Genomic DNA, 54,161 nt, shown 5'->3' with positions numbered 1-54,161 from the left:
AGCGGATGGTGATGCTCCTCGACCCGGACCAGTATCAAGGCTGGCTCGAGAGTGTAACCCTTTGATTTTCCTACTCGCTCTGTGGGGGAGGGGATGGGGTTCGAACCCAGGACAACGGGAATCACAATCTTGGGCCCAGGTAGCAGAAGACTGCTTCTAAAGTGTTTCAGGCGTATTTTCGATGATTCTATTTTTTGTCAATTCGATGATATACAGTGCGTGTGCTGCATCAAATCCATATTTTTTCATCAACCTCGTTTTTAAACCATTAGTAGACATGCCGCCTTGAAGAAAGGTGACACTCATATTAATAGCATCGGAATATAGCCCTTGTTCAAGTACCGATACTGGCGTCGCTACGAAGCTATTTTTTCTCGCGTTATCAGCCTGGTCGATTGTTAGATTCTCTCTTTCTTCCAGCTTGCGGACCCGGCCAAGCATGCTGCGAGTAGTATCCAAAATTTCATTCAAAATTTCCTTGTCGTCTCTCGGTGTAACAACGGTGACAGGAGGATTTTCGTTAATAATTTTTTCAAATTCAGCATTAAACTGAGGCCAATAGGTGTCGAAAACACGTTTTAAAACAGATAGCTCCAGATTGTTTGCGCTTAAAGCATTGTTTAATGTTGCGACCAAACTCCACATGCTTTCGTAATTTGCGAAAGTATGATTGAACTGAGAAAGCGGAGGTTGAAGATCAGCAGTTTCTAGATCGACAAGGAAAGTGCAAACCCGACTGTTGGCGAGTCCTTTTGCCAAAGCTCCAGCCTCAAAAAGAATCCATGGAGCATCTTTGTTTTCAGCTGTCAGGCAGATGATACCCACAGAAGTGTCTTTTAGTTCGTTATTAATTTCTGAGAACCACAAGGCGCCACGCTCTATTCCTTTCGACGAAATCCATGGTTGTGCGGCTTGAATGACACATTTTATCCAGTCATGCAGAAGCTCGGCAGTAAGCTTGCTACGTTGTCCTGACCAGCTCATGAACACTTTCATATGTCATCCTTAAAATAATAGTGTGCTCAGTCTATCTTATGTTGTTGTGTAGAAAGTAAATTTTTCGAATATTTTAGCGTAGCATTAGGCGTAACTTTAGTTATCTGATTAAATTTCTCATAGCTAAAAGGACTGCTGCATCAGTAGTGCGTGTCTCGGGCGGCTACGTCGCTACTTCACAAGAGTCAGGTGAGGACGGCCTGCCGGTCTAACATTCGTTCCAAATTGTATCTTTGCTCTATTGACCAAGGCGGACAATTTTTCAAGATACTCACTTGAAAGGTCTTCGACACTTCGCCCCTCGAGAGCTGGGAATTTTTCTTGTGGCATATCAGCGAAAGTTTGCTTTACGGTCCCAATGCTTGAAGGTAGCGTGACGTAATACTTCTCTTTTGAGCCATCAGGAAGTTCAACCTCCCATCCTGTGCCGCCGATCTGATCTCCAACGAAAAACGCCACGGCGTTACGTGGTTTTGGAAATTTTTTTATATCCTCAGTACTGAACGCGCTTATGTGAGCCGAAGTGCTAACGTTCAATTTTCCTTGCTTTAGAATTTCGTTGCGGAGATTAAGAAAATACTTCATCAGAGAGTCAGCCTTCATTACTTCCTGCTCAGCCGAATACCACTCGTCAAACCCCTCTGCTTTGGAACTAAGATTCTGGAGCGTAAATGTAACCGAACGGCCAAAAACGATTAGATTGCGCAATCCGCTCATGCGTCGCGTGCGATCTGTTGAAAGCATATCGTCCAGACCTAACTGTGCAGTTGCAAGGATATCGTCCGTCCTCGAGAGAATTTCATCGACCATCGTAAACCTTTGATAGAAAGAAAAAAGCCGCACTAGGCGGCGGCTTCATGCTGCCATTATGTTGTTATTACTGTGCATGATCAGCCAAAAAACACCGCAATAAAATGGCAGCTATCTATTGCCAACTAATTGATTTTAAAGAATTTTATGGTGTGGGCGGAGGGTATCGAAACCCCATCCTAATGTATTCCGGAATTTTGATTGTTTCGGCTAGTTGGGTCGATGCCTTACTTGTCTGAATACACAAAAAAATGAACGAAATTATTACCATCAAGATAAGATTGTCGAGCTTGGTAGTAGAGTCGGCTATTCGATGCAGTTTTCAAGAATTCCACTGGATCTATCGTTACACTACCAAGTTCATTTTGAAAACCTGTGAAAGTGAACTTGACGTTACTTGCCTCTCCAGACGTTTCGACGCGTTGAGGTTCGCCATGTACAGGTGGGGTAAACACCACTGTGCATGCCAAATGCGCCTCAGGGGTAGACAACGTAAATTTAGCTTCTTTTCCATCGCGCACGATGAATGATTGCGAAAAGACAATTTTTTTTCCATCAACAGTGACCAATTTTTGCTCCCGAAAAATTTTATCGAAAAAATTTTAAAAACACCCAAAGGGGATTTTGCTCAGCAGTACAAGTGTTATCTTTGGGGTGATTAAGAAAAAAACAAGTGACAAAAGTAGAAAAAAGCTCAATTGTTGGTGTAAATGTCATATGCTTGCATATTGCTCAAGGGAAATATATTGCTGCTTCATTAAAACGTGATCTGTATTGGTGCCATCGCGCACCGGGCGCAGGTATACCACGATTTTTTTGTGCCGATGCCCATCTGTAGGTATTTTAGTAGGTACGGTAGTTGAACTGTCCACAAATTCCTCATGAAACCTGATTATTCGTATTACACCGCTCCGCCAGAAATAAAGAAACCGCCTTCGGGCGGTTTTTTATTGCCTGGCGGAAGCGAGCAGGGCGGCGCCATGCGTGTGAGATTCGAAGGGCTGGGCCTATACCGGCCCAGCCCGCCCTGAATCCTCCACCTGCTGCCGCTACGCGGCAGCCTCGCGCGCCAAGGGCGAGCGTTCGTGGATCTCATTAGGTTCTCGGCTGAGCATGCTTTACGACGCAAATGCCTCAGCCGGTGTTCAAATGGCAGACCTGATCGCATGATGCACAGCACTCAACGCATCAGTCTGTGTCTGAATGGCGGACCTGCCCCTCGTTTCCCTGCCCCTCGCTTCCTAGCATCCAACTCTTCTGGCCACGGCGTCATATTTTCTGCCCAGCCGGCGCAGGAAGACCGCATCGCTTTCGTGGGGTCTGGTCAACTAATTTTTCTTAGCAATTCTATTGGTAAGGAAATCGTGCACCGCCTCCATGAACAAAATAGGAGAATCTTTGTACACCTCGTGCCCTGCATAAGGAATGTTCAAGAAGGCAGACCCTTTTATTTGATCTTGCAGTTCAGCGGCGCACTTTAACGAACAAATATGATCTTCGTCGCCACGCACCAGCAAAGTTTGTGCCGTGATCTGTTCGATGAGATTGCCAGGGTAAGCGCTGTGGGTAGTATTTGTCCAGAGCGATACAACCGATTTGATCAATGCATTAAAGTCCGGCTCTGGATTGTTATTTCTGTAGTATAAGACCGCCTCGGGGAACTTTGTTTCCCAGAAATCAGCTGTCACGCCACTTAGCATGGGAAGGGCCGGGTCGTCCGGCTCCATTTGACTTTGAGCCGCCACCGCAACAAGCCCATTAATTCGCGAAGGGGTTTCAGCTGCCATGCGCAAGGCAGTGATACCACCATCACTAAAGCCAAGTATGGAAAAACAATCGATGTTCAAGTGCGCGACAATAGCTTCGGCATCTGCTTGATATTGTTTATAGGTCAAGCGAGATTTTCCGAGCGTTGACTTGCCATGCCCCCGAAAATCAATGCCAATCAATTTAAATTCACTTGCAAGTTGAGCGACAATGCCATTGAAGTCAGTGAGGTTGCCTAAGCCGCCATGCAGTAACAGCAATGGACTCCCAATCGGGTTGCCTATGATTTCAAAGTATATTTCAGCATCACCAACTGACAAGTACTGACCTGATGAATGAGTAAAAACAGCCATGGTGAATTTAGCCCTTTACATTTTAGTTTTGATTCGCCGATCATACATCGGTTGACTGTCAGTTTTTGTCAGTATCCGGTCCAAGGCGCGCGTTCATAGTTCTCATTTAGTTCTCGGCTGAGCATGCTTTTACGACGCAAATGCGTCAGCCCGTGTTCAAATGGCAGACCTGATCGCATGATGCACAGCACCCAACGCATCAGTCTGTGTCTGAATGGCGGACCTGACCCTCGCTTCCTCGCTTCCCGGCGGTGTGATGCCATCATCTGGCAAATCAATGCCAAGCTCAAGCCGGTGCTGGCTTTACGCTTACAATTAATCACATGCCAGTGAGTGATCTGGGAAGTGACTCAACTTGAATTTTTTCAATTCTTGTGTGACCGACTCTACAAGGCGTTGGGGATCTAATAAGGTCTTGATTTCACGTTCCCAGCCTGTAGCTCCCCCTACATGTTGGGTTACACCTTCCGGCCATCCCTGCAAGATGAGTTTGTAATACTCAATACGCTCGGCGACACTTGCCTCCTTCTTGCACCAAGCCAGTAGCAAGACATTGTCGGTCATGGCTTGTATCGGAAAGTTATGCGCACTTGCTACAGTATTTTGATACAGGGAGTCCAGCGTTGTGCAGGAAAGTGTGTCGAGAAATGCAGTAGGGCACTGCAATCGAAACGGTTCAACTAGTTCATCGAACTTGCTTGAGTGGCGCAAGGGACTTATTGATTCATCTACACCTTTACCATTTAATAAAGGACTCGTTGTGGCCAGCGAAACCACAGGAAACGGCGTCATCAGTGAGTGCGTGTGGAACACGGGAACATAATGTTCCTCGCCATACACGGGTTTTAGATAAATGCCAGTCAGCAGAGGGCCGTTACGCTTCAATAAGTGAAGTGGCTTATATATGTCATACGCGCCAATCGCTTCTTTCCAGTCTTGAGTAATCGACTTCTTTTCTGTAGCCGTCATCTTTTTCATAAGGTGTCTCAAGGTATATCGCTGTCTGCGAGGATGGTGTTGTCGAGAGCTTATCATTGTTGGTCTCCGATTGTACGCTGGCCCGCTACGCCGCTACCCCTTCCTTCCGCACTTTCTGCCACTCCACGTTTGACACTTTTGCCTCCCGTGTGATCGAGAGATGCGAATTGAAGCATTTTGAGGAATTTTTTGTGCGACTGGTGCAATGGCATGCAAATGTTGGTATTTGCACACTGGGGGAGGTATTGCAGTCTCTTGGTACATGCATTAATCAATACCGGCTAGCCGCCGAGCGAGTCCGCCTCGGACCGGTTTTTCTAAGTGTCTGATAGGTTCTTAAAGGTGGACTTTACAACTTCGCCTGGCGCGAAAAGCGCAAAGCTTTCGATAGCAAGATCTCCACCGTATAGCCAGCATCAGTTTCATGTACAAGCCAGAGCACTCCATTTTTTTCAATCACCCACGCATCGACAATCAAAGTATCGAATGGTTTAGCTATATCCTTTATGTCGATTTTTACCCGGCCTGCGCGTTCATCTATTGTTCTTAAAACTCTGTTAGTTCGACGCGTAAACTCGATGAAATAGGTGGAAATTATTATATTGTCCACAATAGTTCCTATCCAATTATCAATATCGTTGCCACATGATCAATTCCCTTGAAAAGAATGAAGAGAAATAATAAATTCCATATGGAAATAAATAATTGCAATGGAAACAAATATTTTACATGTCAAGTTGTATTTGACATCACATGGAATTTTAATATGGAAACATATTTAAGAAATTGGATCAAGCCTGCTCCGATAGAAATTTAATATGGAACTTAAAATAAATTTCCTTATTGAAATATCTGTTTTTAAAATGCTATAGTTAATTGTGCTTCACACAACAGTATGTCGGCCGTGGCTCTCTTTATGATAGCAAAATAATTCGTGGAATTAATTTCTTCTCGGAATGTATTGATTCAAATCAACTTAAAGGACGCACGTCTGCATAAATGAGTTGTGCCTGCTAATCTTGAAATTCAATTTCTACCAAAAGTGGGACTAGATTAGTGATAGATAGTAATGACAATTTCTTGGTGGGAAAATTTCTCTGTAGCGACAATCTGATATTTGAGAAACTCTATATAAAATACCGATCAAAGGTAAAACATATCGTCGCGCTAATTCTTTGTGACTCGCATGATATTGAAGATGTTATTCAAATTGTTTTCATGGAAGCATTTCAAGAAATTATGCCATCTTGGGGTGACTTGAATTTTCCTTCTTGGTTATTTGTCATTGCCGCCGATAGCGCAAAAAAATTTCATGACGAAAAATATGGGGGAAATATACGGTTTCTCGACACCATGGAATTGTATAAGGAATCATATGAAATAAATAACATAAATTATTTAGATGATCCCGAAGAGCAATATATTGCTGTGCAGACCAATCTGAAAATTGAACGTGTATTTATGGCCTTGCCCGCCACGTTGCGGCTAACTTTTTGTCTTCGCGAAATAGAATGCTTGAGTTACGAAGAAATATCTAAGAAAATAGCTCGCCCGATAGGCACGGTACGCAGCCGTATCTATAGGGCACGCGAAGAAATGTGGAGGGAAATAAATAAATCGAGCTGACAACGCGGAGGATATCGACATGGCGCCAGAACAAAGAAATTCGTGTCCCGACCTTAGATGTCCCCCAGAGGAAACCACATGTTAATCACTTCAAATACAGTAGTGGATCACGAAGTCTCCACTTCACATACAAGAAGCGATATTCTGACTGCTCAGAAAATAGATGTGGGAATCATCTTTCAAGCGATGCTCGGTACAATTAGTGCAGCAGAGTATCTTAGGAGGAGCGGGGTTCCGTTGGAGATAGCCCTCCGCGTACTCACCATTTCCCATAGAAAGATCCCGACGCCCCCCCAAATGATAGGTGATCCAAAGCTGCCCCAGGTGACGATCAATGCCCAATCGGCATAAAATATTGGTGCCATCGCGCATGGAGTGCAGCAATGCAAAGATTTTTTGCACGGATATTTGCATGTAGGTAGCTCAGCAGGTACGGTTGTTACGTGGCGCTTGTAAGCCGCATACACTATAGCTATTTGCATTACACGCAGGGCGCCTTCGTGCCCTGCGTGTAATGGGCGACCGGCCCTAAAAGATGGATAAGCATTGTGGTCGATGCAATCGCCCAAGGCTGAAAAAATTCTTGAAGCGTTAAATTTTCTCTAATTTCGCGGTATGTTGACAAAAAAAACAGTGCCGCTCACGTCGTCTGAAGTTACCGTGATATCGCCGCCATGTGCAACCGCGATTTGTTTAGCGATGAATAAGCCTAAGCCAAGGCTTGAGCGTGGCCTTTCGTTTCCTAACTGTTCAGGTAATTGCACTAATGCATCGAACAATGTTGGCAACACATTTTCTGGAATTCTCGGGCCTTCATTACGTACTTTGAAGAGGATGCTATCTTTCTCGCCGACAATTTCGACAATGATCGATTTGCTAGGGGTGCCATACTGGGCCGCATTATTTGCTAAATTAGCTAATAATTGTTGAAGTCGCGGTTTATCGAAAGAGCCCGTTAAACTTCCGTGTACATGAAGTTCGAACACAGAACACGGGTGGGCGGCGTTGGCTTCCTCGATAGCGCTTTGAATAATTTCACGGACGTCACACATGCTACGTTCTATCGGTATGCCATCACCCAATTGCATGCGTGCAAAGGTTAGTAGATCGTTAACCATGACACTCATCGTTGCAGCGCTCCGCCCCACTCGCTGACCCATGCGTTGAACTTGTTCATCAAATATGCCCTCTCGTGAGAGAAAGGTTCCTGCCAAAGAAGTAATAGCTAACGGTCCACGCAAGTCGTGTCCTAAGATGGCGAGGAAGATATCGCGTGTTTGATTTACTTTGTCTGAGTAGGCCACTGCAGCTTCGGCAAGAGACTGATCTATTGCTGCATTGAAACGCATAACGTCCTGCGCACTTTCTGCTGATACTTCGACAAGGACTTTACCCCAAAGTTCCAACACGCTTGCTCGTAACGCTCTGTACTCGGCAATAAGTTGCCGGAGAGTAAATCCACTCGCATAACGTAACCTACCGTGTATTTCTGATGCACTTTCCTGTTTTGTGGAAACGACGTTCAAGCCCTGAGATTTTGCTTTTGCTTCCTCCTGACTCTCGATCTTTTGTATGTCCTTGGCAATGAATTGTAATATCTGCCTGGCGTGATCTCGCAGCTCACGAGGAGACATCTTGTCGGCAACTGCACCAAAGGTGGTAGCAAATTCTTCCCATTCAACAAGAATTTGCTCCATGTTGTCGGTGATAAAGTTTGAGATCTTCATAGTAGGCGGGGCGAAAAGAGGAGAAAAGAGCGCAGCAATTTAATTTTTTTACGATACTCTTGCAACTATGTAGGATATACCAAATCCTCATCTGGAAGCGCTCTGAAGAACTCAAATGGCGTTTCTTAATCTTCATCGAGTTGCCTTAAATTGGGCGCCTCGGTTGCTTGGGGTACTGAAGGATATTGTCTTATTTTCATTGTTGGGATGAAAGCATATATAGTCATGCAATGATGGCCAGCCAGGCCTGCTCCGCCCGAACTCGTGCTGCTGCGTCATTTCGCTCCGGGCGAAGGTGATGGCGCGGACAATCGCTGAGGACGACAATTGATCCATTAGACGTAGGCATAATTGCGCCTAACGATCGAAACCTCATTTTTGATGAGCAATTTCGATTGTAGGTAGCATCATAGGTAGCGTTGTTTTGCTATCTTTCAGAATCGGCATAAATCTTATATGCGCGCGGCGCCCAGCCCGCCCCGAATCCTTTACCTGCTGCCCCTACGCGGCAGCCTCGCGCGCCAAGGGCACGCGTTCGTGGTTCTCATTAGGTTCTCGGCTAAGCATGCTTTTACGGCGCAAATGCTTCAGCCTGTGTTCAAATGGCAGACCTGATCGCATGACGCACAGCACCCAACGTATCAGTCCGTGTCTGAATGGCGGACCTGACTCGCGTCGCGCGCCAGAGCGCCCTAGCCATCGCACAGGCCGCCCACGAGGCGGCTTTTTCACGCCCCGATGATTAATGTTGCCGCAGATGCAATAAAAAAGCCCATTTCGGCCCGGCGCGCGCAGCTGTCCCTCTCCTCACCTGCCCCTTATATAGGGGTCTATTAATTTGAATTTGCGCCATGGCCGAAGGCGCATGAGGACTGGTGCGGCGGGGCGAAGAGGGGGCATGCGGATTAAGGCACTTTGAGCGGGTTATTGCGAGTGTTCGCGCAGAAAATTACGCTGCAATGCGTTATCGATATGTTCTTCTTCCCGACGTCAGCAGCAGTGCAATCTTCTGTTCGGTCTCCTCATGGCGTTTAATTCCTACGCAATTAGTAGGGCATTTCTCAGGTTTGCTCAGTTTTAAAAATCATCCAAGTGTTAAATTTCCATTAAGAAACCTTAATACGTTTTTAATCATCGATATTACTAAAAATTTATGTAAGTGCGCAGCAAAACGCTGTTTTCTTCAAGTACTTATTTCGCATTTTTACATGTTTTATACACCTGATTTTGCAGAAGGTGGTTTGCTGGAGCGTTCATGAGAGCATTAATTAACAACTTTTTTTCTTGCCTGGCAAGCAGATTGGCGTATGCCGGATTGCTGCTCGCTGCCTTGCTGGTTGCGAGTGCTGCGCAGGCTGCAATGCCTGCGGCTGTCAGCACGCCTACAGATACTGCTTTGCCGACCTTTGTAGTGGGCAAGCAACTGAGCTTGGCTGTCAGCGGGACGGAGGTGGTACTGGCGCCAGAGTCGTTAAGCAGCGGCAAGATATACACGCCCTACAACGCCACCATCAGTGCCACCGGCGGCACCGCGCCGTATACCTTTGTGCTTTTGGGTAGTTTGCCGTGGGGAATGAATTTTAATAGTGTCACTGGCGTGATTAGCGGAACTCCCGATAACAGTGGAACGTTTAGCCTGAGTATCCTCGCCACTGACGCCAATGGCATAGGCGGCGCGCGCGCTTATAGCCTGGTGATCGGTGCCGGGGCGCCAGTCGCAAATTTTGGCAGTACGACGGTAGCCCCCAATAGCAGTGACAATCCGGTGTTGCTAAACATAACTGGTGGTATCGCCACCAGCGTCGCCGTTGCAAGCGCTCCCAGCTATGGCACGGCGACGGCTAACGGCACCAGTATCACGTATACCCCAACGGCAGGCTATTCCGGGGCGGATAGCTTTACATACACCGCAACGAATGCCGAGGGCACTTCCGGTCCGGGGTTGATCAGGATCACTGTCAGTGCGCCGGCGCCAGTACTGGTCCTGGCGCCAGCGTCGCTGGGCAGTTTCGCGATAGGCGTGCCCTACAATACAACAATTACTGCCACAGGCGGCACCGCGCCCTATACCTTTAGCCGCACTGGCTCATTGCCGACGGGGATCACGTTCAATACTGCCACTGGCGTGCTTCGTGGCACGCCCACCGTTACTGGCCCGTTCAACGCAACCATCCATGCTACCGATGCCAAAGGCGTGCGTGGTTCGCGCACCTATAGCTTCGAGGTCGGCGCTCAGGCGCCAGTCGCCAATGCAGTGGGTGCGACGGTCGCTGCCAATAGCGGCGCCAATCCTATTCCGCTCGATCTGACTGGAGGCATCGCCACCAGCGTGGCTGTCGCCAGCGCCGCCGGCCATGGCACTGCCACGGCCAGCGGCACCAGCATCACCTACACCCCGACGGCTGGCTACTCAGGCCCGGACAGCTTCAGCTACACGGCGACGAATGACGGCGGCACGTCCAGCGCGGCGACGGTGACGATCGCAGTCAGCGTACCGCAGCTGGTCCTGGCGCCGGCGTCGATGGGCAATGGCATGGCAAGCTCTCCTTACAATGTGACCATGAGCGCCACCGGTGGTACGGCGCCATACAGTTTTGCCGTGATCGGGGCGCTGCCTGTGGGCTTGCGCCTGAATGCCAGTACTGGCGTGTTGTCGGGAACGATAAACCAGAGCGGCAGCTTCACCTTCAGCATCCAGGTCACGGACAGCAGCACGGGCGTGGGAGCGCCATTTAGCGCGAGCAGCAGCTATACCCTGGTCGTCGCCGTGCCTACGCTGACGCTCACGCCGTCCAGCCTGGCCGGCATTCGCGCCGGCAACGCCTACAGCCAGCAGTTCACGGCTGGCGGCGGCATCGCGCCATATGTATATTCCCTGAGCAGCGGCACCTTGCCAAGCGGCCTGGTGCTCGATGCGGCGACCGGCGTCGTCAGCGGCACGCCGACGGTGGCGGGCAGTTACAACTTTACCTTGCAGGCCACGGACGCGCACCTGTTCACGGTGCAGCAAGCATTGACCCTGCAGGTGAACCAGGCGCCGCCACCGATTGCCAATGAAACGGCGACCACCTCAGCCAACCAGGATGTGAGCCTGACCATCGCTTCCACGGATGGCAGCCCGATTACGGATGTGACCATCGTCACGCCGCCGCAGCACGGGCGCGTCACTGTAGTGTCGACTGGTGCGTCGGCGCGCATGGCGCGCGCCGTGGGGGCGAGTTTCAAGGTGACGTACGTGCCGAATGCCGACTACTTCGGTCCTGACGCCTTCAGCTATACGGCGACGGGCCCGGGCGGCACGTCTGCGCCGGCCACGGTCAGCCTGACGGTGGCGCCGCAGCCGGTGCCGGTGCCTGTCGCCAAGACGGCGACGGTACTGGCCGGCACGCCGGTGACCCTGCATGTGACGGAAGGCGCCACCGGCGGGCCGTTCACGGCAGTGGCGATTACCACGCAGCCCGCCAGCGGCACGGCGACGGTCAGCGGCATGGACATCGTCTACACGCCAGGCATCAATACCAGCGGCGACATCAGCATCGGCTACACCGTGTCGAACGCGTTCGGCACCTCGGCGCCGGTGAAAGCGAGCATCAGTGTCAATCCGATGCCGCAGGTGGTCAGCCAGAGCGCCACGGTGGTGGCCGGCTTGACGGTGACGGTCGACCTGACGGCGGGCGCCACGGGCGGCCCGTTCACGGCAGCGAATGTGCTCAGCGTGGCGCCGGCGGAGGCGGGCAAGGCGGTGGTGCGCGACGTGGGCACGGCCGGCAAGCCATCGTACCAGCTGAGCTTTGCGGCGTCGGGCAAGTTTGCCGGCGCGGCCGTCGTCAGCTACACGCTGAGCAATGCCTATGCCACCTCGAAGCCGGGCGTGGTCAACGTGACCGTGACGGCGCGCCGCGACCCGTCGGTCGATCCGGAAGTGATCGGCCTGCAGGCCGCGCAAGCCGATGCGGCGCGGCGTTTCGCCAGCGCGCAGCTGTCGAACTTCACGCAGCGCCTGGAAAGCCTGCATGGCGACGGCTGGGGACGTTCCAGCTTTGGCCTGAGCCTGACGCCGCCGAACGACAGCGGCAACCCGACGGCGGCGCTGGCGCGCTGGCAGGAGCAGGAAGCGGACCGCGTGTTTGGCACGGCCGTGAAACCGTTCATGCGCAAGGCGGCCTTGCGCCAGCATGATGGCGGTTTCAGCAGTGACAAGACGGGCGGTGCGGATGTCAGGCAGGCCACGAATGGCTTGCCGGACATGCCGCAGAAACCGGACACGCAGAAGCAGGCCTTGTCGCTGTGGCTGGGTGGTGCGGTCGACTTCGGTCAGCACTATGTGAATGGCCGCGACACAGGCTTCCGTTTCCGCACCAATGGCGTGAGCGTGGGCGGCGATTACCGCCTCAGCGACCTGGCCACCTTGGGCGTGGGCGCCGGTTTCAGCCATGACCGCAGCGACGTGGGCCAGAACGGCAGCCGCAGCACGGCCGACAGCGCCGTGGCGGCCGTGTATGGCAGCCTGCGTCCAAGCAAGGGCGTCTTCCTCGATGGCGTGCTCGGCTACGGCACCTTGCAATACGACGCGTCGCGTTACCTGAGTGACGGCAGCGGTTTCGCCACCGGTGAGCGCGACGGCAAGCAGGTGTTTGGCGCGGTGGTGGGCGGCATCGAGATGCGCCAGGAAACCTGGATGTGGTCGCCATATGGCCGCGTGGAACTGATGTCGGCCAAGCTCGATCCGTACACGGAGAAGGCGGCAGGCATCAATGCCCTGAGCTACTTCAAGCAAACCGTGCGTTCGCGCATCGGCGCGCTGGGCGTACGGGCCGAGGGCATCTATGTGGGTGGCCTGGGCACGTGGTTCCCGCGTGCGCGGCTCGAGTACCGCCACCAGTTCCAGGGCGCCGATGATGCGCGTCTGGCATATGCCGACCTGGTGGCGGACGGCCCCGTGTACGTGATCCGCACGGTGCCGCAGCAGACGGGCAACTGGGCGGCGGGGCTGGGCGCTAAGCTGCTGCTGTCGAATGGCATGACCATCACGCTGGATTACAACAGCAATCTGAACATCGATAGCGGACGTACCCAGTCGGTGATGTTTGGTGTGGAAGTGCCGTTGAAATAGCAATTCTAAAGAACTCAGTGGTGGAGGTGGCCGGAATCGAATCCACCTCGCCAAGTGGTCCAGGCGCTATAAACTTTTGCTACGGTTATGGTGTTCGTATGTAGCAGCCCTGAATGATGTGCTGGACCAAGGTTTGCGGCGCCTGGTCAAGATAGTCATCTTATATATCCACCCACCAGTTGAGTAGGGTTTCATCATTGTCATCATCGAGGTTGGCGTAGATATTGGCGAAGTACCATTCCACGCCCGTCGCTTCGCGGAAGGCGTCGAAGGGACCTTTGACGTTGTAGATGCCGTGGTGTCCCGGCACGCTGAAGGTCAGACTACCCTCATATTGGCCGTCCATGGTGCCGCCAAGCTGCTGTTTTACGTCGCGCTCAAGCTGGTCGACGGCGGACTGGTTCACGGCGTCGGCGTCGTAGATCTGGATGCAGAAATTGCCGCCGCGCTTCAATACTTCGGCGGGGGCGAGCGGGTCGGCGATGCTGACGATGTCGCCGCGCGCCAGGTTCAGGGTCAGGCCGGGCGAGGCCAGCAGTTCGTAGACGTGCTCGTCAATCTGCCGTGCCGGCAGCGTTTCATACGTGGGGCCGTCGGTGTCTTCGTCTGCCAGCACGCGGATGTGTGGCATGCCTTTACAATTGATGTCTTCCATTAACTCTCTCTTATTGTCGGCTTGCTGTAGTGCGGGTCGCGCCCGGTAGGTGGATATGGCAATATTGTACAGGCCGCATGAAGAGCGACAATTTCTTTCCACCTGTCGCATTCACTCATCCTGAAGTTTTATCAAACCGCCCACTCCAAGGAATGCAAATGTTAACAAAGCTGGCAAAAGCGCTGGGACTTAAGCAGCCGAACGGCTCGGATGCTGAGCAAGATATCCGAATCATGGCATTGAAAGGAAAATGTGCCGGCGACACTTATTACCACGATATGGATCAGTCGGTTTTTGACAGCGCTATGGAAGGCGACGAGGAGGAATATTTTTATCACTTCTATGCTCGGCAGAGAACGATAGGTATTCAAGCGTTCAAAAAAGAAGTGGAAAACGACCTCTCGACACTGTCTGGATGTCAGCTTCATGCCATCGCTCAGCATCAAAATTATCATAATGGTATATGGCTTCTGACACGGATCGTAGCGCAAGCAAAGTGCGAATTTGCCACAGCGCTGGGCATCTACTGGGCCAATCAGCCGAGCGATCACTATGCGCGATACGGGACACTCGATCTTGCCTGCGAGAATACCAATGCCCTATCCCATGCGAATGCCGTGTTGCTTAATGAGATCGAACACAAGACAAGGCTAGGAACATTTGCACAGAGCCTTCCCGTTCCCGACGTTGCTTGTTTCCTGGATCGCCAGCCAGACTATTCCGTGAAGCCGTTGATCAATATTCCAGTTGAACTCCGCGTACAGTTGTGAAGAGCAGAGCTTGTGCGATAGGAATTTACGCGGAGGGATGGCCCGGCCCGAATCCTGAAAATAGCTGTCAACTAAGCCAGCTTCTACGACGTCCAGCGCATCAGTTCGTGTACAAATGGCAAGCCTGACCATTGCACCCGCATGGCCCTCGCGCCCGCACTGTGCTTTCTGTTTTGGGTTCTGAAAAATTCCTCCATGTGTACCTTGTTTGCCTGGAAGTACTGTGTAAAAATACAGTGTCAACATTCAAAAAGGACACCTCATGATCAAAGGAAGTTGCTGCTGTGGTTCAGTAAAGTTTGAATTGGCATCGCCCCCAAGCATGATGGGCATGTGTCACTGTTCTCGTTGTCGGAAGGCTGGAGCGAGTGCCTTGGCCTTCGTTGATAAAAATTCATTTACCCTGCTGGAGGGGCGAGAATTTATTCAACGATATGAGCCAGAGCCTCCCTTTAAATATGCAAGAACTTTTTGCAAAAATTGCGGGACTTCTTTAGGGGAAATTGGCTCAGAGAATGATTCGTTTCCAATATCAGTTAACTGCTTGGATGATGACCCTGAGGTAAGAATACAATTTCATGTTTATGTTGGCTCCAAGCCTGCATGGTATGAAATTTGTGATAATGCAAAACAGTTTCAAGAAAGCCCAACATAGTAAAAAAAGCCGGTCACTGACTGGCTTTTTTATCGCACATACAGTGCTACTGCTCAGATGTTGGGTCTGCCCCCAGAGTTATTGCCCTTTATTGACAGGTACAAACACTTCCCACTTATTTTTCGTCGTGGGCTTTACGGTCCTGGCGCAACTCACAGCAACATTCGGTCCAGACAGGCCATGGCTCTTCGGAACCCATTTCACACGCAAAGATACTGCGCATTTCGCAACCAGAATCTTCCGGTTCGGCTCCAATACCTGCCACCTTGTTCCATTTTTGGAATTCTCTGCTGCCATGAACTTGACTGCAGCATCCCTTATTTCAAACAAACCATGTATGTCACCGCGTGTCCGATCCTCATCAAGTGTGGTGGCGAATGCCGATGAGACGCCAGCAGCAAGAAAAAGGGCGGCGACAAAGGAGCGATACATGCGTTTATTCAATCGTAACGGTGCCAACATATTTACAATCCTTGCCAAGTCTGTTTAGTATCAGATAGAGATATGGAAGGTTCCACATTTCCAGTGTGTATATTGTCACACAAGCCAGCGCCAGCTTGTTCGCTTGCTGGCAGTGTTGCTGCTCTCAGCCTGACTCTCCCGCCATACCCTTGCGAATGCCGGAAGGGCAAAATTCCTTCGTCTACGCTGGAGGTTCCAGGCATTTGAATGAGCGTCAGGTGCGTGGTGGGGATGGGAACAGCCCTCATCCCCCGCAACTGTCATACTATGAAATGCATATGCCGACATGAGCAATGTTTGCAGAGACAAGCTGCGCCCAAGCGCGATCACTTTCCACGTTTCAACCCATGAAAAACATCACCGTAGAATATCTTCACAACTTCCCCCTTGATCCGGTCGATGTCGTCCGTGTCTTCGATCAATCCGGAATCAAGCGCCCGACCGATAATCTTCCGAGAATCGCGCGCATGTTCGCCGCGCCTTGCCTTTTGCTGTCGGCTTGGGTGGAAGGCGAGCTGGTGGGGTTGGCCCGGTCGCTCACCGATTATGCCTACTGCTGCTACCTGTCGGATCTGGCCGTCAACAAGCAGTACCAGGGCCTGGGTATCGGCAAGGAACTTGTCAAGCGCACCCAGGCCATCATCGGCGACGAAGTATCCTTGATATTGCTTTCCGCCCCGGACGCCATGTCCTATTATCCGACGCTTGGTTTTGAACCTGCCGGCAATGCCTACGTCATCCGGCGCAAATATTAAGCGACCGCTTCCAGGAACTTCTGCGCCCTATGAAACCTGTCTACACCCTCGCCGAAGCTTTGGCAAAAGACCCTAGTCGCGTCGCCAAAACCCAAGCCCTCACCCTCGACAGTTCCAGGCCTCACATGGGTTTGAAAGGCAGTCACGGCCTGTTCGCCTCCGTAGCCTGGTGGGAAAGCATCGAGGCCAAGCGCCTCCAGACGCAAACCTTGACGGGCATCATCGAACGAACGTATTTCGCGGGCCAGGACAGCCGCCGTGGCGATCAGGTCAACAGCGTTACCTTGCGCCTGGCGGACGGTTCCACAGTCGACGAGAGCATCTACACGAACCGCAGGCAGGACATCGAGCTGTTCGTTCCTGGCGCCACGGTGACGATGGTTTATGCGCTGGACGAACTCAAGGTGCAAGCTGCGGCGGACGGTGGTGTCAACTACGCGCGGACTGTGCTGGAAGTCGCCATAGTCGTCAGGAAAGATCAAGAGTAGGGCATGGTGCCGTGCCGATGTTCTACTATCTGCACAATCTTGACCCCGGACAAATTTCCCACCGAAATTCGTTTGACCGCCATCCGCGCCAGGTCTAGAGTCAACCAGGAACCCTCAACGGACCACGATCGCCTCCCATGGCCAAGCCTTTTCCCCTCAACCCCAAGAACCCCGAACGCATCTGCTGGGGCTGCGACAAGTATTGTCCGCCGGATGCCATGCGCTGCGGGAATGGTTCCGAGCGCACGCAGCATCCGATCGAGCTGTTTGGCGAAGGCTGGAATGACTGGGGGCTGGCGGCGGCCGACAAGGCCGATAAGGAAGAGGACGAGAACCAGCCTTGACGGCAAGCGTTCCACGCGGCGCGCCGCTACAATCTCTTCATCGCCCATTTGTCCGAGCTGAGGAGTCACCATGCAAGAAACCCTGTCCCGCTGGCTGGAAAGCAGCGCTGGCGATGTCCGTTTCGTCGAGCACCCGCCCGTGCACACCATCGATGAAGCGCTGATTCACGTGCCGGCCATGCCCGGCCTGATGGTGAAAAACCTGTTCGTGCGCGACGAGAAGGGCCGGCGGCATTTTCTCGTCATCGTACCTTTCGACAAGCGCATCGACCTGGCGGCGCTGGGGCGTTTATTGCCAGTCAGTAAGCTGAGCATGGCCTCGCCCGAGCGCCTGCTGGAGCACCTGGGCATTACGCCCGGCTCCGTCAGCCTGTTTGCGTTGATACACGACAGCGCGCAGGCGGTGGAACTGGTGCTGGACCAGGCCGTATGGGAAGCCGATTCTGTGCAAGCCCATCCGCTGCGCAACACGGCCACGGTGGCGCTGCCGCATGCCACCCTGGTCCGTTTCCTCACGCATACGGGACACGTGCCCCGCATTCTGAACGTGCCGGCGGCGAGCTGATAGCGTCATTTCAATGCCCGGCCACGGGCGCGCCGCTGCGCCGTCCCGGCCGGAAACCGTGTGCGCGGGCTGACCCGGCGATGATAAAAGCCAGCAGCAGCAAGCCCAGCATGGCCCACGGGAAGGCGCCCACGCCCCAGGTTTCCAGCAAGGCGCCGCCCACCACGCCCGCGGCCGCAATGGCCCCATTCCACGCCACCACATTCATCGACAAGGCCACGTCGGCGCCGCTGCCGGCCGTGTCGGCCAGCGCCGTTTGCAGCAGGGTGGCCGCGCCGCCGAAGCTCAGGCCCCAGACGGCCATGCCCAGGTAGATGACGGCGGGGAGGTGCGACGCGACGCCCAGCACGACGGCCGTTCCGGCGAACATGGCCAGACTGACCAGCACGGTGGCGCGCAAGTGGCGTTCGACCAGCTTGCCCGTGATCCAGATGCCGGCCATGGCCGCGGCGCCGAAGACGAGCAGGACCAGGTCGACTCGTTCCGTCAATCCGGCCGGCGCCACGAACGGGGCGATGTAGGTGTAGAGAATGTTGTGCGCCAGCATCCAGGCGATGACGACGGTCAGCACGGGGCGCACGCCCGGCGTCGTGAAGACGCGGCGCAGGGGCATGCGCTCATGGGCGGACTGGCCCGGGTAGTCCGGCACCTTCGCCAGCACCCAGGCGATCAGGATCAATGTCAGACCGGAAATGATCCAGAACGCGGTGCGCCAGCCTACCAGCGAGCCGAGTAAAGTACCCAGCGGCACACCCAGGGATAGTGCGACGGGCGCGCCCACCATGGCCAGTGCCAGGGCGCGGCCTTGCTGGTTGGGCGCCACCATGCGCCGCGCGTAGCCGGCCAGCAAGCTCCACGCCAGTCCGGCCGCCATGCCGGCAAAGAAGCGGGCCGCCAGGGTCAGCCAGTAGTGCGACGACAGCGCCGTGATGGTATTGAACACGAGAAAGCCGATGATGGTGAGCAGCAGTACGTTGCGGCGGCGCCAGCCGCGCGTGGCGATGGTGAGCGGAATGGCCGCCAGCAGGGAGCCAAGTGCATAGGCAGTGACCATTTGCCCGGCCAGCGCGGCGCTGATGCCGAGTCCTGCGCTGATCTGCGGCAACAAGCCGGCGGGCAAGGTTTCCGTGACGATGCAAATAAAACCCGTCATGGCCAGGGCCAGCAGGCCGGCGACGGGGAGGCGGTCGGCCAGCGCAGGGCTGGTGCCGGTGGTGAGCGTAGCGTGATTCAAAGCTGAATATCCTTGGAAATGTGACGAGTCGGCCGGGCGCAGGAGTGCCCCAGACCGCCGTCGCGGTACATATATATCGATCGGTATAAATATAGGCGATGGCGCGCCGCGTTGTCAACGACTTCTGTATCGAGTAGTATGTAAGTAGCCTATAAGTAGATGAGAAGGAGCGAGCAATGGCGCAAATGGGACGGCCGCGCACGTTTGACCGGCAGGCAGCGGTCGAGCAGGCCATGTTTTTATTCTGGCAGCAGGGATATGAATCGACGTCCTTGAGCCAGCTCAAGGCGAGCCTGGGCGGCGGCATTTCCGCGCCCAGCTTTTATGCCGCGTTCGGCTCGAAGGAAGCGCTGTTCCGCGAAGCGGCGCAATGCTATCTGGATACGTATGCGCGCGTGACGGAGTGCCTGTGGGACGATGGCCTGGCGCCGCGCGCGGCCGTCGAGCTGGCCTTGCGCCAGTCGGCGGCGATGCAGTCCGATGCGGGGCATCCGCCCGGTTGCATGGTGGCGCTCGGCTGCATGAGCGCGCCGACGGCCGAACATGCGGCCGTGGCCGCGCCGCTCACACAATCGCGTGCCCGCACGCGCGCCGGCTTCGTGCGCTGCGTCGAGCGGGGCATGGTCAGCGGAGAGTTATCCGCGCAGATGGACGGGCAGGCACTGGCGGCCGTCTTCGACAGTTTTTTGTCGGGCGTGGCTATCCAGGCGCGCGATGGCGTTGGCTACGTCGTGTTTGACGCGGCCATTACGCAGATACTGCGCGTGTGGGACGCCAGCCGCGTGCCTGGCTAGACGCTAGGCGGTAAAGCGAAACTCCAGCACGTCATCGCCATACTTGTCTGTCTCGCCCGTCGCCGTCCAGCCCAGGTAGCGATAAAAACCGTAGGAGCGCGAGGCGGGGTCGCTGGAGCAGCCCAGGAACAGCCGTGCATGGCCCAGCGCGCGCAGTTCCGTCATGACCAATTCCAGCAAGGTCTTGCCGATACCGAGGCCTTCGAATTCCGGCAGCAGCGCCAGGACGACGATTTCGCCCGTGTCGCGCTCGCCAAAGCAGTAGCCGACCAGCTGGCCGTCGTGATGGCAGACCTGGCCAGGCAGGCTGCCCGAGCGCATCATCTCGGCCCAAGAGTCGGCCGTGATGCCCACTTCCGCCAGGCGTTCCGCGGGAATGGCGTTTTGCCGTGTCTTGCCGCGCAATGCGATGAAGGCGTGGGTGTCTTCCGCCTTGGCGGCATGGAAAGTAATCGATGCTGGATGTGTCGTCATGTGTTGTATGTATTCGATGGTGTCGGATCAATGGTAAGTAGAACTTGGATAAAGCTCATTCCCAGGGTTTGCGCATGATGTGCGCATGGCGCTGCCAGTCATAGGTTTTGGTGTTCTCGATTGCCTGCTGGCCGGGATTGCCGCTATCGATGATTTCATCCTTGACGAGGATCAAGTCATTTTTTTCATTCAAGCGATATTCCCGATAGCGCTCGCAATCCTGTTCACGCCGGGCGGTGGCGATTAATTTGTCAGCCCGCCAGGCATAGCTGTCTTCATAAAAACATTGCGCCGCGCAGCCGCAATTGGCGATGCCGCCTTCGATTCCTTGATCGGCTATGCTGATGTCCAGATTCGGAATCGCTGATAAGGGCTTATTGAAACTGTATTGTTTCGCCGACGCATCCCACAGCCACACATCGGAACAGCGGATACGCCCCTGGCTTTCCGTGTAGCCGGTGACCCACAGGTCGGCATGGCCGTCGAAATTCATGTCCAGCAGCAGCGCGTGCAAATTGCCCGTGCCGCTGCTGCTGCAACTGCCAGGTATCCACTGCTTCCCGATTTTCAGCTGGTAGGTCTGTTTTTCATCGTGATTCGCATAACGGATATCGGCGGCTTGCCGCACTTTGCCTGTCGCGGCTTTGTCCAGGTGCAGTGTGCCGCCATAAGCCGAGGTGGAAATCAGGGATAAAAGCAGCCATAAAGACAAGACAGTCAGTTTCATGGAGATATTCTTGGGCAGGCATATTTTCGCAACGTCCAGATTGAATCGTGCGGTGAATGATCATAACGCATGATTTGGGCAATGCGCCACACCGTTCCCTATCGTACATTCTGTGCGGAACAGTGCTGTGTACAATGCCCAAAAATCCCCGAATAAGGAATCTTCATGACATCCTCTCCCGAATCCTTGAATGAAGCGGGCATCCTCGCTTATAACGACGGTCATCACGCCGAGGCGTTCAAACAATTCGACGCGGCAGCACGCACCGGCGATCCGGCTGGCCAGCATTTATTGGCCAGCCTGTATTACCAGGGCCATGGCGTGACGCAAGACTTGCTGAAAGCGGTAGAGCTGTTCACGGCCGCGGCGCAAGCGGGCTTTCCGCCGTCGCTGGCCAACCTGGCCCTGATGTATGCGAGTGGCGATGGCGTCGCGCAAGATATGGCGCAATCGCTCGCGTATGGGCGCCAGGCGGCCGAGGCGGGCGATGGCCAGTCGCAATTCAACCTGGCGCAGGCGTACCGCAAGGGTATTGATGTTCCACAAGACTATGCCGAGGCGGCGTTCTGGTACAAGCAGGCGGCCGAGGCCGGTTCCCTGTCGGCACAGAATGAATATGGCTTGCTGTACGCGCAAGGGCAGGGCGTGGAGCTCGATTACGTGCAGGCGTATGCGTGGATCGCCATGCCGGCCGAGGCGGGCAGCGCCCAATCGATCAAGAACCGCGACCAGTTGCTGGAAATTCTCACGCCGTCACAGCAGCAGGCAGCGCGCGCGCTGGCGGCCGAATATGCGGCGCAGTATGGCGTCAATCCCCACTAATGGGTTGTTGGTGGAATTTCGCCGGCAGCTTGGTCAGCACGCCGGCCGCGTCGAGTTCATAGCTGTCGAAATCGCGCGCCAAAAACAGGTCACCCGAGTAATGCAGCCGGGCTTCCGCTTCCAGCTCGGCCATGCCGTCCGCATTGTGGTAGCGGGCGCTGAAGTGGGTGAGGATCAGATTCGGCAAGCAGACCGCTTCGGCAAACTGCGCCACGCGCTGCACGGAACTGTGCGTGGGGCCGGGCCCCACTTTCTGCAGCATCGCTTCCGTGTAAGTGGCTTCATGCACTAGCAATTGCGCACCGTGACAGGCATCGGCCAGCAACGCTGGCGTGTCGTTGTCGCCGCCGATCACTACCGTGGCGCGCTGCGTCTCCACCTGGCGGAAAGTGGCGGCGCGCAAGATCGTGCCATCGTCGAGGATCGCATCCTGGCCCGCCTGCAAGAGTCCCCACGCGGGGCCGGGCGGCGCGCCGGCCGCCTGCAAGGCGGCCTTGTCCAGCTTCCATCTGCTCGTTTCCAGCGCAAAACGGTAGCCCACGCTGGGCGCGCGGTGCGACAGCGCATGGCGAGAGATAGCCAGGCCCGCTGCTTCATGCACGACTGGTGCGCTGTCCACGTCGATGTGGATCAGCGGATACGTCAAAAATAGTTCCGTGTGCAGCAAGGTGGCGTCGATCCAGGCCTTGATGGGGGCTGGGGCGATCAGCAGCAAGGGCTTCTTGCGCCCCGTCATCGAGGCGCTGGCCAGCAAGCCCGGCAGACCATAGCTGTGGTCGCCATGCACGTGGGTGATGCAGATGCCCACCAGGTCGTGCACGGACAGGGGCAGGCGCTGTAGCCGGTGCTGCGTGGCTTCGCCGCAATCGATCATCCACCAGTCACGGTTGTGCGTGGTTTGCAGGGCCAGCGACGTGACGTTGCGGTGGCGCGTGGGCACGCCGGAAGACGTGCCGAGAAAAGTCAGTTTGAACATGGGCGCATTATGCGGCAAGCCACCGCCGTTGCCAACGCGCCAGCCTTCAGCCTGCCAATGGCGCGCTCAATTTGTCCTTGTAGATGCGGCCGTTCTTCATGATCAGCAGCAGGCTTTCCTCCGGATGCGCGAGGAAATCGAGATTCTTCGTGGGGTCGCCCTCGGCCACCAGCAAGTCGGCCAGCGCGCCCACGGCCAGACGGCCCAAGGCCCCCGGGTACGGCGAGCGCTGGCCGGACAGGGCCAGCAGTTCGCCATTCTGTCCCGTCGCCTGCGCCAGTAAGGTCAGAGGATCGTAAAAGCGCGTGAGTTTGGCCAGTTGGCGGCCCTGGGTGGGCGTGTTTTTCGCGTTGAACAGGATGTCCGTGCCCCAGCCCGTCCTGATGCCGTACTTTTGCGCCAGCGCATACGCCTTCATGGTGCCTTCCGACACAATGGCCTGGCTGGCCTTGCGCGCCGCATCGGGATACACATTCGCATCCGCGTCTTGCAGGAAAGGCTGCAAGCTCCACCATGTGCCCGTGTCACGCATCATGCGCACAGATTCGTCGTCGGCCAGCTGACCATGCTCGATGCTGCTCACGCCTGCGCGGATGGCCCGCTGTATGCCTTTCGGCGTGTAGACGTGGGTCATCACATAGGTGCCCCAGTCCGCGGCCGCTTCCACGCCGGCGCGCAGTTCGCGTTCCGAATACTGCGTGCTGTCGAGCGGGTCGTACATGGACGCGACGCCGCCGCCCGCCATCATCTTGATTTGCGTCGCGCCCAGCATCAGTTGCTCGCGCACGCGGCGCAGCACTTCCGCCTCGCCATCGGCGATCATGGCCATGCCCGCCGTTTCAGCCATGCCCAACGGAGCATTGGCCGCACGCGGGATGTCCGAACGCAGGCGGAAGTCGCCATGGCCCGAGGTTTGCGAAATCATGGCACCCGACGGAAAGATGCGCGGACCGTCGACGATACCTTCATCGATGGCGCGTTTTAATGCAAAGGGGGGGCCGCCAGGATCGCGCACCGAGGTAAAGCCCCGCAGCAAGGTGCGCTGTGCTTCCTGCGCCGCCACCAGGTACAGATAGCCGACATCGGACGTCATGGCCGTCACCTGGTTGATGGCGGCCAGCATGCTGTGCCAGTGGGCGTCGATCAGGCCCGGCATCACCAGCTTGCCCTGGCAATCGATCACTTGCGCGCCTTCCACCTTCTCGCCGGCCGGCAGCAGGGCCGTAATGGTCGGGCCCGTCACCAGCACGTGGATGCCGGAACGGGGCGCCTTGCCCGTGCCATCGAACAGGCGCAGATTGGTCAGCAGCAAGGGGCGTTCGGAGGTCTTGGGTTGCTGGGCGATGGCCTTGCTGGTGGACAGGCCGATGAAGGGCGCCAGCATGGCGGCCGCGCCGCCGAGAAAGTGCCGGCGCCGCATGTCCGCCATCACCCGCTGGTGCAGGATGGTGAAGACCGTGCCGCCGCAATCGCAGGCGCGCGGTTTCAAGCCACCCGTCTGCCACGTATTCATCAGATGCTGCTCTTGTGCCAGGGCCATCGCGCCGTCCTTTCATCGCTGCCGCGCCAGGAGAGTGGCTGCAGGCAAAGTTAACAATAGGAAACTGTTGCCATTGAAAGCCCGCAGCGGCGGCAAGTCAAGCGTGCACTTGCTTTACAGAAAAAAATGGTCGGCATGCGCTATGATGGCGTCACCAAGACGGACAGGCTGCAGGATTTTTCCACGGCGCAGTCGTCGGCGATCTATTTTGTGCCCGGCATCGATGCCTAGCTGGCCAGGGATACTCGCCGGCGTATCCCGGCCAAGGGGGATCCCGGCAGTTCCCGCTTATTTCTTTATAAGGAGTTTTCCATGCGTATTCGTCCCGCCACATTGCTGTCCGCCCTGATCTTCGGCAGCGTCGTCTTCAGCGCTTCCGCTTCCGCCGTCGGCCTGGGTTTCCTGGCCGATACGCCGATGGCCTACCTGAACAAGTACGACAAGCCCGTCTTCGTGAAAGCCGTCAGCGACGTGCTCAATGACAAGAAAGATGGCGAAACCGTGCAATGGAGTAATGAAGGCTTGCGCAATTCCGTGCGCATCGCCGCCGACATCACGGCCAGCGACACGGAAAAGACGGACGCGCAAACCTGCCGCAAAGTGCAGGTAGGCTTGAGCGCCAAGGGCCAGGAACAGACCCTCAAGCTGAAGGTCTGCAAGGCAGGCACGGCAGCCTGGAAAGTGGCGAAGAGCTGATAGTGTGTGCGTCTTCCTTGCCGGTTCTGCGCCGGCAAGGTGCGACTTTCCTCTAGGTAAGTCTGGCAACGGTTAGAATCACGCTTTACCTTTTCTTTTCTCACCTGCATGCAGCAAAGTCGCCTCCTGTTCTTCCGCCTGGCCGGCCAGTTTCGCCGCTATGGCGCCATCGTTGCCGCCACCTTGCTGGCCGTGGGCGTGGCGTCCGCCACCGATGTGTTGTTAATCCGCCAGTTGCAAAACGTCGTCGACGCCATGCGCGCGACGGCCAGCACGCAGGTCGCGCCCGTGTCCGGCGTGATGGGCATGCTGCAGGGCTGGGTCGACCGTTTCCTGCCGGCACAGGCAGGGCAGGTGGACTTGTGGGTGATCCCCGCTACCATTCTGGGCCTGGCCGTGCTGCGCATGGTGTCCAGTTTTGCCGGGGATTACGGTTCCGTCTGGCTATCGAGCCGGGTGCAGGCGGACCTGCGCGAAAAGATGTTCGCCACCATCATGCGCCTGCCCAGCCGCTTTTTCGATACCACCACCACCAGTTTGACGCAGTCGCGCGTGGCCTTCGACGCCAGCCAGGTGTCGCAGGCGGGCTTGAACGTGCTCAACGTGATGGTGCGCGATTCCGTCGCCACCGTCGGCTACCTGATCCTGCTGTTCAGCATCGACGTGAAACTGGCCCTGTTCTGCATGGCGTCGATGCCCATCGTGGCCATCGTCGTGACCCTGGCGGGACGGCGCATGCGCCACTTGAGCAAGAGTTCGCAGCAAGCCGTGGGCGAGCTGACGTCCGTGCTCGACGAAAGCATAGCCGGCCAGCGCGTGGTGAAAATCTTTGGCGGGCAAGATTATGAACAGGCGCGCTTTGTCGACGTGGTCAAGCGCAACCGCCAGCTGGCCGTCAAGCATGCGGCTACCTCGGCCATGAATTCCGGCTTCATCATGATGCTCGTCGGCATCACCCTGTCGTCCGTGATCTATTTCGCCATGCTGCGCGCACAAAGTGGCGCCATCACGCCGGGAGCCTTCGTTGCCTTCATGGGCGCACTGATGGCCATGCAGTCGCCGATCAAGAACCTGACCAAGATCAATGAACCGCTGCAGCGGGGCTTGGCGGCAGCCGAGTCCGTGTTTGGCTTGATCGACACGCCGCTGGAACCGGACCCGGGCACCATCGCCCCCGCAGCGGTGCAGGGTAATTTGTCCTTGCAAAACGTTCAGTTCCGCTACAACAGCGACGACCCCGATGCGCCCACGGCCTTGAGCAATATCACGCTCGACATCCGCGCCGGCGAGACGGTGGCCCTGGTGGGCGGCTCCGGTGGCGGCAAGACAACCTTGCTGGGCTTGCTGCCGCGCTTCTATGACGTCAGCGGCGGCCAGATTTTGCTCGACGGCGTCGATGTGCGCGATTACGCTCTGCTGGCCCTGCGGCGCCAGTTCGCCCTCGTCAGCCAGGATGTGATTCTGTTCAACGACACGATGGCGGCGAATATCGCGTATGGCGACCCGGCCCCGGATCAGACCCGCATCGAAGCATCGGCGCGCGCCGCCTACGCCCACGACTTCATCATGCAGTTGCCGCAAGGTTATGCCACCCAGGCGGGGCAGAATGGTTCGCGTCTGTCGGGCGGACAACGCCAGCGTCTGGCCATCGCGCGCGCGCTGTACAAGGACGCGCCCATCCTGCTGCTCGATGAAGCGACCAGCGCGCTGGACACGGAGTCGGAGCGACAGGTGCAGGCCGCGCTGGAAGTGCTGATGCGTAACCGCACCACCATCGTCATCGCTCACAGGCTGTCGACCATCGAAAGCGCCGACCGCATCGTCGTCATGCAGGGCGGGCGCCTGGTGGAGTCGGGCAGTCATGCCGCCTTGCTGCAGCAGGGCGGCGCATATGCGCGCCTGCATGCGAGCCAGCTGTCGCCCGTCAAGGACGGCGCGGCTTAGAGCCTTAGAACACGTGAATTTCCTGTAATACCAGCGTGGCGCCCAGCGCCGTGCCTTCCACACGAAACGTGGCGGTGAGATCGGACCATGCGCCATTCAGGGGCAGGGAATGGCGCGCTTCGGCGATCACCATACCGTCGTCCTGGCTTGCAGGGCGTTCGACGCAGCGCGCGTGCGCCGCGCCGCGGGCCTCTGCCGCCGGCGTGACGCGATACACGCTGCCATCCGCATACGGCTCCGGCGAACCATAACCTTCGATCACGGCGCGCAGCAGCGCCGGCGTCCAGCCATAGTAGGCGTCGTGCGCCGTGCGCGCATGGGCGCACGCGTAATCGCCGCGCGCCAGGTCGGCGATCCAGGCATCGATGATGTCCAGTATCTGGGTGTCGCTGGGGGCGGCGGGCAAGTGCATGGATTTCTTTCGTGACAGGGGAAAACGTTGCTTTCCATTATGATGGCGCCCGCACAATAACATTGCAACGGAACACAATGCACACACCACAGACGACGCGCGCGGCACAGGCGGCACTGGCAGCCCTGCTGGGCATGGCCCTGGCCTTGCCGCTGGCGGCACAGGAACAGCCAGCGGGGTCAACGCCAACGTCAACACTACAGGAGGAAGACCACACCATGTATTTGGATATAAATTTCATGCCCAGCAACCAACGTCGCGCCGCGTACGCGCTGCGCACGCCGCCCGTGCGCGACGAGGCGCTGGGCGCCTGGCATGTAAGGCTCGAGTTTCCCGACACGCCGGGCGTGCTGGCCTTTGAAACCTATGCCACCGACCTGGACTTGAGCCAGGTCAAGTTCGTGCGTTTTCGCAAGTATTACTACGAGAATGGCCAACTGCTGCGCGACACCTACTTCAATGCCCAGGGCGAGGAGCTGCTCGGCGGCTGCGTGTACTTCGAGAATGGCCAGGTCAAGCAGCGGGTGACAGCGTTGCCGAACGGGCGCGACAGCATCTCGGAAACGTATCACGAGAATGGCCAGCTGGCGTACAAGACGCTGTATCACGACGACGAGATGGCCGATGGCGAGCATGTGTCCTACGACGCGAATGGTGCCGTCAGCAACCGCTCGTATCGACGCAATGGCAAGATGGATGGCGTGCAGGAATCGTTTTATGCGGATGGCAAGGTGCACCTACGGGGACAGTTCGTCGATGGCAAGCAAGAGGGTGAGTTTGTCCGGTATGCCCAGGATGGCAGCGTGCTGGCCAGGACCGTGTGGGTGCACGACCAGCCCGACGGCTGGTCGTTTGAAAGCCATGACAATGGCGTCGTGTCGAACAAGACGCTGTACCGGAAAGGTGCCGTGCTCAGCTTGCAAACGTGGGGTCCGAACGGCCGGCCCATCTTTGCGTGGCAGAAAGACGCACAGGGGCGCGACCACGGCGATACGACGGATTGGCATGCCAACGGCGTGCGCGCCAGCGTGACCCCGTTTGTCCACGGCCAGCGCCACGGCTTGTTGCAGACCTGGTACAGCGATGGCAGCCTGCAGCAGATCGTGCCGTACGAACACGGCAAGAAGCACGGCATCGAGCGCCGCTGGGACAAGGCCGGCAAGCTGGTGCTGGAACAGACATGGCAGGATGGACAGCCGGTGGCGGCCAAATAGGGGGATCAGCATGCGGTATGGACAGAGAATGCGCGTGGCGTTACTGGTGGCGGTGCTTGCCCTGCCGCTGGCGGCGCAGGCGCAGGCTCCAGCTGGTACGTCGTTCTATGAAAATGGCCAGCTCAAGCAAAAGGTGACCCTGCTGCCAAACGGACGCGACCGCATCGCCGAGACTTACCATGAGAATGGCCAGTTGATGAACCGCATCCGCTACCACGGCAAGCAGATGGCCGATGGCGCATATGTGTCCTACGGCCCGAACGGTAAAGTGAGCAGCCGCTCGCACCTAATGGGCGGCAAGATGCACGGCGTGCAGGAAATATTTTATGCGGATGGCCAGTTGTTCCAGCGCAGTCGTTTTATCCATGACAAGCTGGATGGCGAGTTTGTTACCTATGCGCAGGATGGCAGCTTGCGCGCCCGCACGGTCTGGGTGGCTGGCGAGCCCGATGGCTGGTCGTTTGAAAGCCACGACAATGGCCAGCTGGCGCAAAAGGCGCTGTACCGCAAGGGCAAGTTGCTCCGCATGCAGAAATGGAACAGCAACGGCAAGCCGTCGATCGCCTGGCGGCAGGATGCGCAAGGGCGCGAACAGGGCGATGTGACGGAATGGTATGACAGCGGCGCGCGCGCCAAGGTCACTCCCATGCTTGACGGCCAGCGCCATGGCTTGCAGCAACTCTGGTACGGCGACGGCAGCTTGCAGCAGCTCGTGCCCTATGAACACGGCAAGAAGCAGGGCATCGAGCGCCACTGGGACCCGGCCGGCAAGCTGCTGCTGGAGCAGGCTTGGCAAGCTGGAGAACCAGTTTCCATGCGCTAGGAGTCACTCGCCTTTGCAGGTATCATGCAGGGATTCCGGCCCGCCAGCAGGCGCGAAGCCGGCAGGATAACTGGAGGCAATGGTGGTGGAAGCGGAAGTTTCGGCGTTGGCCAGGGCGCAAGGCATGGCTTTGCAAAACATGCGCGTCGTCATGCGCGCGGCGCAGCGCCACTCGGCGCAGATCGAGAAGCAATGTGGCGTGTCGGGCGCGCAATTATGGGTGATGCAGGAATTGCTGGAGCGCCCAGGCCTGCGCATGGGCGAGCTGGCCGGCAAGATGTCCATCCACCAGACGACGGCCAGCAACCTGGTCGAAGCGCTGGTAAAAAAAACCTATGTGCGCAAGGCACGCGACCAGCCCGACCAGCGTGTGGTGACCCTGACCCTGACGGCGGAAGGGCAGGCCGTGATCGCCGGCGCGCCGCAGCCGGCGCGCGGTTTGCTGCCTAGTGCGCTGAGCCAGCTCGATGCCGACAGCCTGGCGCACCTGAACCAGGGCTTGAACGCCTTGCTGGCCGTCGTCGCCCCCGATGACAGGCAGGCGGGCATGCAACCGTTTCCGTTTACGATGTAGTTTCCCGGCCCACCTTCGGCAACCGTTGCAGCTGCAGCTGCGCCAGCGCCCCGTACAGCGGTTCACTGAGCACGCGCGAGACCGTGCTGGCTACCACGGCGCACGCCATCAGGCTGAGTACCATGCCGTGGCCGTCGACCATTTCCATGACAATAATAAAAGCCGTCAGCGGCGCCTGCGTGGCGGCGGCCAGGAAACCCACCATACCCAGCGCGATCAGGGCGGGCGCGTGCGGATAGTGCAGCAGCACGGCGATATCGTGGCCGATGCCGGCGCCGATGGCCAGGGACGGTGCAAAGATGCCGGCAGGCACGCCCGACCAGACGGTCAGCCACGTCGCCACATATTTGAAGGCAACAAAGGCGGGTGCCACGTCGGAAGAGCCTTCCAGCATGGCGCGCGTGGCCACGGTGCCGCTGCCGAACGTGGCGCCATGGCTGGCGATGCCGATGGCCGCCACCAGCAAACCGCAGACGGCGGCGAACAGCACGGGCCGGCCCTTTCTCCACGCGGACAATTTCCCCAACGGATTGCCGCGGGCGGAGGCCAGCAGCAGCCGCGCAAACAAGCCGCCGGCCACGCCCGCGATCAAGGTCACCAGCAAGCCTGGCAAGGCCAGCGCCAGGCCGATGGGACCGGGGTGGATGATGCCGAAGTGGGTGGCGTTGCCGTGGATCGACACGGCCATCATGCCGGCCAGCACGATGCCGGCCACGATGAGGCCGCTGTTGCGCTGCTCGGGCGAGCGCGACAGTTCTTCGATGGCAAACATGACGCCCGCCAGCGGCGTGTTGAAGGCGGCTGCGATGCCGGCCGCGCCGCCGGCCACCAGCAGGGAATGGGCGCTCACCTGCGAGTGGCGCGGCAGCCAGCGGCGCGCGGCCAGCATCACGCCGGCCGCGATCTGCACGGACGGGCCTTCGCGCCCCAGCGAGAGTCCGCCCAGCAAGCCGCCCGCCGTCAGGACGATTTTCGCGGCACTGAGTTTCAGGGACACGAACAGCGAGCGCTGTTCCGGCGCCACGGCCGGGTCCAGGGTGGCCATCACTTGCGGGATGCCGGAGCCGGCCGCGCCCATGGCGTAGCGGCGCGTCAGCCAGACCAGCAGGGCGGCGCAAACGGGCGTCCACAGCAGAGCAAACCACCAGGCCTTGCCGTTAAAAAAGAGAAACAGGTCCAGCGCTTCCTCCGCCAGCCACGTAAAGCCCACGACGACGAGGCCCGCGATGGCGGCCATGCCGACGACGACGGCGCGCGACCACCACAGGCGCGGGTTGGCAAATTCATGCTTGAAGGCAGAGGGAATATCGTGCAAGTGCTTCATTGCGGCAAGTCCAGGAAGGGGCGCGCAGGGCGTCGGGGAGGCTTGCCATTATAAAGACATATTTGTCCAAATGTTTTTTGTCTGCCTTATTTGTGGGCAATTGACGACAACAGCTTTGCCTCAGCGAGGAAATCGACGAGGGCCCGCACTTTCGGCGCCAGGTGCGGCCCGGACGGCCACAGCAGCCAGCAACTGTGGGCCGGATGATCGGCGATCGCGTATTCCCTCAGCACCTCGACCAGGCTGCCCTCGGCCAGCGCGCCGCGCACATGAAAGTCGGGCAGCCAGGCGATACCCAGGCCTTGCCGCGCGAAGTGCAGGCGCGCTTCCACGTTGTTGCAAATCATCGAAAGCGGCAAGTCCGGCATCGGCGCATCGGCTTGCTGGCGCAATTGCCATAGTTCGACCTTGCCGCTGTGGCGGAAGCGGTAGTGCAGGCAAGCATGCTGTTGCAGTTCAACGGGGTGCTGCGGCGTGCCTTGGCGGGCCAGATAGGCGGGAGAGGCCACGAGGCAGGAGCGGAACTGGCCCAGCTTGCGCGCGGCCAGGCGCGAATCGCGGGGCGCGCCGATGCGGATGACGGCGTCGAAGCCGTCGCCGACGACATCGGCCAGCGCGTCGGAAAAGTCCAGGTCCAGCGCGATGGCGGGGTGCTGCCGGGAAAATTCGGCCAGCGCGGGCAGGAACAGGCCGCCCAATTCCGGCAAGCCCAGGCGCAGGCGTCCGTGCGGCGCCAGCGTGCCCGCCAGTTCCTCCTGCGCCGCTTGCATTTCCGCCAGGATGGTCTCGCTGCGCGCGAGGAAGAGCGTGCCCTCGGCTGTCAGGCTCAGCTGGCGCGTGCTGCGCTGGAACAGGCGCGCGCCCAGGCGCTGCTCCAGCCGGGCCAGGCTCTTGCTGACGGCCGACGGCGAAATGCCGGCCTGGCGCGCGGCGGCGACAAAGCTGCCCGCCTGGGCCAATTGCACGAACAGGGCCACGCCGGAGAGATTATCTGTTTCCTGGTTTTGCATGATTCATGACAGTTTGGTCAGTAGTGAAACGTATTGAAGCATATTTTTCTTTGTCGTGTGGCTGCTTACCATGGGCTTTTATCTGTAGGGGTAGGCAATGAAGATGATCGGTTTCAACAAGGGCAGCGGCATGGACGAGCAAGGGAGCCTGTTCGACACGGCGGGAGAGATGCCCGTGCCCGGCCCGCGCGACGTGCTGGTACAAGTGCGCGCCGTGGGCGTCAACCCGCTCGACACCAAGGTGCGCGCGGGGCGGGTAGAAGTGCCGGAGCGTGTCGTGACCTTGGGCTGGGATGCGGCCGGCATCGTGCACGCCGTCGGCAGCGACGTGACCTCGGTGGCGCCGGGACAGGCTGTGTATTACGCGGGGTCCTTCAACCGCGCGGGCGCCAATGCCGAATATCACCTGGTCGACGAGCGCATCGCCGCGCGCATGCCGGCGACCCTGGATTTTGCGCAGGCGGCCAGCGTGCCGCTGGCGGCGCTGACGGCGTGGCAGTTGCTGTTCGAGCGCTTTGCCATCACGCCCGGCGACAGGCAACCACGGGGCAGCCTGCTGGTGCTGGGCGGCGCGGGCGGCGTCGGGTCGCTGCTGATCCAGCTGGCGCGCCAGTTGACGGGCTTGACGGTGATCGCCACGGCTTCGCGCGGCGACAGCATGGAGTGGTGCCGCGCCATGGGCGCCCATCACGTGATCGACCATCGCCAGCCTTTGCCAGCGCAGGTGGCGGCATTGAAAGTGGCGCCGGTGCGCCACATCGCGGCACTGTCGCACACGGCGCAGCACTTTGCAGAATTGGTGGAACTCATCGCGCCGCACGGCAAGCTGGCTGTCATCGACGACCACGAGGCTTTTGACGCGGCGCCGCTGAAGGGGAAAAGTGTTTCCTTGCACTGGGAAATGGTATTTACGCGGCCTTTGTACGCTACCGACGACATGATCGAACAGCAGCGCATTTTGCAGCGCGTGGCGGGCCTGCTGGACGAGGGCGTGCTGCGCCATACGCTGCGCCAGCGTTTGTCGCCGATGGATGCGGCCTCCCTGCGGCGCGCCCATGCGCTGCTGGAGCGGGGCGGGCAGCCGGGGAAAATCGTCGTCAGCGATTGAATCTGGCTTACACGAACAGCTCGTGCCGTGCGCTCTGGCTGATGGCGATGGTGGCCGGGTGGCTCAGGCGGCGTTCCGTGGTGATTGCGTAGACCTGCTCGACCAGGCTGTCGACCCGGCCCAGCGCCACCACGGCGTACTGTTCGCAGACCTGGGGCGCGATGACGGTGGGCGCGAAGAACAGGCCCGCGCCGGACTGGCCGAAGGCCTTCATCATGGCGCTGTCGTCAAACTCGCCGACGATGCGCGGGTGCAGATGATTGTCGCCGAGCCACTGCAGCAAGCGCCCGTAAATGGCGAAGTCTTCACCGGGCAGCAGCAGCGGCGCGCCATCCAGGCATTGCGGGAAGCCCCCGGTCAGGGTGGCGGCCAGGGCTGGCGTGCCGAACAGGGTCATGCCGCTTTCGCCCAGTAAATGGTTAAAACCGCGCACGCTCAAATGGGCCGGCATGGGGCGGTCCGCCATGATCAGGTCCAGCCGGTGCACTGCCAGGTCCGCCAGCAGGCTGGCCAGCCGTCCCTCGCGGCAAATGATGCGCAGCGGTTCGGCCAGGCCCAGCGCGGGCGCGACCAGGCGGCAAGCGATCAGTTTTGACACGGAATCGGCACAGCCGACGCGGAAAGTCGTCGTCGTGGTGCGCGACTGGTCGCGCACGATTTCCAGCAATTCATCGCCCGTGCTGAAAATGCTTTCGGCATGGCTGAGGATGCGCCGGCCCGTGTCCGTCAATTCCAGCTGGCGTCCGCTGCGGCGGAACAGTTCCACGCCCAGGGTGTCGGCAAATTCGCTGAGCTGCCCGGAAATCGATTGCGGCGTCAGGTGCAGCTGCTCGGCCGCGCGCGCGATGCTGCCCGTCTTGGCCACCATCCAGAAATAGCGCAAGTGCTTGAAGTTGAGTGTCGACATGGTCTTCCCGGAAATTAATACATCGAATTTTTCGATGTATTCGTAAATTATATTCGATTTGTTCGATGTTTATATTCAGACTATGATGGCTGCTCAATTCATGAAGGAGAGCGCCATGGGCATCAGGATAGAGACAGACAGTTGCGGAGGCCACCGATGAACGGCCTGGAAAGTATTGCGACGGCACCCATGTGGGCCGGCTTCATCGCCTTTGTCCTGGTGATGCTGGCGCTGGACCTGTTCGTCTTCGGCGGCAACAAGGCGCACAAGGTCAGTGTCAAGGAAGCGGCGACGTGGTCGCTCGTGTGGGTCAGCCTGGCCCTGCTGTTCAACGGCGGCCTGTGGTGGTATCTGAACGGCACGGCCGGTCCCGAGATCGCCAACCAGAAGGCGCTGGAATTTTTCTCCGGCTACCTGATCGAGAAAGCATTGTCGGTCGATAACGTGTTCGTCTTCCTGCTGATCTTCAGCGCCTTCCAGGTGCCGATCCAGTACCAGCGCCGCGTGTTGATTTATGGCGTACTGGGCGCGATCGTCATGCGTGCCGTGATGATCATGGCCGGCGCATGGGTGGTGAGCGAGTTCAGCTGGGTGCTGTACCTGTTCGGCGCCTTCCTGTTAATTACCGGCATGCGCATGCTGGTGGCGGCAGACGCGGAACCGGACGTGGCGAACAACCCCGTGCTGCGCTTTGCCCGCCGTCACTTGCGGGTGGCCGATGGCGACCACGGTGAGCGTTTCTTCGTGGCAAAGGGCGGTTTGCGCTATGTCACGCCGCTGTTCCTCGTGCTGATCCTGATCGAGGTGACGGACCTGGTGTTCGCGGTCGATTCGATCCCGGCGATTTTCGCCATCACGACGGACCCGTTCATCGTCTTCACGTCGAACCTGTTCGCCATCATGGGATTGCGGGCCCTGTACTTCCTGCTGGTGGATGTGGCTGACCGCTTCCACATGCTCAAGTATGGCCTGGCGATGGTGCTGGTGTTCATCGGCGCCAAGATGCTGATCATGCCGTGGTACCACGTGCCGGTGGAAGCGTCGTTGCTGGTGGTGGCGGTCCTGATCGTGTCGAGTTGCGTGGCGAGCGTGTTCATCACCCGCAGCGACAAGAAATAAACAGCAGTACGGCGCGCCCCGCAGGGCGGTGGCGCGCTTTTTAAACTAACAATGGAAGAGAAACTATGCGTACGTATGAAATGAACAGTCCCCAGGCAGCGGGACGTATCCTGGCGCTGATGATGGTGGTCGACGGCAACCTGGCCAGCGCCGAGTTGCAAGCCATGCACCGCAGCAAGATCCTCGAGCATATCGACTTGGCGCCGGCCGCCTTTCAGCAACTGCTGCAAGACTTGTGCGACGACATGCTGACGTCGACCGTGCATGGCGCCGTGCAACTGGCCAATGGCGTGATCGACAGCCTGCTCGATGAAATCGATGATCCGGACCTGCGCCGCAAGCTGTTGCAAGCCATGTGGAAGATCGCCGATGCGGACGACTGGCTGGCCGATGGCGAAGCGGTGTTGCTGGCCCGTGCCAGCGCGGCGTGGTCGGCGGAAACGAACTTCCGCGCGCATGCCGCCTGATGCAAATCAAGCCGCCTTGTGCCCCATGGCAATGACGGCGGCGCCGGCCAGGGCCAGGCCCACGCCGGCGATGTCCGTCCAGGCGGGCGTGATGCCGTCTACCAGCCATAGCCATCCCAGAGCCGTGGCGATGTAGATGGCGCCATACGTGGCGTACACCCTGCCGCTGGCGGCCGGATGCAGGGTCAGCAGCCACACGAAGATCAAGAGGCTGATAGCGGCCGGCAACAGCAGCCAGGCGCTGCCCTTGTTGCTCAGCCACAGCATGGGCAGGTAGCAGCCCAGCAGTTCGGCCACGGCCGTGACGGTAAACAGCCCGAAAGTGCGGGCAAGACTGGTCCATTCGATGGCGTCGTTCATTGCATTCCTGTGATGTGGTCAAGACGCCATTCTAGCTGCCAGGCTGCCGGCCCTGCTATGATCGGGACCGGACCCCGGAGGAAAAAAATGACGACGACCCCAGCGCCGCGCGCCTTGCTGCAAGCCATGTTCCACGCCGCCATCGCAGCGGCCCAGCCATCGCACTGCATACCGCACCATCTGCCACCCGCACCCAAGGGGCGTTTGATCGTCATCGGCGCTGGCAAGGCGTCGGCGGCCATGGCGCAGGCCGTGGAACAGCACTGGCCCGGGCCGCTGTCGGGCCTCGTGGTGACGCGCTACGGCTATGCCGTGCCGTGCGAACGCATCGAGATCGTCGAAGCGTCGCACCCCGTGCCGGATGAGGCTGGCATGCAGGCGGCGCAGCGCATGCTCCAACTGGTGGGCAATTTGCAGGCCGACGATACGGTGCTGTGTCTGATTTCGGGCGGCGGCTCCTCCCTGCTCGCCTTGCCCCTGGACGGCATCAGTCTGGAAGACAAGCAAGCCTTAAACCGCGCGCTGCTGGCGTCGGGCGCCACCATCGGCGAAATGAATTGCGTGCGCCGTCATTTGTCCGCCATCAAGGGCGGCAGGCTGGCGGCCGCCTGCCATCCGGCGCAAGTCGTGACCCTGGCCATTTCCGACGTGCCTGGCGACAAGCTGGGCGACATCGCCTCCGGCCCCACGGTGGGCGACGCCACCACGTGCGAGGACGCGCTGGCCATCGTGCGGCGCTATGGTATGAACTTGCCGGACAGCATACGAGCAACCTTGGAAAGCGGGCGCGGCGAATCCGTGAAACCCGATGATCCACGCCTGGCGCGCACGCAGACGACCCTGATCGGCACGCCGCAGATGGCGCTCGAAGCGGCAGCCAGCGTGGCGCGCGCGGCCGGCGTCACGCCGTATATATTAGGTGACAGCCTGGAAGGCGAGGCGCGCGACGTGGGCAAGGTGATGGCTGGCATCGCGCTGCAAACGGCGGTGCGGGGCCAGCCGTTTCCCGCCCCGTGCGTGCTGTTGTCGGGTGGCGAAACGACCGTCACCGTGCGTGGCAACGGTCGCGGCGGGCGCAACGTGGAATTCCTGCTGGCGCTGGGCATCGCGCTGGACGGATACGAGGGCATACACGCGCTGGCCGGTGACACGGACGGCGTCGACGGCCAGGAAGACATCGCCGGCGCGTATCTGGCACCGGACACTCTGCAGCGTGCCTGGGCGCTGGGCATCAAGCCCCGCGACAGCCTGGACAACAACGATGGTCACGGCTTCTTCCAGGCGCTGGGAGATAGTGTGATCACTGGCCCGACCTTGACCAACGTCAATGATTTCCGGGCCATCCTGATTACCTGATTACTGGAAATTTTCCAGCACGATTTTCCCTTTTGCTGTGTTGCTTTCCAGTAGGGCATGCGCGCGTATCAGGTTTTGCGCGTTGATCGTGCCGAAGCGCTCGGTCAGGGTCGTCTTGATGATGCCCGCGTCCACCAGCTGCGCCAGTTCGTCCAGCAATGCATGCTGTTTGACCATGTCTGCCGTCTGGAACAGCGAACGGGTAAACATCAGTTCCCAGTGCAGGGATACGCTCTTGCCCTTGAACTTGCGCACGTCGATGTGCTCGGGGTCGTCGATCAGGGCAAATTTTCCCTGCGGCGCGATCAGTTCCACGATTTGCTCGAAATGCTTGTCGGTCTGGTTCAGGCTGATCACATAGTCGACGGGCGGCAAGCCCAGGCGCGTGATCTCCTGTGCCAGCGGCAGGCTGTGGTCGATCACGTGGTGGGCGCCCAGTTCCTTGACCCAGGCTGCCGTTTCCGCGCGCGACGCCGTGCCGATGACGGTGACGCCCGTCAATTGCCGCGCCAGTTGCACCAGCACGGAACCGACGCCGCCGGCCGCGCCGATCACCAGCAGGGACTTGCCCGTTTGAGTCTTGTCGCGGCTGAGCTGCAGGCGGTCGAACAGCAGTTCCCAGGCCGTGATCGCCGTCAGGGGCAGGGCGGCGGCCGGAGCGAAATCGAGGCTGGCGGGCATGTGGCCGACGATGCGCTCGTCGACCAGCTGGAATTCGCTATTGCTGCCGGGGCGATTGATGGCGCCCGCGTACCAGACCCTGTCTCCCACCTGGAACAGGGTCGCGTCGGGGCCGACGGCTGTGACGACGCCTGCCGCATCCCAGCCCAGCACTTCCGGCTGGCCTTCTTTCGGCGCGCGGTTCTTGCGCACCTTGGTGTCGACGGGATTGACGGAAATGGCCTTGACGGCGACGAGCAGGTCGCGCCCCGTGGCGACGGGCGTGGGCAGTTCGATGTCGAGCAGGGCGTCGGCATCCGTGATGGGCAGGCTGTGGTGGTAGGCGATGGCTTTCATATGCTTCCTCGTTGAGTGGATACCGTATGATGGTGGCAATGCCTGCCCGGAAACAGGGGGCGCGTACCGAAACACTTTCAAAGGAATGCTGAAAATTGCTGCGACTCGATGACTTGCAGGTATTTGTGCGCACGGCCGACCGGGGCAGTTTGTCGGCGGCCGCGCGCGAGATCGGCATTTCGCCCGCGCTGGCCAGCGCCGCCGTCAAGCGCCTGGAAGGGGAATTGGGCTTGCGCCTGCTGGCCCGCACGACGCGTTCCCTGAGTCTGACGCCCGAAGGCACGCAATACCTCGAGCACGCGCGCGAAGCCTTGCGCCTGCTGCGCGCAGGCCACGATGCGCTGCTGGCCGGCAAGGACAGTTTCGGCGGAACCTTGAAAATTGCCATGCCGTCCGACCTGGGCCGCAACCTGATGCTGGGCTGGCTGGACGAATTCCAGTCGCGTCATCCGAAGCTGCACTACCAGCTCAGCGTCAGCGACCGGGTGGCCGACATGGTGCGCCAGCAAGTCGACGTGGCCATCCGCTATGGCCAGCAAGATGATTCGAGCATGATCGCCATGCCGATTGCGCCCGCCAACGACCGGGTGCTGGTGGCGTCGCCCGCTTACCTGCGCGAATACGGCCCCCTGCTGGCGCTGGAAGACTTGTCGCAGCGTAATTGCCTGCGCTTCGCGCTAGAAGACGGCTTGCATGACCGCTGGACCTTTTACCGCTTGCCGCAGCGCGAACAAGTGACGATTCCCGTCAGCGGCAACCGTAGCGCCGACGATGCCGAGCTGGTGCGGCGCTGGGCCGTGGCGGGGCTGGGCATTGCCTACAAATCGCGGCTCGATGTGGCTGGCGACCTGGCCGCCGGCCGCCTGCAAGCACTGTTACCCGAGGTGGCGGGCGAGGCTACGCCCTTGCACCTGGTCTGCACGCACCGCGCGCAGGTGACGCCGCTGGTGCTGCAACTGCGCGATTTCCTGCGCGAGAAGTGTGCGGAGTTGTTGAAACAGCATGATTGAGCGCAGATTGCGCCTTCGCGAGGTGTCCGCCGCTGATCTCGATATCATCGATTTTTTAAAATCACATCACTCATGTATTGATTCAAATCGCGAAAATCCTTCACCCGCCAGGCGTATGGCGCGATCTTGACGCCATTCTCTTTCAAAGTCTTTGGAATCAAATCGCCATTGGGACGAAGTATGACCGAGGATACAATCACGCCGGGATAATCTTTCAGACGTTTTTTGAATGTGGCGGTTGTCAGATCCGGTGTCGCAGGATTGCTTTTATTCGCCAATGGCCCTGTGCCTTTGATCTCTGCTCCGTGGCACACGGCACATCTCTGTACATACAGAGTCTTCCCATTCAGATTATCCGCGAAGGATGCGGACGTTTGAAGGAGCGATAACATTCCGAGTGCCGCGGTGAATAATATTTTCATTTTATTTTTAATGTGGATTGTTGTATGGATAATGCATGGGGCGAGAGAAAATCCATAGCTGCGTTTGCAATACGTCATGCTCTCGATAATATTTTATCCGAGATTGTTTATTCCTAATGTACTCGCGCCCGTGAGAGGCCGGCTGGCGAACAACCATGATTGATTACAACTCGTTGCAAATGGCAATCATGCGCAGGTCAACCTGGGCGTACTCTCAAGCATTCTGCATGAAACTGCTTGAAGGACCGCCATGACCCCGAACCGATTATTGCCGACGACCTTGATTTCCCTGCTCTTGCTGGCCGGCTGCGGCGCAACCGGACCTGCCGTCCAGGCCGATCATCGCGCGCAGACCAGTCCCGCGCAGGATATCGCCATGCTGGAACGGGTCAGCTGGGGTGTGAATGGGGGCAGCGTGCGCCAGGTGCAGGCGCAAGGCTGGAACGCTTACCTGCAGGCGCAGTTGCATCCAGGCAAAGCCAATCTGCCGCCCGCCGTCCAGGCGCAGATCGACGCCATGACGATCAGCCAGGTGCCGCTCGATCAACTCGTCATGTCCGTGGAGCAAAAGCGCAAGGAGTCGGCCGGCGTCATGGACGACATGGCGAAGCAGCAGGCGCAAAAGGATTACCAGCAAGAACTCAACCGCCTGGCGCGCGAGGCGGCCACGCGCTCGCTGTTGCTGGACGTGTATTCGCCGAACCAGTTGCAGCAGCAACTGAGCTGGTTTTGGCTCAACCATTTCAGTGTGCACCAGGGCAAGCACAACTTGCGCGCCATGGTGGGCGATTACGAGGCGAACGCCATCGCGCCACATGCCCTGGGGAAATTTCGCGACTTGCTGGGCGCCACCGTCCACCATCCGGCCATGCTGCGCTACCTGGACAATGAAGCCAACGCTGCCAAGCGCATCAATGAAAACTATGCGCGCGAGCTGATGGAACTGCACACCCTGGGCGTCAACGGCGGCTACAGCCAGACAGATGTGCAGGAGCTGGCGCGCATCCTGACGGGCGTGGGCGTGAACCTGGGACCGGACACGCCGAAGGTCAAGCCGGCGCTGCAATCACAGTACGTGCGCCGGGGCTTGTTCGAATTCAATCCGAACCGCCACGATTACGGCGATAAACAATTCCTCGGGCAAACGGTGAAGGGCCGGGGATTGGCCGAGCTTGATGAAGCGCTCGATCGCCTCAGCCGCAGTCCCGCCACCGCGCATTTCGTCAGCGGCAAACTGGCCCAGTATTTCGTGGGAGATAACCCTCCCGAAGCGCTGGTGGCGCGCATGGCGGCCACCTTCCAGCACAGCGACGGAATGATCGCCGACGTGCTGCAGACCATGTTCAGCAGCCCCGAGTTCCGGCAATCGCTGGGCAAGAAATTCAAGGATCCCATGCATTATGTGGTGTCGGCCGTGCGCCTCAGCTATGACGACAAGCCCATCCTGAATGCAGGCCCCATGCTGAACTGGCTTTCGCGCATGGGCCAGCCCCTGTACGGACGCCAGACACCGGACGGCTATCCACTGACGGACGCTTCCTGGGCCAGCCCCGGCCAGATGACAACGCGCTTCGATATCGCCCGCACCATCGGCTCGGGCAGCGCCGGCCTGTTCAAGACGGAGGGCCCGCAGCCGCAGGAAAAGGTGGCGTTCCCGCAACTGGCCAGCGCCCTGTATTACCAGTCGCTGCAGCCAACCTTAAGTCCGGCGACGCGCCAAGCCCTGGATCAGGCGTCCTCGCCGCAGGAGTGGAACACCTTTCTTTTGTCTTCGCCAGAAATGATGCACCGCTAAAGGAATCGCCATGAATCGTCGTGACTTGTTGAAAGCCCTGGCCGCCGCGCCCTTGTTGTCCCATGCGGGCAGTCTGCTGGCCGCACCGGCCACGGACGCGAAGTTGCTGTTCGTCTTCTTGCGCGGCGGCTATGACGCGAACAACTTGCTGGTGCCTGTCGGCAGTGATTTTTACTATGCGGCGCGGCCGAATATCGCCATCGCGAAACCCGGTGCAGAAAACGGCGCTCTGGCCTTGACCGCCGACTGGGCCTTGCATCCGGCCTTGCGCGAGACCATCTACCCGATGTTCGCCGGCGGCGAGGCGGCCTTTATTCCGTTTGCCGGTACGACGGATTTGACGCGCAGCCATTTTGAAACGCAGGACAGCATCGAGCTGGGGCAGGAACTCGGCGGACGCCGCGATTTCCGCTCGGGCTTTTTGAACCGGCTGGCGCAAAGTCTCAATAGCAGCAACCACGCCATTTCCTTCACGGACCAGCTGCCGCTGATCTTCCAGGGCGGCGTGCAAGTGCCGAACATGGCGCTGCGCTCCGTGGGCAAGTCGGGCATTGATGCGCGTCAAAGCCAGGTCATCGCGGCCATGTACCGGGGTACGCCCTTGCAGCAACCCGTCAGCGCGGGCTTTGCCGTGCGCGATGATGTGACGAAGGAATTGACTGGAGAGATGCAGGCAGCCAACCGCAATGCCATCAGTACCAAGGGCTTTGAGCTGGAGGCGCAGCGCATCGCCCGCTTGATGAAGGATAAATACAACCTCGGTTTCGTCGACGTGGGCGGCTGGGATACGCATGTGGGGCAGGGCGGCGCCAACGGCTACCTGGCGGGGCGTTTTGACGAGCTGGGGCGGGGCCTGGCCGCGTTTTCGCAGGAAATGGGCAGCGCCTGGCGCAATACCGTCGTGGTGGTAGTCAGTGAATTTGGCCGCACCTTCCGCGAAAACGGCAACCGCGGCACGGACCACGGCCACGGCAGCGTGTTCTGGGTGCTGGGCGGCGGCATCAAGGGGAAACAAGTGGCGGGCGAGCAAGTGGCGATTTCGCAGGCGAACCTGTTCCAGAACCGCGACATGCCCGTGCTCAATGAATACCGGGCCGTGCTGGGCGGCTTGCTGCGCCGCACGTTCGGTTTGACGCCGGCGCAACTCGATCACGTGTTTGCCGGCGTCAAACCGGTGGAGCTGGGCCTCGTGTAAATCGGAATGCCGCCGTGTTACGCTACGCCTGCGCAACTGGCGCGTAACTAAGCTCCGTCCCTGTCCCCGGTGCGGGGCACGAATGGAGTGGTATGAGCGATACCCAGCGCGACATTGTCAGCGCAGGCTTTTCCCTGGCCTTGATCGCCGTGACGGCCTTCGTCATGCAGCGTTTCTTTTTGCCGCTCGTGTGGGCCGGCATCCTGTGCGTGGCCACCTGGCCCTTGTATCTGCGCGTGCGCGCGGCGCTGGGCCAGCGCACCATCATCGCGGCAGCCGCGCTGACCCTGGCGTTTGCCTGCATCTTCATCATTCCCGTGCTGTTCGGCGTGGCGCAGGCGGCGCGCGAAGTGCCCGTGCTGGCCAATTTCATCGTCCATGCGAATACCGATGGCTTGCCCGTGCCGGACTGGGTGGCGCACATTCCCCTGGCCGGCAGCGCCATCGGCGACTGGTGGCTGGCCACCCTGAGCCAGCCCCACGGCCTCGGCCACTTCTTTGCGGGCAGCGCCGTCGGCGGCTTTCATTCCGCGCGCGACATGCTCAAGGTGCTGGGTGCGGACGTGTTCCACCGCCTGGTCGACTTCGGCCTGGCGTTTTTATGCCTGTTTTTCTTTTACAAGGATGGCGAAGCGTTGACGCGCCAGATCACGGCCGTCGGCAGCCATTTCCTGCGCCCCGAACGGTGGGGCCGCTATGCGCAAAAGATCCCCACGGCCATCCGCGCAACTGTCAACGGACTCGTGCTGGTGGGCCTGGCTGAAGGCGTGCTGATCGGTATTGCCTACGCCATCGCCGGCTTGCCGTCGCCAGCCCTGTGGGCGTTCGCCACGGGCATTTTGGCCATCATCCCCTTTGGTGCGCCGCTCGCTTACCTGTGCGCGGCCGCCTTGCTGGTTTTCCAGGGCAATGTGGGCGCCGCCATCGGCGTGGCCGTGTGGGGCACCCTGGTGCTGTTCGTAGCTGACCACTTCGTGCGCCCTGGCATGATCGGCAACGCCACCCGTTTGCCTTTCCTGGCCGTGCTGTTCGGTATTCTGGGCGGCGTGGAAACCCTGGGCCTCGTGGGCCTGTTCATCGGCCCCGTCGTGATGGTGCTGTTCGTAACGCTGTGGTATGAAGCGAATGTGTCTGGCAGCGTACCGCCTGCCAACGCACTTGCCGACGCAGCTGCTGAGACACCTGCCAGCCCGGCCGCGCCGGAACGCACACAGTAGTGAGGGGTCGGCCAGCGCTGTTGCCGCTGGCCGGTACTGTCGCGTTCCTGGCAGAGCCGGGCGAGCTGACTTTACAACAGGGTGCGAGCACCTTGTTTTAAAGTCATTCTTAATGCGCCTTGGATAGAATAAGCAACCAACGGCGCATCAGCAGCACTTCAACATAGCCCGGCTCGATGCCCGTACCGCACTCGATCAAGGGATTGACGGTGTAGTAGCGCTTGCGGAAGTCGCGGCAAACGAGGATTTCGCGCTTGCCCATGCGGACGAGGAAAGAGCTTGGGGCGTATTCCAGGCCGAACCGTGAGCCAAAACCGCTATTCAATGTTGCCATGACAATTCCTTTGAGGGAGATGTGTTGAACGAGTCATCAGAATAGCATAACTACTGTATGAAAACACAGCTACTGTATGAATAAACAGTATTTTTTTGCTGGTGTGGTTTTTTTGATCATTGCCAGGAATATGACGGAGAAATGAGTTTGCAAGAGAAAAATGACATGGGCATGACCACGGGCTGGACCACGAAACTGCGCCGCTTCGTCGAGGCGCGCCTGTCGCCCGAGGGCGAGCTGGGCCTGCACATGACGGTGGGCGTGGCCCTGATGCTGGTGGCCATCGTGGTTTTCCACGAGATCGCCGAAGCCGTCATGGGCATGCAGCAAATTACCGTGATCGACTTGCAGGTGGCGCAGTGGTTCAACCAGCATGCCGTGCCGTGGATCACCAGTTGCCTGCTGGTCGTTACGCATATGCATGGCGTGATCGGTGCCATCACCCTGGCCATCCTGCTGGGCTGGTATTTGCACCGCAAGGGCGCCACTTACTGGCTGTTTACCCTGCTCATCACCATGCCGGGCGTCATGTTTTTGAACCTGCTGCTAAAGTACATTTTTGTCCGCGCGCGGCCCAGTTTTGATGCACCCATCCTGCAGACGGCCTTGAGCACGTACAGCTTTCCCAGTGGCCATACGGCCACCTCGACGGCCCTGTACGGCTTGCTGGCCGCCTACCTGATTTGCCAGACGGCGCCGGGCGCCTGGGGCAAGCGCATCGCCATCGCGCTGGGCGCTTTCCTGATGGCGTCACTCGTGGGTTTCAGCCGCATTTACCTGGGCGCGCATTACCTGAGCGATGTGCTGGCGGCCATGGCGGAAAGCTATGGCTGGCTGGCCATCTGCATCGCCGGCGTGTCGGCCCTGCGCCGCCGCCGGCATATTCGGCAAACCAACTAAGGGGAAACGATCCTGAGCAAGATTGCAGTCATCATCAATGGGGGCGCCGGTTGCGGCTACGCGCCTGACTGGGCGCAGCAGCTTGAAGCGAAATTCGCCGCCGTGGGACTCGATGCCGCCATCACGCTGGCCGCCAGCGGCGCCGAGATGATCGCCACGGCCGAGCAAGCCCTGCGCGATGGCGCGCCCATCGTCGTGGCCGGTGGCGGCGACGGCACCATCAATGCCGTCGCGTCCGTCGTTGTCGACAGCGGCACGCCGTTTGGTGTCTTGCCGTTGGGCACCCTGAACCATTTCGCCAAGGATTTGAATATCCCGCTCGACCTCGATGCGGCGATTGCCAATGTGGCGCAGGGCGTGCCGCACCAGGTCGACGTGGGGGAAGTCAATGGCCGCATCTTCCTGAACAATTCCAGCCTGGGCCTGTATCCGGACATCGTGCGCGACCGCGAAAAGCAGCAGCGCCGGCTGGGACGGGGCAAGTGGCTGGCCTTCAGCTGGGCGCTGCTGGCCGCGTTGCGTCGCTATCCCTTCCTTAGCGTGCAATTGAAACTCAATGACGCCGTGCATGCGCGGCGCACGCCGTTTGTGTTCATTGGCAACAATGAATACTTGATGGAAGGCTTGAATATCGGCGAGCGCGAGCGGCTCGATGGCGGTCAGTTGAGCCTGTACGTGGCGCAGCGTCCGGGCCGTTTGGGCTTGTTTAAGCTGGCCTTGCACGCACTGTTCGGCAAGTTGTCGCAGGCTAAGGATTTCGACGTGTTGACGGCCACCGACCTGGAGATTGCCACGAAACACCGCCGCCTGCGCGTGGCCACCGATGGCGAAGTGACCGTCATGAATACGCCGCTGCAGTACCGCATCCGCACGGCCGCGCTGGCGGTGCTGGTGCCTGCACCGGCACCATCTGGGGAGTAAGGCCATGCGTACCATCGTGCATTTGTCCGACTTGCATTTTGGCAGGGTCGACGCGGACCTGCTGGCACCCTTGCGCGCGCTGGTCGAGCGCCTGGAACCGGACGTGGTGGTGGTCTCGGGCGACCTCACGCAGCGCGCCCGCAGCGCCCAGTTCCAGCAGGCGCGCCACTTTCTCGACAGCTTGCCGGGGCCGCAGATCGTGGTGCCGGGCAACCATGACGTGCCGCTGTACAACGTTTTTTCCCGCTTTTTGACGCCGCTGGTGAAATACCGGCGCCATGTGACGGACGATTTGTCGCCCGAATATGTGGATGAGGAAATCGCCGTGCTGGGCATCAATACGGCCCGCTCCCTGACCTTCAAGGATGGCCGCATCAGCCACGAGCAGATCGATTTTCTGCGTGAACGCCTGGGCAGTTTGCCGCCAGGCTTGACGCGCATCATCGTCACGCATCATCCATTTGACTTGCCCGAGCACTTCGATGAAGACGATCTGGTCGACCGCGCGCCGCAGGCGCTGCAAATGTTTTCCGAATGCGGCGTGGATTTATTGCTGGCCGGCCATCTGCATGCGAGCGTGGCCGGCAACACGGCCGAGCGCTACAAGATCGCCGGCTACGCGGCCCTGATGGTACAGGCGGGCACGGCCACGTCCACGCGGGGCAGGGGCGAATCCAACTCCTTCAATGTGCTGCGCGTGGAGAACAGCTGCATCCGGGTCGAGCGCTACAGCTGGAATGAAGACAGCGCCGACTTCGAAAAGGTCAGCACGGAAGCGTTCGAGCGCCAGGGCGGGGTGTGGGCCAGCTTGCGGCCGCTGTGAGGCGCGGGCATCGCGCTTGATAGTGTTTCATTAAAGATGGCGTGCCGCATCCATGCGGTCATGCAAAATGCGGACGATGGCAATGCCATAGTTCGTGATGCGAAAATAGATCATGTGGCGTCCGACTTGACGGCGCCGGTAGCCTGGCCGGATCTGCTCGCATGCTGGTGCGGTCTCGGGCGCGCGCGCCAGGTCATCAAAGGCCGCCGTCATGCTGTCAATATAATGACTGGCCTGCTGAACGCCCCACCGCTGCGACGTATAAGCCCAGATCGCCTCAAGATCATGCTCGGCGGCGGGCGTCAGCCGGTATTCAGCCATGCGCTGCCAGCATCCTCTGCTTGAATGCCTTGGCGTCGAAGGGCTGGGGTTCGCCGCTTGCCTCGCCTTCCACCAGTGCCGCGCGGATCACATCGAGTTCGGTGCTGCGTTCCTGTTCACGCCGGATCAGGTCGCGGATGTATTCGCTATCGTTGGTATAGCGCCCCGCGTCAATTTGCGCCTTGATCCAATCGTCTTGCTGGTTCGTCAAGGTAATGGTCTTGCGCACGGTTCCCATGGTAATCAACTCCAGAGATGAGTAGTACGACGATCATCATACTATTGGTGCAATATAGTGCATATCCGTGCAGATATCCAGTCATTGCGATGCGCTTACAGCCAGTAATTCATGAAGCGCGCCGCCCATTCCTTCACGCGGTCCGAGATGGGCCGCGTTTCCCATTTTGCCCTGGTGATTTCTTCCGAGTCGCGCAAGTCTTCCTGGAAGGCATTTTCCATTTCGCGGCCGAAGCTGTCCCCCAGCACGATCACGTTCAGCTCGCTGTTATGCAGGAAGCTGCGCATGTCGATGTTGGTCGAGCCTACGGTCGACCAGGCGCCGTCGATGACGGCCGTCTTGGCGTGCAGCACGGCCAGTTTCAAATGGAAGATGCGGACGCCGCCGGCCAGCAGCTGGTCGTACAGGGCGTGGCCCGCATGGAACACGAGGCCGCTGTCGGACACGCCGGGCAACACTACGGTCACGTCCACGCCCCGCTTGGCGGCCGCGATCAAGGCGTCGACCGTCTGCTGGTCGGGCACGAAATAGGCGGACGTGATGTGGATGGATTTCTTGGCTTCCTGGATGGCCAGGATGTAAGCCTTGTAGATTTCAAAGCCGCCGTCCGGCTCGCTGGCCACCACGCGCACCAGCTTGTCGCCCACTTCCGACAGGGGCGGGAAATAATTGGCATCCGGCAAGTCGGCCTGGTCTTGCTGGGCCCAGGTGCGGATGAACAGCCACTGAAAAGCGGCCACGGCCGGGCCTTCCACTTTCACATGGGTATCGCGCCAGCCCACGTCCTTCTTGTCGGTGGGTTTCGATTTCGAACGGAACAGCGAGCTTTTCGCATAGGTATCGCTGATATTGACGCCGCCCGTAAACGCCGTCTTACCGTCGACGATCAGCACCTTGCGGTGGTCGCGGTTGTTGATCTTCCAGTCGTCGCCCTTGAGCTTGGCAGGATTGACGGGGTTGAAGGCCACCAGGTGCACGCCGGCCGCACGCATGCGGTCAAAGAAGGCTTGCGGCACGCCGATGGTGCCCACGCTGTCGTAGATGACGTTGACCGTTACGCCCGATTGCTGCTTTTCGATGAGCATGTCGGCAAACTTCAGGCCCAGCGGGTCCTGGTCGAAGATATACGTTTCCAGGTTGATGCTGCTCTTCGCTTCACTGATGGCCTGCAGCATGGCGGCCATGGTTTGCGGGCCGTCAAACAGCAGGGTTACCTTGTTGCCCTTGATTAAAGGCACGCCCGTGGCCGCCTCTTCCAGCGCGGCCTGGGTTTTCAGATCCATGCCGGACTTGGCCCAGCGCTTGTTGAGCAGGGCGGCCCGGCTGTTGACGTTCAGTAAGGCGCCCTTGCCCGTGATCACATTGGGCTTGGCCACCGGGGCCAATGTGGTATTGAGATTCTTGACATTGGGCAGCGAGGCGCATGCAGCCAGGGTCCAGCACAGCAGTATGGCGGTGAGGCAGGGTTGCATGCGACTAGCGGTCATTTTTGAGCCTTGGTGGTGGGTGACAGGTTTGCCGACTCATCGGCCAGTGCCAGTGGTGGCGGGTTTTTCGAGCCGAAGAAGAAGACGATGGGCGACCTCAGGAAGCGCTTGCCCAGAATCTTCAACAATTGCATGCCGTGCTTGAAGCGCACCTGGCGCGAACGCAGCGCCACCCAGAGGGCCAAGCCAAAGCTGACCAGCAGGTTGGCCGTGCCGATGGCGAAGATGCCCGACAGCGACTTGACGGCCAGTTGCCAGCTCATGTTGTGGTCCAGGCCCACCAGGGCCGTCGCGAAGTTGGCGGCCGAGAAGGTGATGTGGCGGATATCGATGGGCAAGCCGATAAGGAAACCCAGGGTGCCGATGGAACCGAGCAGGATACCGAAATAGAAGTTACCCATCAGTCCGCCCAGGTTGTTTTCCAAATACAGGCCCAGCCGCTGCAGCCGCTCCTGGCCGATCACTTTGCTCAGGCCGCGCAATTGCGCGATGCGCTGCGCCCAGCGCGTGTACAGGGCCTGATTGTCATAGTAGCCCGAAATCAGGCCAGCCACGAACAGGCACACGCCGGCGATCATGGCATAGAAGATGGCGGGGGTGCCGATAGGGTCGATATCGTGCAGCAAATGCATGGCCTTCTCGGGCGTCACCAGGTTGTGCCCGGTAATCGCCTTGTAGCCCAGCGCGATCAGCCAGGCCGTGGGGATGGCTGTCGCCAGGTTGCCCAGCACGGCCATGTTTTGCGTGCGGAAGACCTTGTTGATCAGTTCCGCCATGCTGTCGAGGTCGATATTCCGGCCATCCTTGCTGTGCAGGCCGGCGGCGATGCGCGAGGCCGTCATGGCCGGCTGCTTGGTGGCCACCGTGAAGTGCAGCAAGTGGATGAACATGAAGCCGATCGAGTAATTCATGCTGAACATGAAGGCTTCCACCAGCGGCGCCGAGCGCAGGTACGACATCAGGATCTTGAACAGGGCCATGAAGCCGATGATCACGCCCGCGCCTGCGGATGAGAGGAACATGGCGCCCATCTCGCGCCGGCTTTCCGCGATGTAGTGTTCGCCCGTGCGGCTGGCGTTTTCCGTCACATTGCGTGCCAGCAAGTTGATATTGTCGGAAAACAGGTCGCTGACCTTGTACTTGTGGTTATGCGCGCGTATCAGTTCCAGCGCCAGTGCGACGGCGCCCGCGCGGCGGCGGCTGACGGGCTGCGGGTGCAGCAAGTCTTGCGTGGCGTCCACCGTGATGGCGGCGATATCCACGTTCGCCGAGCTGGGCAGTTCGCCGCTCGTGTCGACCAGGAACAGCAGCTTGCGCAGGCGGTCGATGCTTTGCGCCAGCGCCACCAATAAATACGTGAGGGGAATGCTGGTGCCCTGGTACAACGCTTTCTTGCGGATCTTGGCGATGACGGCGTCGCACTGGTCCAGCATCACCAGCAAGTGGCGCGCATCTTCGATGTGCTCGATGTCGCCTTGCAGCAAATTCGTGTAGGCGTCCAGATAGGCGTTCACTTCCGTGTTCTGCACCATGAACGGCGACTGGAACACTTCGATTTCACTGTGGAAACGCGTCAGTTCCGGTTCCAGGCCCATCGCGCAGACGCGGTAGGACAGGGTGCGGATGGCGTCGAGCATGCCAGGAAGCATGATATTGCCGTCGCCGACGGCCAGTTCGATATCGTCGCTGGTGAGCACGTCGAACAGTTCCAGCCAGTCCGTGGCGGGCACGTTGCTGATCCACAAATAATCGGTTTTCAGGTACAGCACCTGGTCGAGCGCGTCGTTCAGGTATTCGTCGCCCAGGGCGGGCGGCAGCATGCGGTAGGCGATGCGGCGTTTCAATTCCGTGAAAAAACCGCTGTTCGACAGCACGCCGATGTCCGTGTACAAGCTGGCGTGGCGGCGCGCGGCCAGCACGCGCAGCACGTATTCGTGCAGGGCGCGCGCTTGCGCGGGGTTACCTTTGAGAAGCTGGCGCAGGGTGCGCACGTTGGCAATCGCGGTAGCGCTGTCGTGGGAGCGCTTGGGACGCAGTGAGTTGAATAATTCCACCAGCAAGTCGATATTGCTGGAGTTCGGGTCAATGCGTTCGAGGATAGCTAGCATGCAGAAAAAACGGGCGAACCGCTGTCGGTAAAACCAGTAGTGTACCGCCTGCATCAAATCGCGCAACGTTCGCCACCGAACATTGCGTTACGACAGGGCCTGCATTGAACGCCATTTTGCCGCAAGTGCCTAATCATGGTCACGCTTGCGTGTTGTCAGTGCGCGACTCTTTCCCGAGGGGTAAGCTGACGTTTCTGTTGTATAACGCACGGATGGCTGGACAAAAAGCGGGGATAAGGTAACACTAAGATCAGACACACAGCGCATGTCCTGATCAATACCGGGAAGTTTCAATTCACGTCACCGAGATATTTGTCATGAAGACCTCGTATTTTGCGCTTGCTGTGATAGGGATGGGGCCATTTGCGCTGGGCGCAGCGGCCCAGGCTGCCGATGGCGCGGGCAGTGCCGCATCCAGTAACGTTGCCGTGTACGGCGTGCTCGACGCGGGCATCGTTGCCGAACGGGGCTGTGCCGCCAATTGCGCCGGCACCAAGGTGTCCGGCGGTGTCGCGTCCGGCTCGCGCCTGGGGCTGCAGGGCCGCGAGGCGCTGGGCAATGAGGTGTCCGCCGTGTTTACGCTGGAAGCGGGCGTGCAGAACGACACGGGCCAGTCCGAAGAAGGCCGGCTGTTCGGCCGCCAGGCCTACGTGGGCCTCGACAGCCGCCTGGGCGCGCTGACCCTGGGGCGCCAGTACAATCTGCAATACCTGACCCTGACCGACGTGGCCGACCCGTTCAAGGGCGGCATGGCCGGCAGCGCCAGCAACCTTGCCGGCTACAGCGTGAAACGCTACGACAATACCGTCAAATACGCGACGCCCGCCTTGCGCGGCGTGTCCGCCAGCGCCATCTACAGCTTTGGCGAGTCGCCGTACAGCAACGCCAACAACCGCGCCTATGGCGCTACCCTCGGCTATTCGGCCGGCGCCGTGAATGTCAGCGTGTCGCACCAGCGCAAGAACAACTTCATCCTGGCCAGCGGTACTTTGCCCGCCATCGACATGTCGTCGCGCAACACCCTGATCGCGGCGAATATCGACCTGAAAGTGGCCACCGCCTTTGCCGCCGTTGGCGTGAACAAGGGCTATGGCAGCTCGCCGTGGGACCCGAACAATGCGTACGGCTCACTGGCGCTGTCGATGTCGTCCTCGGACAGCCGCGATACCTTGCTGGGCGTTTCCGTGCCCGTGGGCGGCTTCAAGCTGCTGGCCTCCTGGGTGCACAAGGATGACCGCGACCTGGCCAACCGCGACGCCACCCAGGCGGCCGTCGGCCTCACGTATTCCTTGTCAAAGCGCAGCGATTTCTACGCGGCCTACGCGAAGATCCACAACAAGAACGGCGCCCGCTACACGGTAGGCAATGCCAGCGACGCGGGACGCGGCGACGCAGCTTTTAATCTGGGCTTCCGTCACGGCTTCTGAGCCGTCGCCGTTGACGGGGCAGGGCACGTTGCCCCCAGCCACTTGCCGTTGCTCGTCACATTCACCTGTTCCGGCGTGCCGCGCGCGCTGGTCGTCACGGCCAGTTGCATGCTGAATGCCTGGTCGCCCGAAAACAGTACCTTGCCTTCACCGCTAGATTTCGGGTTCGCGCAGCTAAATGACACCTGCATGCCGCCCGCGATGTCTCTGTTCTTCGATGTGCAATCGCCGGGCTGGCCCGTGGGAATCTGCTTGCGCGCCGCCATCTCCGGCGTCACGCACGCCTTCACGCGCACGGCGCCGTCGGCGCCCACGGTGGGCATGGCCATGCCGCGGCTGGCAGCCATGCTTTCCAGTTGCTTGCGTTGATCAGGGGGAAGATTGCCCAGTTGCTGCAGCACCATGGACATGGCGTTGTCGGTGGCGGCGTCCGGCGACGCCATCGTGCTGTCGACTTGCCACAGGCCAGGCTTGATGGTGGTGGTCTGGGCGTTGGCCTGGGCGCCAAGGGCGGCGCAAGCCAGCAGGGTCAGGCGTAGCAGGGATGGTTTCATCGTGGGGTCTCCGGTATGGGCAGACCCCAGCATACGGCATGGCAAGCGTGGCACGCTTGCCATTGTGTTACAAACTGTGATCGGGCTCGATGCGGCGCACGTCCACGCAGGCGATGCGGCGCTCGTCCGCCTCGACGATTTCATAGCGCAAATCATCGAGTTCCAGCACTTCGCCCACGGCCGGCATGTTTTCAAAGTGCGCCAGCAGGAAGCCGGCCAGCGAGTTGTACTCGCCGTCTTCGCTGACCAGGGTTTCCGTCTCGAACACCTGTTCCAGATAATGCAGGTCCGTCGCGCCGTCGATGCGCCAGTGGCCGGGGCCCAGCACTTCCACGTCGGGCTGCTCGTCCTCGTCGGGGAATTCGCCGGCGATGGCTTCGAGGATGTCGATTGGCGTGAGCACGCCTTGCACGGTGCCGAACTCGTCGACCACCAGCACCAGCTGGC

At 59.2% G+C, this 54,161-nt stretch carries 57 protein-coding genes (1 of these 57 running past the window's edge); 29 read left to right on the top strand and 28 right to left on the bottom strand.

All coding sequences use genetic code 11. The features are described 5' to 3' along the window. Nucleotides 1-156: 156 nt before the first annotated feature. The 6 genes from ACQ4WY_RS18800 to ACQ4WY_RS18775 form a co-directional block, all read right to left on the bottom strand. Nucleotides 157-996, bottom strand: coding sequence for a toll/interleukin-1 receptor domain-containing protein (locus tag ACQ4WY_RS18800; protein ID WP_436505301.1), 840 nt, complete (start codon nucleotides 994-996; stop codon nucleotides 157-159). A 171-nt stretch (nucleotides 997-1,167) separates the two neighbouring features. Continuing rightward, entirely contained in the window at nucleotides 1,168-1,806 is a 639-nt protein-coding gene (locus ACQ4WY_RS18795) for an Ea47 family protein (RefSeq protein WP_436505300.1), read from the bottom strand. Nucleotides 1,807-2,033: 227 nt separating this feature from the next. Further along, nucleotides 2,034-2,375, bottom strand: coding sequence for a DUF6864 domain-containing function (locus ACQ4WY_RS18790; RefSeq protein ID WP_436505299.1), 342 nt, complete (start codon nucleotides 2,373-2,375; stop codon nucleotides 2,034-2,036). 759 nt (nucleotides 2,376-3,134) lie between these two features. Then, entirely contained in the window at nucleotides 3,135-3,926 is a 792-nt protein-coding gene (locus ACQ4WY_RS18785; protein ID WP_436505298.1) for an alpha/beta fold hydrolase, read from the bottom strand. Nucleotides 3,927-4,241: 315 nt separating this feature from the next. Further along, nucleotides 4,242-4,904, bottom strand: a complete 663-nt coding sequence (locus ACQ4WY_RS18780; protein WP_436505297.1) for a hypothetical protein — start codon at nucleotides 4,902-4,904, stop codon at nucleotides 4,242-4,244. 349 nt (nucleotides 4,905-5,253) lie between these two features. Next, entirely contained in the window at nucleotides 5,254-5,514 is a 261-nt protein-coding gene (locus ACQ4WY_RS18775) for a hypothetical protein (RefSeq protein ID WP_353658214.1), read from the bottom strand. A gap of 446 nt (nucleotides 5,515-5,960) precedes the next feature. On the opposite strand from ACQ4WY_RS18775, the gene ACQ4WY_RS18770 reads away from it, so the two are divergent. After that, on the top strand, nucleotides 5,961-6,530 hold the full coding sequence (locus ACQ4WY_RS18770) for a sigma-70 family RNA polymerase sigma factor (protein ID WP_436505296.1): 570 nt from the start codon (nucleotides 5,961-5,963) through the stop codon (nucleotides 6,528-6,530). A gap of 78 nt (nucleotides 6,531-6,608) precedes the next feature. After that, the gene (locus ACQ4WY_RS18765; protein ID WP_436505295.1) at nucleotides 6,609-6,881 is read left to right on the top strand and encodes a hypothetical protein; all 273 of its coding nucleotides are present in this window, start codon (nucleotides 6,609-6,611) and stop codon (nucleotides 6,879-6,881) included. Nucleotides 6,882-7,132: 251 nt separating this feature from the next. Here ACQ4WY_RS18765 and ACQ4WY_RS18760 read toward each other — a convergent pair whose 3' ends face one another. After that, entirely contained in the window at nucleotides 7,133-8,257 is a 1,125-nt protein-coding gene (locus tag ACQ4WY_RS18760; RefSeq protein WP_436505293.1) for an ATP-binding protein, read from the bottom strand. A gap of 875 nt (nucleotides 8,258-9,132) precedes the next feature. On the opposite strand from ACQ4WY_RS18760, the gene ACQ4WY_RS18755 reads away from it, so the two are divergent. After that, nucleotides 9,133-9,516, top strand: coding sequence for a hypothetical protein (locus tag ACQ4WY_RS18755; RefSeq protein WP_436505292.1), 384 nt, complete (start codon nucleotides 9,133-9,135; stop codon nucleotides 9,514-9,516). Further along, entirely contained in the window at nucleotides 9,513-13,370 is a 3,858-nt protein-coding gene (locus ACQ4WY_RS18750; protein WP_436505291.1) for an autotransporter domain-containing protein, read from the top strand. Before ACQ4WY_RS18755 ends, ACQ4WY_RS18750 begins: the two co-directional genes overlap by 4 nt. 160 nt (nucleotides 13,371-13,530) lie before the next feature. Here the strand turns inward: ACQ4WY_RS18750 and ACQ4WY_RS18745 are convergent, their stop codons facing one another. Then, on the bottom strand, nucleotides 13,531-14,025 hold the full coding sequence (locus tag ACQ4WY_RS18745) for a DUF4265 domain-containing protein (protein ID WP_436505289.1): 495 nt from the start codon (nucleotides 14,023-14,025) through the stop codon (nucleotides 13,531-13,533). A gap of 77 nt (nucleotides 14,026-14,102) precedes the next feature. Here ACQ4WY_RS18745 and ACQ4WY_RS18740 point away from each other — a divergent pair, with 77 nt between their 5' ends. Beyond that, nucleotides 14,103-14,795, top strand: coding sequence for a DUF4274 domain-containing protein (locus ACQ4WY_RS18740; RefSeq protein WP_436505288.1), 693 nt, complete (start codon nucleotides 14,103-14,105; stop codon nucleotides 14,793-14,795). A gap of 262 nt (nucleotides 14,796-15,057) precedes the next feature. Continuing rightward, nucleotides 15,058-15,450, top strand: a complete 393-nt coding sequence (locus ACQ4WY_RS18735; RefSeq protein WP_436505287.1) for a GFA family protein — start codon at nucleotides 15,058-15,060, stop codon at nucleotides 15,448-15,450. Between the two features lie 78 nt (nucleotides 15,451-15,528). Here ACQ4WY_RS18735 and ACQ4WY_RS18730 read toward each other — a convergent pair whose 3' ends face one another. Next, complete coding sequence (locus ACQ4WY_RS18730; protein WP_436505286.1) at nucleotides 15,529-15,912, bottom strand: hypothetical protein; 384 nt, start codon at nucleotides 15,910-15,912, stop codon at nucleotides 15,529-15,531. A 347-nt stretch (nucleotides 15,913-16,259) separates the two neighbouring features. Here ACQ4WY_RS18730 and ACQ4WY_RS18725 point away from each other — a divergent pair, with 347 nt between their 5' ends. The 4 genes from ACQ4WY_RS18725 (at nucleotide 16,260) to ACQ4WY_RS18710 (ending at nucleotide 18,064) form a co-directional block, all read left to right on the top strand. Then, nucleotides 16,260-16,667 carry a GNAT family N-acetyltransferase gene (locus ACQ4WY_RS18725; protein ID WP_436505285.1) on the top strand — a complete coding sequence of 136 codons (408 nt, stop codon included), beginning with the start codon at nucleotides 16,260-16,262 and terminating at the stop codon, nucleotides 16,665-16,667. 29 nt (nucleotides 16,668-16,696) lie between these two features. Beyond that, nucleotides 16,697-17,155: an immunity protein RhsI2 family protein gene (locus ACQ4WY_RS18720; protein ID WP_495542780.1), complete on the top strand. Its 459-nt coding sequence runs from the start codon at nucleotides 16,697-16,699 to the stop codon at nucleotides 17,153-17,155. Nucleotides 17,156-17,292: 137 nt separating this feature from the next. Continuing rightward, on the top strand, nucleotides 17,293-17,499 hold the full coding sequence (locus tag ACQ4WY_RS18715; protein WP_436505283.1) for a DUF3079 domain-containing protein: 207 nt from the start codon (nucleotides 17,293-17,295) through the stop codon (nucleotides 17,497-17,499). Between the two features lie 70 nt (nucleotides 17,500-17,569). Further along, nucleotides 17,570-18,064, top strand: a complete 495-nt coding sequence (locus ACQ4WY_RS18710) for a prolyl-tRNA synthetase associated domain-containing protein (protein ID WP_436505282.1) — start codon at nucleotides 17,570-17,572, stop codon at nucleotides 18,062-18,064. A gap of 10 nt (nucleotides 18,065-18,074) precedes the next feature. Here ACQ4WY_RS18710 and ACQ4WY_RS18705 read toward each other — a convergent pair whose 3' ends face one another. Further along, nucleotides 18,075-19,217, bottom strand: a complete 1,143-nt coding sequence (locus tag ACQ4WY_RS18705) for an MFS transporter (protein ID WP_436505453.1) — start codon at nucleotides 19,215-19,217, stop codon at nucleotides 18,075-18,077. Nucleotides 19,218-19,474: 257 nt separating this feature from the next. On the opposite strand from ACQ4WY_RS18705, the gene ACQ4WY_RS18700 reads away from it, so the two are divergent. Beyond that, nucleotides 19,475-20,092 carry a TetR/AcrR family transcriptional regulator gene (locus ACQ4WY_RS18700; RefSeq protein WP_436505281.1) on the top strand — a complete coding sequence of 206 codons (618 nt, stop codon included), beginning with the start codon at nucleotides 19,475-19,477 and terminating at the stop codon, nucleotides 20,090-20,092. Nucleotides 20,093-20,095: 3 nt separating this feature from the next. Here ACQ4WY_RS18700 and ACQ4WY_RS18695 read toward each other — a convergent pair whose 3' ends face one another. Together ACQ4WY_RS18695 and ACQ4WY_RS18690 are read right to left on the bottom strand one after the other, a co-directional pair. Continuing rightward, nucleotides 20,096-20,566: a GNAT family N-acetyltransferase gene (locus ACQ4WY_RS18695; protein ID WP_436505280.1), complete on the bottom strand. Its 471-nt coding sequence runs from the start codon at nucleotides 20,564-20,566 to the stop codon at nucleotides 20,096-20,098. 55 nt (nucleotides 20,567-20,621) lie between these two features. Next, a complete protein-coding gene (locus ACQ4WY_RS18690; RefSeq protein WP_436505279.1) occupies nucleotides 20,622-21,293 on the bottom strand; it encodes an XAC2610-related protein in 672 nt (223 codons plus the stop codon). 165 nt (nucleotides 21,294-21,458) lie between these two features. Here ACQ4WY_RS18690 and ACQ4WY_RS18685 point away from each other — a divergent pair, with 165 nt between their 5' ends. Then, nucleotides 21,459-22,115 carry a tetratricopeptide repeat protein gene (locus ACQ4WY_RS18685; RefSeq protein WP_436505278.1) on the top strand — a complete coding sequence of 219 codons (657 nt, stop codon included), beginning with the start codon at nucleotides 21,459-21,461 and terminating at the stop codon, nucleotides 22,113-22,115. Here ACQ4WY_RS18685 and ACQ4WY_RS18680 read toward each other — a convergent pair. After that, nucleotides 22,102-23,091 carry a ribonuclease Z gene (locus ACQ4WY_RS18680; protein ID WP_436505277.1) on the bottom strand — a complete coding sequence of 330 codons (990 nt, stop codon included), beginning with the start codon at nucleotides 23,089-23,091 and terminating at the stop codon, nucleotides 22,102-22,104. The genes ACQ4WY_RS18685 and ACQ4WY_RS18680 overlap by 14 nt on opposite strands. A 46-nt stretch (nucleotides 23,092-23,137) precedes the next feature. Then, a complete protein-coding gene (locus ACQ4WY_RS18675; protein ID WP_436505276.1) occupies nucleotides 23,138-24,631 on the bottom strand; it encodes a metal-dependent hydrolase family protein in 1,494 nt (497 codons plus the stop codon). 312 nt (nucleotides 24,632-24,943) lie between these two features. Between ACQ4WY_RS18675 and ACQ4WY_RS18670 the strand changes: the two genes are divergently transcribed. Further along, complete coding sequence (locus ACQ4WY_RS18670) at nucleotides 24,944-25,327, top strand: hypothetical protein (RefSeq protein WP_436505275.1); 384 nt, start codon at nucleotides 24,944-24,946, stop codon at nucleotides 25,325-25,327. A gap of 108 nt (nucleotides 25,328-25,435) precedes the next feature. Next, the gene (gene msbA / locus ACQ4WY_RS18665; RefSeq protein WP_436505274.1) at nucleotides 25,436-27,271 is read left to right on the top strand and encodes a lipid A export permease/ATP-binding protein MsbA; all 1,836 of its coding nucleotides are present in this window, start codon (nucleotides 25,436-25,438) and stop codon (nucleotides 27,269-27,271) included. A 4-nt stretch (nucleotides 27,272-27,275) separates the two neighbouring features. Here msbA and ACQ4WY_RS18660 read toward each other — a convergent pair whose 3' ends face one another. After that, on the bottom strand, nucleotides 27,276-27,683 hold the full coding sequence (locus tag ACQ4WY_RS18660) for a hypothetical protein (protein WP_436505273.1): 408 nt from the start codon (nucleotides 27,681-27,683) through the stop codon (nucleotides 27,276-27,278). Nucleotides 27,684-27,760: 77 nt separating this feature from the next. Between ACQ4WY_RS18660 and ACQ4WY_RS18655 the strand changes: the two genes are divergently transcribed. The 3 genes from ACQ4WY_RS18655 (at nucleotide 27,761) to ACQ4WY_RS18645 (ending at nucleotide 30,294) form a co-directional block, all read left to right on the top strand. Beyond that, a complete protein-coding gene (locus ACQ4WY_RS18655; RefSeq protein ID WP_436505272.1) occupies nucleotides 27,761-28,897 on the top strand; it encodes a toxin-antitoxin system YwqK family antitoxin in 1,137 nt (378 codons plus the stop codon). 28 nt (nucleotides 28,898-28,925) lie between these two features. Continuing rightward, the gene (locus tag ACQ4WY_RS18650) at nucleotides 28,926-29,720 is read left to right on the top strand and encodes a toxin-antitoxin system YwqK family antitoxin (protein WP_436505271.1); all 795 of its coding nucleotides are present in this window, start codon (nucleotides 28,926-28,928) and stop codon (nucleotides 29,718-29,720) included. Nucleotides 29,721-29,844: 124 nt separating this feature from the next. Continuing rightward, nucleotides 29,845-30,294, top strand: a complete 450-nt coding sequence (locus ACQ4WY_RS18645; RefSeq protein ID WP_436505270.1) for a MarR family winged helix-turn-helix transcriptional regulator — start codon at nucleotides 29,845-29,847, stop codon at nucleotides 30,292-30,294. Here ACQ4WY_RS18645 and ACQ4WY_RS18640 read toward each other — a convergent pair. Together ACQ4WY_RS18640 and ACQ4WY_RS18635 are read right to left on the bottom strand one after the other, a co-directional pair. Then, nucleotides 30,284-31,618 (bottom strand): chloride channel protein, encoded by a 1,335-nt coding sequence (locus tag ACQ4WY_RS18640; protein ID WP_436505268.1) that lies wholly within the window; start codon nucleotides 31,616-31,618, stop codon nucleotides 30,284-30,286. The genes ACQ4WY_RS18645 and ACQ4WY_RS18640 overlap by 11 nt on opposite strands. An 86-nt stretch (nucleotides 31,619-31,704) precedes the next feature. Beyond that, on the bottom strand, nucleotides 31,705-32,628 hold the full coding sequence (locus ACQ4WY_RS18635) for a LysR family transcriptional regulator (protein ID WP_436505267.1): 924 nt from the start codon (nucleotides 32,626-32,628) through the stop codon (nucleotides 31,705-31,707). Between the two features lie 97 nt (nucleotides 32,629-32,725). On the opposite strand from ACQ4WY_RS18635, the gene ACQ4WY_RS18630 reads away from it, so the two are divergent. Beyond that, a complete protein-coding gene (locus tag ACQ4WY_RS18630; protein WP_436505266.1) occupies nucleotides 32,726-33,736 on the top strand; it encodes a zinc-binding alcohol dehydrogenase family protein in 1,011 nt (336 codons plus the stop codon). A 7-nt stretch (nucleotides 33,737-33,743) separates the two neighbouring features. Here ACQ4WY_RS18630 and nhaR read toward each other — a convergent pair whose 3' ends face one another. Further along, nucleotides 33,744-34,643 carry a transcriptional activator NhaR gene (nhaR, locus tag ACQ4WY_RS18625; protein WP_436505265.1) on the bottom strand — a complete coding sequence of 300 codons (900 nt, stop codon included), beginning with the start codon at nucleotides 34,641-34,643 and terminating at the stop codon, nucleotides 33,744-33,746. A gap of 156 nt (nucleotides 34,644-34,799) precedes the next feature. Between nhaR and ACQ4WY_RS18620 the strand changes: the two genes are divergently transcribed. Then, a complete protein-coding gene (locus ACQ4WY_RS18620; RefSeq protein WP_035826186.1) occupies nucleotides 34,800-35,762 on the top strand; it encodes a TerC family protein in 963 nt (320 codons plus the stop codon). Between the two features lie 65 nt (nucleotides 35,763-35,827). After that, entirely contained in the window at nucleotides 35,828-36,229 is a 402-nt protein-coding gene (locus ACQ4WY_RS18615; RefSeq protein WP_353658185.1) for a tellurite resistance TerB family protein, read from the top strand. 6 nt (nucleotides 36,230-36,235) lie between these two features. Here ACQ4WY_RS18615 and ACQ4WY_RS18610 read toward each other — a convergent pair whose 3' ends face one another. Then, nucleotides 36,236-36,589 carry a YnfA family protein gene (locus tag ACQ4WY_RS18610; protein ID WP_101480338.1) on the bottom strand — a complete coding sequence of 118 codons (354 nt, stop codon included), beginning with the start codon at nucleotides 36,587-36,589 and terminating at the stop codon, nucleotides 36,236-36,238. A gap of 87 nt (nucleotides 36,590-36,676) precedes the next feature. Here ACQ4WY_RS18610 and ACQ4WY_RS18605 point away from each other — a divergent pair, with 87 nt between their 5' ends. Further along, entirely contained in the window at nucleotides 36,677-37,945 is a 1,269-nt protein-coding gene (locus ACQ4WY_RS18605; protein ID WP_436505264.1) for a glycerate kinase type-2 family protein, read from the top strand. On the opposite strand, the gene ACQ4WY_RS18600 is transcribed toward ACQ4WY_RS18605, so the two are convergent. Beyond that, nucleotides 37,946-38,962 (bottom strand): zinc-binding alcohol dehydrogenase family protein, encoded by a 1,017-nt coding sequence (locus ACQ4WY_RS18600; RefSeq protein ID WP_436505263.1) that lies wholly within the window; start codon nucleotides 38,960-38,962, stop codon nucleotides 37,946-37,948. A gap of 95 nt (nucleotides 38,963-39,057) precedes the next feature. On the opposite strand from ACQ4WY_RS18600, the gene ACQ4WY_RS18595 reads away from it, so the two are divergent. Further along, complete coding sequence (locus ACQ4WY_RS18595) at nucleotides 39,058-39,972, top strand: LysR family transcriptional regulator (RefSeq protein ID WP_436505262.1); 915 nt, start codon at nucleotides 39,058-39,060, stop codon at nucleotides 39,970-39,972. A 44-nt stretch (nucleotides 39,973-40,016) separates the two neighbouring features. Here ACQ4WY_RS18595 and ACQ4WY_RS18590 read toward each other — a convergent pair whose 3' ends face one another. Then, nucleotides 40,017-40,394: a c-type cytochrome gene (locus ACQ4WY_RS18590; RefSeq protein ID WP_436505261.1), complete on the bottom strand. Its 378-nt coding sequence runs from the start codon at nucleotides 40,392-40,394 to the stop codon at nucleotides 40,017-40,019. A 250-nt stretch (nucleotides 40,395-40,644) separates the two neighbouring features. On the opposite strand from ACQ4WY_RS18590, the gene ACQ4WY_RS18585 reads away from it, so the two are divergent. The 3 genes from ACQ4WY_RS18585 to ACQ4WY_RS18575 all read left to right on the top strand — a co-directional run bounded on the left by ACQ4WY_RS18585 (nucleotide 40,645) and on the right by ACQ4WY_RS18575 (nucleotide 44,601). Continuing rightward, nucleotides 40,645-42,189, top strand: a complete 1,545-nt coding sequence (locus ACQ4WY_RS18585) for a DUF1800 domain-containing protein (RefSeq protein ID WP_436505260.1) — start codon at nucleotides 40,645-40,647, stop codon at nucleotides 42,187-42,189. Nucleotides 42,190-42,199: 10 nt separating this feature from the next. Next, nucleotides 42,200-43,384 (top strand): DUF1501 domain-containing protein, encoded by a 1,185-nt coding sequence (locus ACQ4WY_RS18580; protein WP_436505259.1) that lies wholly within the window; start codon nucleotides 42,200-42,202, stop codon nucleotides 43,382-43,384. A gap of 92 nt (nucleotides 43,385-43,476) precedes the next feature. After that, nucleotides 43,477-44,601 carry an AI-2E family transporter gene (locus ACQ4WY_RS18575; protein WP_436505258.1) on the top strand — a complete coding sequence of 375 codons (1,125 nt, stop codon included), beginning with the start codon at nucleotides 43,477-43,479 and terminating at the stop codon, nucleotides 44,599-44,601. A 109-nt stretch (nucleotides 44,602-44,710) separates the two neighbouring features. On the opposite strand, the gene ACQ4WY_RS18570 is transcribed toward ACQ4WY_RS18575, so the two are convergent. Next, nucleotides 44,711-44,935, bottom strand: a complete 225-nt coding sequence (locus ACQ4WY_RS18570; protein WP_010396348.1) for a hypothetical protein — start codon at nucleotides 44,933-44,935, stop codon at nucleotides 44,711-44,713. A 141-nt stretch (nucleotides 44,936-45,076) separates the two neighbouring features. Here ACQ4WY_RS18570 and ACQ4WY_RS18565 point away from each other — a divergent pair, with 141 nt between their 5' ends. The 3 genes from ACQ4WY_RS18565 to ACQ4WY_RS18555 are packed head-to-tail and all read left to right on the top strand — an operon-like array spanning nucleotide 45,077 to nucleotide 47,579. Beyond that, the gene (locus tag ACQ4WY_RS18565) at nucleotides 45,077-45,835 is read left to right on the top strand and encodes a phosphatase PAP2 family protein (protein WP_436505257.1); all 759 of its coding nucleotides are present in this window, start codon (nucleotides 45,077-45,079) and stop codon (nucleotides 45,833-45,835) included. A 12-nt stretch (nucleotides 45,836-45,847) separates the two neighbouring features. Continuing rightward, nucleotides 45,848-46,756 carry a diacylglycerol/lipid kinase family protein gene (locus tag ACQ4WY_RS18560; protein WP_436505452.1) on the top strand — a complete coding sequence of 303 codons (909 nt, stop codon included), beginning with the start codon at nucleotides 45,848-45,850 and terminating at the stop codon, nucleotides 46,754-46,756. Nucleotides 46,757-46,760: 4 nt separating this feature from the next. Beyond that, complete coding sequence (locus tag ACQ4WY_RS18555; protein WP_436505255.1) at nucleotides 46,761-47,579, top strand: metallophosphoesterase family protein; 819 nt, start codon at nucleotides 46,761-46,763, stop codon at nucleotides 47,577-47,579. A 30-nt stretch (nucleotides 47,580-47,609) separates the two neighbouring features. On the opposite strand, the gene ACQ4WY_RS18550 is transcribed toward ACQ4WY_RS18555, so the two are convergent. From ACQ4WY_RS18550 to ACQ4WY_RS18535, 4 genes are all read right to left on the bottom strand, one after another. After that, nucleotides 47,610-47,900 carry a type II toxin-antitoxin system RelE/ParE family toxin gene (locus tag ACQ4WY_RS18550; RefSeq protein ID WP_436505254.1) on the bottom strand — a complete coding sequence of 97 codons (291 nt, stop codon included), beginning with the start codon at nucleotides 47,898-47,900 and terminating at the stop codon, nucleotides 47,610-47,612. Beyond that, nucleotides 47,893-48,138: a type II toxin-antitoxin system ParD family antitoxin gene (locus ACQ4WY_RS18545; protein WP_436505253.1), complete on the bottom strand. Its 246-nt coding sequence runs from the start codon at nucleotides 48,136-48,138 to the stop codon at nucleotides 47,893-47,895. The genes ACQ4WY_RS18550 and ACQ4WY_RS18545 overlap by 8 nt, the downstream gene beginning before the upstream one ends. Before the next feature lie 95 nt (nucleotides 48,139-48,233). Beyond that, the gene (gene cls / locus ACQ4WY_RS18540; RefSeq protein WP_436505252.1) at nucleotides 48,234-49,625 is read right to left on the bottom strand and encodes a cardiolipin synthase; all 1,392 of its coding nucleotides are present in this window, start codon (nucleotides 49,623-49,625) and stop codon (nucleotides 48,234-48,236) included. Next, nucleotides 49,622-51,733, bottom strand: a complete 2,112-nt coding sequence (locus ACQ4WY_RS18535; RefSeq protein WP_436505251.1) for a site-specific recombinase — start codon at nucleotides 51,731-51,733, stop codon at nucleotides 49,622-49,624. The genes cls and ACQ4WY_RS18535 overlap by 4 nt, the downstream gene beginning before the upstream one ends. Nucleotides 51,734-52,050: 317 nt before the next feature. On the opposite strand from ACQ4WY_RS18535, the gene ACQ4WY_RS18530 reads away from it, so the two are divergent. Further along, on the top strand, nucleotides 52,051-53,160 hold the full coding sequence (locus ACQ4WY_RS18530) for a porin (RefSeq protein ID WP_436505250.1): 1,110 nt from the start codon (nucleotides 52,051-52,053) through the stop codon (nucleotides 53,158-53,160). Here ACQ4WY_RS18530 and ACQ4WY_RS18525 read toward each other — a convergent pair. Both ACQ4WY_RS18525 and ACQ4WY_RS18520 read right to left on the bottom strand, forming a co-directional pair. Then, complete coding sequence (locus ACQ4WY_RS18525) at nucleotides 53,148-53,714, bottom strand: DUF3617 domain-containing protein (RefSeq protein WP_436505249.1); 567 nt, start codon at nucleotides 53,712-53,714, stop codon at nucleotides 53,148-53,150. The genes ACQ4WY_RS18530 and ACQ4WY_RS18525 overlap by 13 nt on opposite strands. A 67-nt stretch (nucleotides 53,715-53,781) precedes the next feature. Continuing rightward, nucleotides 53,782-54,161 carry the 3' portion of a TerC family protein gene (locus tag ACQ4WY_RS18520; protein WP_436505248.1) on the bottom strand. 1,168 nt of this gene lie beyond the right edge of the window, so 380 of the gene's 1,548 nt are visible here — the last part of the coding sequence; its start codon lies beyond the right edge, outside the window; its stop codon occupies nucleotides 53,782-53,784.

This window comes from Janthinobacterium salmonicoloratum, from assembly GCF_051380845.1.
Lineage (GTDB): Bacteria > Pseudomonadota > Gammaproteobacteria > Burkholderiales > Burkholderiaceae_D > Janthinobacterium > Janthinobacterium lividum_F.
Note: the sequence above shows the minus strand (reverse complement) of the source record. Positions and strands in the feature narration are given on the sequence as shown.

Excerpts from the sequence above, each read along its gene's own strand:
- ACQ4WY_RS18800 (WP_436505301.1), bottom strand. The coding sequence starts at position 996 with ATGAAAGTGTTCATGAGCTGGTCAGGACAACGTAGCAAGCTTACTGCC.
- ACQ4WY_RS18795 (WP_436505300.1), bottom strand. The coding sequence starts at position 1,806 with ATGGTCGATGAAATTCTCTCGAGGACGGACGATATCCTTGCAACTGCA.
- ACQ4WY_RS18785 (WP_436505298.1), bottom strand. The coding sequence starts at position 3,926 with ATGGCTGTTTTTACTCATTCATCAGGTCAGTACTTGTCAGTTGGTGAT.
- ACQ4WY_RS18780 (WP_436505297.1), bottom strand. The coding sequence starts at position 4,904 with ATGAAAAAGATGACGGCTACAGAAAAGAAGTCGATTACTCAAGACTGG.
- ACQ4WY_RS18765 (WP_436505295.1), top strand. The coding sequence starts at position 6,609 with ATGTTAATCACTTCAAATACAGTAGTGGATCACGAAGTCTCCACTTCA.
- ACQ4WY_RS18760 (WP_436505293.1), bottom strand. The coding sequence starts at position 8,257 with ATGAAGATCTCAAACTTTATCACCGACAACATGGAGCAAATTCTTGTT.
- ACQ4WY_RS18750 (WP_436505291.1), top strand. The coding sequence starts at position 9,513 with ATGAGAGCATTAATTAACAACTTTTTTTCTTGCCTGGCAAGCAGATTG.
- ACQ4WY_RS18745 (WP_436505289.1), bottom strand. The coding sequence starts at position 14,025 with ATGGAAGACATCAATTGTAAAGGCATGCCACACATCCGCGTGCTGGCA.
- ACQ4WY_RS18740 (WP_436505288.1), top strand. The coding sequence starts at position 14,103 with ATGAAGAGCGACAATTTCTTTCCACCTGTCGCATTCACTCATCCTGAA.
- ACQ4WY_RS18735 (WP_436505287.1), top strand. The coding sequence starts at position 15,058 with ATGATCAAAGGAAGTTGCTGCTGTGGTTCAGTAAAGTTTGAATTGGCA.
- ACQ4WY_RS18730 (WP_436505286.1), bottom strand. The coding sequence starts at position 15,912 with ATGTTGGCACCGTTACGATTGAATAAACGCATGTATCGCTCCTTTGTC.
- ACQ4WY_RS18725 (WP_436505285.1), top strand. The coding sequence starts at position 16,260 with ATGAAAAACATCACCGTAGAATATCTTCACAACTTCCCCCTTGATCCG.
- ACQ4WY_RS18720 (WP_495542780.1), top strand. The coding sequence starts at position 16,697 with ATGAAACCTGTCTACACCCTCGCCGAAGCTTTGGCAAAAGACCCTAGT.
- ACQ4WY_RS18715 (WP_436505283.1), top strand. The coding sequence starts at position 17,293 with ATGGCCAAGCCTTTTCCCCTCAACCCCAAGAACCCCGAACGCATCTGC.
- ACQ4WY_RS18710 (WP_436505282.1), top strand. The coding sequence starts at position 17,570 with ATGCAAGAAACCCTGTCCCGCTGGCTGGAAAGCAGCGCTGGCGATGTC.
- ACQ4WY_RS18705 (WP_436505453.1), bottom strand. The coding sequence starts at position 19,217 with ATGACGGGTTTTATTTGCATCGTCACGGAAACCTTGCCCGCCGGCTTG.
- ACQ4WY_RS18700 (WP_436505281.1), top strand. The coding sequence starts at position 19,475 with ATGGCGCAAATGGGACGGCCGCGCACGTTTGACCGGCAGGCAGCGGTC.
- ACQ4WY_RS18695 (WP_436505280.1), bottom strand. The coding sequence starts at position 20,566 with ATGACGACACATCCAGCATCGATTACTTTCCATGCCGCCAAGGCGGAA.
- ACQ4WY_RS18690 (WP_436505279.1), bottom strand. The coding sequence starts at position 21,293 with ATGAAACTGACTGTCTTGTCTTTATGGCTGCTTTTATCCCTGATTTCC.
- ACQ4WY_RS18685 (WP_436505278.1), top strand. The coding sequence starts at position 21,459 with ATGACATCCTCTCCCGAATCCTTGAATGAAGCGGGCATCCTCGCTTAT.
- ACQ4WY_RS18680 (WP_436505277.1), bottom strand. The coding sequence starts at position 23,091 with ATGTTCAAACTGACTTTTCTCGGCACGTCTTCCGGCGTGCCCACGCGC.
- ACQ4WY_RS18675 (WP_436505276.1), bottom strand. The coding sequence starts at position 24,631 with ATGGCCCTGGCACAAGAGCAGCATCTGATGAATACGTGGCAGACGGGT.
- ACQ4WY_RS18670 (WP_436505275.1), top strand. The coding sequence starts at position 24,944 with ATGCGTATTCGTCCCGCCACATTGCTGTCCGCCCTGATCTTCGGCAGC.
- msbA (WP_436505274.1), top strand. The coding sequence starts at position 25,436 with ATGCAGCAAAGTCGCCTCCTGTTCTTCCGCCTGGCCGGCCAGTTTCGC.
- ACQ4WY_RS18660 (WP_436505273.1), bottom strand. The coding sequence starts at position 27,683 with ATGCACTTGCCCGCCGCCCCCAGCGACACCCAGATACTGGACATCATC.
- ACQ4WY_RS18655 (WP_436505272.1), top strand. The coding sequence starts at position 27,761 with ATGCACACACCACAGACGACGCGCGCGGCACAGGCGGCACTGGCAGCC.
- ACQ4WY_RS18650 (WP_436505271.1), top strand. The coding sequence starts at position 28,926 with ATGCGCGTGGCGTTACTGGTGGCGGTGCTTGCCCTGCCGCTGGCGGCG.
- ACQ4WY_RS18645 (WP_436505270.1), top strand. The coding sequence starts at position 29,845 with ATGGCTTTGCAAAACATGCGCGTCGTCATGCGCGCGGCGCAGCGCCAC.
- ACQ4WY_RS18640 (WP_436505268.1), bottom strand. The coding sequence starts at position 31,618 with ATGAAGCACTTGCACGATATTCCCTCTGCCTTCAAGCATGAATTTGCC.
- ACQ4WY_RS18635 (WP_436505267.1), bottom strand. The coding sequence starts at position 32,628 with ATGCAAAACCAGGAAACAGATAATCTCTCCGGCGTGGCCCTGTTCGTG.
- ACQ4WY_RS18630 (WP_436505266.1), top strand. The coding sequence starts at position 32,726 with ATGAAGATGATCGGTTTCAACAAGGGCAGCGGCATGGACGAGCAAGGG.
- nhaR (WP_436505265.1), bottom strand. The coding sequence starts at position 34,643 with ATGTCGACACTCAACTTCAAGCACTTGCGCTATTTCTGGATGGTGGCC.
- ACQ4WY_RS18620 (WP_035826186.1), top strand. The coding sequence starts at position 34,800 with ATGAACGGCCTGGAAAGTATTGCGACGGCACCCATGTGGGCCGGCTTC.
- ACQ4WY_RS18615 (WP_353658185.1), top strand. The coding sequence starts at position 35,828 with ATGCGTACGTATGAAATGAACAGTCCCCAGGCAGCGGGACGTATCCTG.
- ACQ4WY_RS18610 (WP_101480338.1), bottom strand. The coding sequence starts at position 36,589 with ATGAACGACGCCATCGAATGGACCAGTCTTGCCCGCACTTTCGGGCTG.
- ACQ4WY_RS18605 (WP_436505264.1), top strand. The coding sequence starts at position 36,677 with ATGACGACGACCCCAGCGCCGCGCGCCTTGCTGCAAGCCATGTTCCAC.
- ACQ4WY_RS18600 (WP_436505263.1), bottom strand. The coding sequence starts at position 38,962 with ATGAAAGCCATCGCCTACCACCACAGCCTGCCCATCACGGATGCCGAC.
- ACQ4WY_RS18590 (WP_436505261.1), bottom strand. The coding sequence starts at position 40,394 with ATGAAAATATTATTCACCGCGGCACTCGGAATGTTATCGCTCCTTCAA.
- ACQ4WY_RS18585 (WP_436505260.1), top strand. The coding sequence starts at position 40,645 with ATGACCCCGAACCGATTATTGCCGACGACCTTGATTTCCCTGCTCTTG.
- ACQ4WY_RS18580 (WP_436505259.1), top strand. The coding sequence starts at position 42,200 with ATGAATCGTCGTGACTTGTTGAAAGCCCTGGCCGCCGCGCCCTTGTTG.
- ACQ4WY_RS18575 (WP_436505258.1), top strand. The coding sequence starts at position 43,477 with ATGAGCGATACCCAGCGCGACATTGTCAGCGCAGGCTTTTCCCTGGCC.
- ACQ4WY_RS18570 (WP_010396348.1), bottom strand. The coding sequence starts at position 44,935 with ATGGCAACATTGAATAGCGGTTTTGGCTCACGGTTCGGCCTGGAATAC.
- ACQ4WY_RS18565 (WP_436505257.1), top strand. The coding sequence starts at position 45,077 with ATGAGTTTGCAAGAGAAAAATGACATGGGCATGACCACGGGCTGGACC.
- ACQ4WY_RS18555 (WP_436505255.1), top strand. The coding sequence starts at position 46,761 with ATGCGTACCATCGTGCATTTGTCCGACTTGCATTTTGGCAGGGTCGAC.
- ACQ4WY_RS18550 (WP_436505254.1), bottom strand. The coding sequence starts at position 47,900 with ATGGCTGAATACCGGCTGACGCCCGCCGCCGAGCATGATCTTGAGGCG.
- ACQ4WY_RS18545 (WP_436505253.1), bottom strand. The coding sequence starts at position 48,138 with ATGGGAACCGTGCGCAAGACCATTACCTTGACGAACCAGCAAGACGAT.
- cls (WP_436505252.1), bottom strand. The coding sequence starts at position 49,625 with ATGACCGCTAGTCGCATGCAACCCTGCCTCACCGCCATACTGCTGTGC.
- ACQ4WY_RS18535 (WP_436505251.1), bottom strand. The coding sequence starts at position 51,733 with ATGCTAGCTATCCTCGAACGCATTGACCCGAACTCCAGCAATATCGAC.
- ACQ4WY_RS18530 (WP_436505250.1), top strand. The coding sequence starts at position 52,051 with ATGAAGACCTCGTATTTTGCGCTTGCTGTGATAGGGATGGGGCCATTT.
- ACQ4WY_RS18525 (WP_436505249.1), bottom strand. The coding sequence starts at position 53,714 with ATGAAACCATCCCTGCTACGCCTGACCCTGCTGGCTTGCGCCGCCCTT.